This is a genomic window from Pseudomonas sp. BF-RE-25 (assembly GCF_019956105.1).
Taxonomy (GTDB): domain Bacteria; phylum Pseudomonadota; class Gammaproteobacteria; order Pseudomonadales; family Pseudomonadaceae; genus Aquipseudomonas; species Aquipseudomonas migulae.
On record NZ_JAHBDB010000046.1, the window covers coordinates 1 to 41,163 of the forward strand.

The 41,163-nt window shown below is 60.7% G+C and carries 40 protein-coding genes; 17 read left to right on the forward strand and 23 right to left on the reverse strand.

All coding sequences use genetic code 11. The features are described 5' to 3' along the window. Positions 1 to 188: 188 nt before the first annotated feature. Positions 189 to 1,037 (forward strand): XopAW family type III secretion system calcium-binding effector, encoded by an 849-nt coding sequence (gene xopAW / locus KGB24_RS20655; protein WP_223415745.1) that lies wholly within the window; start codon positions 189 to 191, stop codon positions 1,035 to 1,037. 123 nt (positions 1,038 to 1,160) lie between these two features. Here xopAW and KGB24_RS20660 read toward each other — a convergent pair whose 3' ends face one another. The 10 genes from KGB24_RS20660 to KGB24_RS20705 form a co-directional block, all read right to left on the reverse strand. Beyond that, positions 1,161 to 2,216, reverse strand: coding sequence for an AI-2E family transporter (locus KGB24_RS20660; RefSeq protein ID WP_008029297.1), 1,056 nt, complete (start codon positions 2,214 to 2,216; stop codon positions 1,161 to 1,163). Positions 2,217 to 2,288: 72 nt separating this feature from the next. Continuing rightward, positions 2,289 to 3,095 carry a DUF4892 domain-containing protein gene (locus KGB24_RS20665; RefSeq protein ID WP_223415746.1) on the reverse strand — a complete coding sequence of 269 codons (807 nt, stop codon included), beginning with the start codon at positions 3,093 to 3,095 and terminating at the stop codon, positions 2,289 to 2,291. A gap of 8 nt (positions 3,096 to 3,103) precedes the next feature. Next, the gene (locus KGB24_RS20670; RefSeq protein ID WP_008029301.1) at positions 3,104 to 3,763 is read right to left on the reverse strand and encodes a glutathione S-transferase family protein; all 660 of its coding nucleotides are present in this window, start codon (positions 3,761 to 3,763) and stop codon (positions 3,104 to 3,106) included. Between the two features lie 50 nt (positions 3,764 to 3,813). Then, positions 3,814 to 4,668, reverse strand: a complete 855-nt coding sequence (locus KGB24_RS20675; protein ID WP_008029303.1) for an alpha/beta hydrolase — start codon at positions 4,666 to 4,668, stop codon at positions 3,814 to 3,816. Continuing rightward, on the reverse strand, positions 4,665 to 5,471 hold the full coding sequence (locus KGB24_RS20680; RefSeq protein ID WP_008029305.1) for an alpha/beta fold hydrolase: 807 nt from the start codon (positions 5,469 to 5,471) through the stop codon (positions 4,665 to 4,667). Before KGB24_RS20680 ends, KGB24_RS20675 begins: the two co-directional genes overlap by 4 nt. A gap of 150 nt (positions 5,472 to 5,621) precedes the next feature. Continuing rightward, entirely contained in the window at positions 5,622 to 6,065 is a 444-nt protein-coding gene (locus KGB24_RS20685; RefSeq protein WP_056853110.1) for a hotdog fold thioesterase, read from the reverse strand. 32 nt (positions 6,066 to 6,097) lie between these two features. Further along, a complete protein-coding gene (locus tag KGB24_RS20690; protein WP_223415747.1) occupies positions 6,098 to 7,765 on the reverse strand; it encodes an AMP-binding protein in 1,668 nt (555 codons plus the stop codon). A 190-nt stretch (positions 7,766 to 7,955) separates the two neighbouring features. After that, entirely contained in the window at positions 7,956 to 8,408 is a 453-nt protein-coding gene (sixA, locus tag KGB24_RS20695; RefSeq protein WP_223415748.1) for a phosphohistidine phosphatase SixA, read from the reverse strand. Next, the gene (locus KGB24_RS20700; RefSeq protein ID WP_008029309.1) at positions 8,405 to 8,752 is read right to left on the reverse strand and encodes a DUF4389 domain-containing protein; all 348 of its coding nucleotides are present in this window, start codon (positions 8,750 to 8,752) and stop codon (positions 8,405 to 8,407) included. The genes sixA and KGB24_RS20700 overlap by 4 nt, the downstream gene beginning before the upstream one ends. Before the next feature lie 33 nt (positions 8,753 to 8,785). Continuing rightward, positions 8,786 to 9,811: an NAD(P)H-dependent glycerol-3-phosphate dehydrogenase gene (locus tag KGB24_RS20705; RefSeq protein WP_008029310.1), complete on the reverse strand. Its 1,026-nt coding sequence runs from the start codon at positions 9,809 to 9,811 to the stop codon at positions 8,786 to 8,788. A gap of 196 nt (positions 9,812 to 10,007) precedes the next feature. On the opposite strand from KGB24_RS20705, the gene KGB24_RS20710 reads away from it, so the two are divergent. The 6 genes from KGB24_RS20710 to KGB24_RS20735 all read left to right on the forward strand — a co-directional run bounded on the left by KGB24_RS20710 (position 10,008) and on the right by KGB24_RS20735 (position 17,539). Further along, complete coding sequence (locus KGB24_RS20710) at positions 10,008 to 12,131, forward strand: TonB-dependent receptor plug domain-containing protein (RefSeq protein WP_223415749.1); 2,124 nt, start codon at positions 10,008 to 10,010, stop codon at positions 12,129 to 12,131. Beyond that, complete coding sequence (locus KGB24_RS20715; protein WP_223415750.1) at positions 12,132 to 13,064, forward strand: ABC transporter substrate-binding protein; 933 nt, start codon at positions 12,132 to 12,134, stop codon at positions 13,062 to 13,064. It abuts the gene before it with no gap. Next, the gene (locus KGB24_RS20720; protein ID WP_223415751.1) at positions 13,061 to 14,962 is read left to right on the forward strand and encodes an ATP-binding protein; all 1,902 of its coding nucleotides are present in this window, start codon (positions 13,061 to 13,063) and stop codon (positions 14,960 to 14,962) included. The genes KGB24_RS20715 and KGB24_RS20720 overlap by 4 nt, the downstream gene beginning before the upstream one ends. A 247-nt stretch (positions 14,963 to 15,209) precedes the next feature. Further along, positions 15,210 to 15,725 carry a 3-hydroxyacyl-[acyl-carrier-protein] dehydratase FabA gene (fabA, locus tag KGB24_RS20725; protein ID WP_003179264.1) on the forward strand — a complete coding sequence of 172 codons (516 nt, stop codon included), beginning with the start codon at positions 15,210 to 15,212 and terminating at the stop codon, positions 15,723 to 15,725. Between the two features lie 11 nt (positions 15,726 to 15,736). After that, positions 15,737 to 16,957 (forward strand): beta-ketoacyl-ACP synthase I, encoded by a 1,221-nt coding sequence (fabB, locus tag KGB24_RS20730; protein ID WP_008029314.1) that lies wholly within the window; start codon positions 15,737 to 15,739, stop codon positions 16,955 to 16,957. Between the two features lie 393 nt (positions 16,958 to 17,350). After that, on the forward strand, positions 17,351 to 17,539 hold the full coding sequence (locus KGB24_RS20735) for a hypothetical protein (protein ID WP_223415752.1): 189 nt from the start codon (positions 17,351 to 17,353) through the stop codon (positions 17,537 to 17,539). A 70-nt stretch (positions 17,540 to 17,609) separates the two neighbouring features. Here the strand turns inward: KGB24_RS20735 and KGB24_RS20740 are convergent, their stop codons facing one another. The 7 genes from KGB24_RS20740 to KGB24_RS20770 form a co-directional block, all read right to left on the reverse strand. Beyond that, positions 17,610 to 18,152 (reverse strand): DUF2058 domain-containing protein, encoded by a 543-nt coding sequence (locus tag KGB24_RS20740; RefSeq protein WP_008029316.1) that lies wholly within the window; start codon positions 18,150 to 18,152, stop codon positions 17,610 to 17,612. A gap of 28 nt (positions 18,153 to 18,180) precedes the next feature. Then, a complete protein-coding gene (gene mazG, locus KGB24_RS20745; protein WP_223415753.1) occupies positions 18,181 to 19,014 on the reverse strand; it encodes a nucleoside triphosphate pyrophosphohydrolase in 834 nt (277 codons plus the stop codon). 124 nt (positions 19,015 to 19,138) lie between these two features. Continuing rightward, a complete protein-coding gene (relA, locus tag KGB24_RS20750) occupies positions 19,139 to 21,382 on the reverse strand; it encodes a GTP diphosphokinase (protein ID WP_008029318.1) in 2,244 nt (747 codons plus the stop codon). A 122-nt stretch (positions 21,383 to 21,504) separates the two neighbouring features. Continuing rightward, positions 21,505 to 22,857: a 23S rRNA (uracil(1939)-C(5))-methyltransferase RlmD gene (gene rlmD / locus KGB24_RS20755; protein ID WP_223415754.1), complete on the reverse strand. Its 1,353-nt coding sequence runs from the start codon at positions 22,855 to 22,857 to the stop codon at positions 21,505 to 21,507. After that, the gene (cysM, locus tag KGB24_RS20760) at positions 22,857 to 23,759 is read right to left on the reverse strand and encodes a cysteine synthase CysM (protein ID WP_008029320.1); all 903 of its coding nucleotides are present in this window, start codon (positions 23,757 to 23,759) and stop codon (positions 22,857 to 22,859) included. The genes rlmD and cysM overlap by 1 nt, the downstream gene beginning before the upstream one ends. 277 nt (positions 23,760 to 24,036) lie before the next feature. Beyond that, the gene (locus tag KGB24_RS20765; protein WP_223415755.1) at positions 24,037 to 25,443 is read right to left on the reverse strand and encodes a sensor histidine kinase; all 1,407 of its coding nucleotides are present in this window, start codon (positions 25,441 to 25,443) and stop codon (positions 24,037 to 24,039) included. Next, on the reverse strand, positions 25,430 to 26,152 hold the full coding sequence (locus KGB24_RS20770) for a response regulator transcription factor (protein ID WP_223415756.1): 723 nt from the start codon (positions 26,150 to 26,152) through the stop codon (positions 25,430 to 25,432). The genes KGB24_RS20765 and KGB24_RS20770 overlap by 14 nt, the downstream gene beginning before the upstream one ends. 214 nt (positions 26,153 to 26,366) lie before the next feature. Here KGB24_RS20770 and KGB24_RS20775 point away from each other — a divergent pair, with 214 nt between their 5' ends. Further along, complete coding sequence (locus KGB24_RS20775) at positions 26,367 to 29,120, forward strand: response regulator (protein ID WP_223415757.1); 2,754 nt, start codon at positions 26,367 to 26,369, stop codon at positions 29,118 to 29,120. 200 nt (positions 29,121 to 29,320) lie between these two features. Further along, on the forward strand, positions 29,321 to 30,310 hold the full coding sequence (locus tag KGB24_RS20780; protein WP_207286450.1) for a 2-hydroxyacid dehydrogenase: 990 nt from the start codon (positions 29,321 to 29,323) through the stop codon (positions 30,308 to 30,310). Between the two features lie 5 nt (positions 30,311 to 30,315). Here the strand turns inward: KGB24_RS20780 and KGB24_RS20785 are convergent, their stop codons facing one another. Further along, positions 30,316 to 30,696 carry a hypothetical protein gene (locus KGB24_RS20785; RefSeq protein ID WP_223415758.1) on the reverse strand — a complete coding sequence of 127 codons (381 nt, stop codon included), beginning with the start codon at positions 30,694 to 30,696 and terminating at the stop codon, positions 30,316 to 30,318. 134 nt (positions 30,697 to 30,830) lie between these two features. Here KGB24_RS20785 and KGB24_RS20790 point away from each other — a divergent pair, with 134 nt between their 5' ends. Together KGB24_RS20790 and KGB24_RS20795 are read left to right on the forward strand one after the other, a co-directional pair. Continuing rightward, a complete protein-coding gene (locus tag KGB24_RS20790; protein ID WP_008029332.1) occupies positions 30,831 to 31,265 on the forward strand; it encodes a hypothetical protein in 435 nt (144 codons plus the stop codon). Further along, positions 31,265 to 31,669 (forward strand): META domain-containing protein, encoded by a 405-nt coding sequence (locus KGB24_RS20795; RefSeq protein ID WP_192227941.1) that lies wholly within the window; start codon positions 31,265 to 31,267, stop codon positions 31,667 to 31,669. The genes KGB24_RS20790 and KGB24_RS20795 overlap by 1 nt, the downstream gene beginning before the upstream one ends. 161 nt (positions 31,670 to 31,830) lie before the next feature. Here the strand turns inward: KGB24_RS20795 and KGB24_RS20800 are convergent, their stop codons facing one another. Continuing rightward, complete coding sequence (locus KGB24_RS20800; RefSeq protein WP_008041644.1) at positions 31,831 to 32,298, reverse strand: TlpA disulfide reductase family protein; 468 nt, start codon at positions 32,296 to 32,298, stop codon at positions 31,831 to 31,833. A 114-nt stretch (positions 32,299 to 32,412) separates the two neighbouring features. Here KGB24_RS20800 and arsC point away from each other — a divergent pair, with 114 nt between their 5' ends. The 3 genes from arsC to KGB24_RS20815 are packed head-to-tail and all read left to right on the forward strand — an operon-like array spanning position 32,413 to position 33,786. Continuing rightward, positions 32,413 to 32,766 (forward strand): arsenate reductase (glutaredoxin), encoded by a 354-nt coding sequence (gene arsC, locus KGB24_RS20805; RefSeq protein ID WP_008029340.1) that lies wholly within the window; start codon positions 32,413 to 32,415, stop codon positions 32,764 to 32,766. Then, positions 32,763 to 33,359 (forward strand): NAD(P)H:quinone oxidoreductase, encoded by a 597-nt coding sequence (gene wrbA, locus KGB24_RS20810; protein WP_008011647.1) that lies wholly within the window; start codon positions 32,763 to 32,765, stop codon positions 33,357 to 33,359. The genes arsC and wrbA overlap by 4 nt, the downstream gene beginning before the upstream one ends. A gap of 1 nt (position 33,360) precedes the next feature. Continuing rightward, a complete protein-coding gene (locus tag KGB24_RS20815; protein WP_008029342.1) occupies positions 33,361 to 33,786 on the forward strand; it encodes a DUF2069 domain-containing protein in 426 nt (141 codons plus the stop codon). A gap of 89 nt (positions 33,787 to 33,875) precedes the next feature. Here KGB24_RS20815 and KGB24_RS20820 read toward each other — a convergent pair whose 3' ends face one another. Continuing rightward, positions 33,876 to 34,550 carry a DNA-3-methyladenine glycosylase I gene (locus tag KGB24_RS20820; protein WP_008029344.1) on the reverse strand — a complete coding sequence of 225 codons (675 nt, stop codon included), beginning with the start codon at positions 34,548 to 34,550 and terminating at the stop codon, positions 33,876 to 33,878. Between the two features lie 123 nt (positions 34,551 to 34,673). Beyond that, a complete protein-coding gene (gene ttcA, locus KGB24_RS20825) occupies positions 34,674 to 35,498 on the reverse strand; it encodes a tRNA 2-thiocytidine(32) synthetase TtcA (RefSeq protein ID WP_008029346.1) in 825 nt (274 codons plus the stop codon). A gap of 278 nt (positions 35,499 to 35,776) precedes the next feature. Between ttcA and KGB24_RS20830 the strand changes: the two genes are divergently transcribed. Then, positions 35,777 to 36,379, forward strand: coding sequence for a Yip1 family protein (locus KGB24_RS20830; protein ID WP_008029348.1), 603 nt, complete (start codon positions 35,777 to 35,779; stop codon positions 36,377 to 36,379). A gap of 148 nt (positions 36,380 to 36,527) precedes the next feature. Further along, complete coding sequence (locus KGB24_RS20835) at positions 36,528 to 37,022, forward strand: SprT family zinc-dependent metalloprotease (protein ID WP_008029350.1); 495 nt, start codon at positions 36,528 to 36,530, stop codon at positions 37,020 to 37,022. A 112-nt stretch (positions 37,023 to 37,134) separates the two neighbouring features. Here the strand turns inward: KGB24_RS20835 and KGB24_RS20840 are convergent, their stop codons facing one another. Continuing rightward, complete coding sequence (locus KGB24_RS20840; protein WP_223415759.1) at positions 37,135 to 38,316, reverse strand: CaiB/BaiF CoA transferase family protein; 1,182 nt, start codon at positions 38,314 to 38,316, stop codon at positions 37,135 to 37,137. A gap of 145 nt (positions 38,317 to 38,461) precedes the next feature. Beyond that, positions 38,462 to 39,796 (reverse strand): dicarboxylate/amino acid:cation symporter, encoded by a 1,335-nt coding sequence (locus tag KGB24_RS20845; protein ID WP_008029353.1) that lies wholly within the window; start codon positions 39,794 to 39,796, stop codon positions 38,462 to 38,464. Between the two features lie 338 nt (positions 39,797 to 40,134). Here KGB24_RS20845 and KGB24_RS20850 point away from each other — a divergent pair, with 338 nt between their 5' ends. Then, positions 40,135 to 41,133, forward strand: a complete 999-nt coding sequence (locus tag KGB24_RS20850) for an AraC family transcriptional regulator (RefSeq protein ID WP_223415760.1) — start codon at positions 40,135 to 40,137, stop codon at positions 41,131 to 41,133. Positions 41,134 to 41,163 lie beyond the last annotated feature (30 nt).

Here is a 41,163-nt window from a genome sequence, read left to right on the forward strand (position 1 = left end):
GGGTCAGTCAACATCAATGCTGAATGATCCACCGCTTTCGCGAGCAAGCCCGCTCCCACAGGTTCTGAGTCTGACCTGAGACCTGTGTGTACCAATCGGTACAAACCCCACATACCTACGACAACTTGCTCCTTGAGGCTGCATAAGCCGGTGCACCCACCGGTTTTCCATTCCAGGGAGTGAGCCCAATGATCGGTAGCGTCAGCAACTACACGAGCTATACCAGCACCAGCAGCACCACAACCAACAATGCTCGCAGCCAGCAATTCCAGAAAGAACTGCTCGCCAGGCTCGACACCAACAGCGACGGTTCGGTAGACCAGGACGAGCTCACCAGCGCTCTGTCACAGAAAACCGAGGACGGTCTGCTGGTCAGCCTGAGCAAGAACTTCGCCGATCTGGACAGTGACGACAGTGGCAGTCTGAGCAGCGAAGAAATGGCTGCGATGGCACCACCGCCACCACCGCCGCGTGATCAGGCACCGAACACCGAACTGGCCGACGCGCTGATCAGCGCACTGGACACCGACAGTGACGGCGCCATCAGCAGCGATGAGCTGGCCAGCGGCCTGACCAACGCCGGCAGCAATGCCGACAGCACAGAGATTTTTTCGGCGCTGGATAAAAACGAAGACGGCGTCGTCAGCAAGGACGAACTCGCCGCCAGCCTCGCCCCGCCGCCGCCACCGCCGCAACAGGTGTCCAGTGACGAATTGTTCAGCCAACTCGACGCGGACAGCGACGGCAGTGTCAGCGCCAGTGAATTGAGCAGTGCGTTGCAGGCCAGCAGCACTTCAACCACCAGCAGCGACACCAGCGCCGCGTTGCTCAAGGTGCTGGACAGCGACAGCAGTGGCGGCGTCAGCAGCGACGAATTGGAAGCCGCGCTGCAGGCCGGTCGCGAGAAAAACAGCAACAGCGCAACCGATCAGGCGAGCGTGACGGAAGCGCTGAACAAAATGATCGCCAACCTGAGCAAGCAGTACTCGCTCGACAAGGTGGCGACGGTAGGCAAGTACCTGAACGTTACAAGCTGAGCAAAAACTCACGCGTCTAATTGTAGGAGCCGGCTTGCCGGCGATGGGCCCTTGAAGGTTGCGTCAGGCTTCAGGCTGCCATCGCCGGCAAGCCGGCTCCTACAATTGATCGTGGCCATGCAGTCACGGCCGGCGATCTTCCACCCGCGCCTGACTCTTGCTCCAGTCGGTCAACAGGCTGTACGCCACGGCCAGCAACGTCGGTCCGATGAACAGGCCGATGAACCCGAACGCAATCAACCCGCCAAACACGCCCAACAGCACGATCACCAACGGCAAATTGCCGCCACGACTGATCAGGTAAGGCTTGAGCACGTTGTCGACCCCGCTGATGATGAACGTCCCCCACATTCCAAGGAACACCGCCATCCCGTATTCGCCCTTCCAGGCGAGCCACGCCGTGGCCGGAATCCACACCAGCGGTGGCCCCATGGGAATCAGGCTCAGCAAGAAGGTGACGATGCCCAGCACCAGTGCCCCTGGCACCCCGGCAATCAGGAAGCCGATCAGCGCCAGCACCGCTTGCGCCGCCGCAGTCCCGATCACGCCGTTCACCACCCGTTGCACCGTACCCGCCACCAGTTCGATGTAATAACCGGCGCGGTCACCGATCAACCGTTGCAGCAGCCCATGGACAAACGCCGCCAAACGCGGCCCGTCCCGGTAGAAAAAGAACACGAACACAATGCTGAGTGTCAGCTCGAGAATGCCGCCGCCAATCTGTGCACTGCGCGCCAGCAACCAGTTGCCGACCTGCCCCAGATAAGGTTTGAGCGACACCATCATCGCCGCGCCCTGCTGATCGATGCTGTTCCAGATCACCACCAGACGCGCGCCCACCAAAGGAATACTGCCCAGCCATGTCGGCGCCTCGGGCAGGCCATCCATCTGCACGTCCTTGATGAACGCCGTGGCATCACGCACATGGTCCGCGAGGTTGAAACCCAGCCACACCAGCGGCACCGCCACCAGCAACATCCAGCCGAGGGTCAGCAATGCCGCCGCCAGGGATTCTCGGCCATTGAGCCAACGGGTCAGCAAGCGCATCAGCGGCCAACTGGCGAACGCAAGCACCGCGCCCCAGAACATGGCCGACCAGAACGGCGCCATCACCCAGAAGCTCGCGCCAAACAGCACCAGCAGCAGGATCTGCACCAACAGTCGATCGTTATTGATCATCCACGTCTCGAAAAAATGTCAGTCAGCCAATAAGAGTAGGCGAACGCGGCAAGCACGTCCGCCTGCCACAGCTTATCGCAACAGTTCGATGTGCAGGCCAGAGCCTTCGACGCTGCCGGTTTCCATCCTGGCCGTACGCACACCCTGGCCGATCAGGGCCTGGCGCCAGGCTTCGGCCTTCGGCCCGGACACACTGACCCGCAACGTGGTGTCCAGGTTCAGTCCACGGGAGATCAGGCGCAGCCAGGTATCATCAGGGTCGCCGGTCAGCTTGGGGAAATCGAGCTCGCCGGTGCTCTTGAGTTCTCGAAGCAAGGTCGCGGAAGTCGGCAGCAAATCACCCAGCGGTGCTGCGGCGTCGAACTGCTCGACGTGCAAATAGGCTTTGCGGTTGCCGCGAGTGATGCTGTAGAGCGCCACCAGGGTGTTTTCCCGCGGCGCCGCCAGACGCAACAACAGGTAGGCCTGCTGATCGTCGGCCCCATAGAGCTTGGCATTGCCGAAGACCTCATTGGCCCACAGGCTGCTCTCGCCACAATCACGGGCCTGGCACCAGAACAGCAACTGGGCGTCCTGCTTCTGCAAGGCTTCCCGAGCCGCCGTGAAGGCTTCGGTGGAGGAATGCTCCGCAGGCAGTTCGTAGGTCACCGACGTGGTTTGGCCCCGGGCGCTGACCTGACCGTCGAAGCGCAACTGCCCGCTGATCTTGCGGATCGAGCCCAACGGGTAGATCCGTTCGAGTTCAGCCGTGGGGCGATAGTCGACGATCTGCGAGTCGGCCAGGCGCGGCACGATTGGCAGGTCCTGACTGCCCGGCACATCGGCGGCAAACAGCGAAGGACTGAAACAACACAGCATTAGCAGACTGAGTGATCGCATGGACAGGCTCATCGGATCAGCATGGCCTGGGCACCCTTGACGACACTGGCGTCGTCGATGCGCTCGGGCACCAGCAAACCGCGCTGCACCGCCGGGCGCGCCGCCATCGTCGCCATCCAGCGTTGCAAGGCCGACAAGCCGTCCACTGCCACACCGGACCACTCGTGACCACGAACCCACGGATAGGTCGCGATGTCGGCAATGCTGTATTCGTCCGCCAGAAACTCTACGTCTTGCAGGCGCGTGTCGAGCACTTCATACAGGCGTCGGGTTTCATGCTGATAACGGTCGATGGCGCCCTGGAGCTTTTCCGGAAAGTAACGGAAAAACACGTTGGCCTGGCCCTGCATCGGACCGATTCCACCCATCTGGAACATCAGCCATTGCAGCACCACCGAGCGCCCCTTCGGGTCCTTGGGCAACAGCTTGCCGCTCAGTTCTGCCAGATAAATCAGGATGGCGCCGGATTCGAACACGGCAAAATCGCCGTTGGCGCGGTCGACAATCGCCGGGATCCGGCCATTGGGGTTGATCTTGAGGAAGTCCGCGGACTTCTGTTCCTTTTTGTCGAAACTCAGGGCGTGCACCGTGTAGGGCAGGCCGAGTTCCTCGAGCACGATAGAGACCTTGTGGCCATTCGGGGTCGCAGCGGTGTAGAGATCTATCATGGTTGTCTCCCATTTCAACCCGCCCAGCCTCGACAGTTGCCCGGCGCAAGTCAAGGAACGGCGAAGAACCGATTGAAACAGTCTGCGACAAGGTCGGCACCGGATTCGTCATTCAGGTGCAAATGATGACCGCCAGGCAGCTGTTCACGGCTAAAGGGTAGACGCTCCAGCAACTCGGGATGTTTGGCGAGCATGCCGTCGGCCGCGACGACCAGCAGCGCAGGACAACTGACGCGCTGGACGAAGGCCATGGCTTGTTCGGTGGTCAGACGCAGCGGCGATGGCAGCGTCAGACGGCTATCGGTGCGCCAGGTGTAACCGCCCGGCACTGGCATCAAGCCGCGTTGCGCCAGCAATTCGGCGGCCTCGCGACTGACCGCCACCAGGCCTTTCATACGCGCTTCGATGGCGCGATCCAGGGTGTTGTAGACCGGTTTGCTTTTCTCCCGCAGGTCCAGTTGCGCTTGCAGGGCCATGCCCATGCGCTCGGCAGCATTTTCGCCTTTGTCTGTAGGAGGAATGATGCCGTCGATCAACGCCAGATGCGTAACCCGCTCCGGCAGCGACCCGGCGATGATCAACGAAGCGATCGCCCCCATGGAGTGCCCCATCAGCGCAAAACGCTTCAAGCCCAGCTGTTCGGCGACTTGCAGCACGTCATGGGCGTAATCCCACATCGCGTAGCCGGCACCCGTCGGGCGATGCCCGGAATGACCGTGACCGGCCATGTCCAGCGCGATGATGCGTAGCCCTTTGAGCTTCGGCGCCAACCGGGCAAAGCTGTTGGCGTTGTCCAGCCAGCCGTGCAAGGCAATCACCGGCAAGCCGTCTTCGGGGCCGAACAGGTGCGCTGCCAGCTCAATGTGCGGCAGGCTCAGGCGAACTTCCTCGACGGCATGGTTCATGCGCAATCCTGCTGATGACGAGCGTCCCAGCGGCTGAACAGGTTTTTCAGCAGCGTGGCGGTGTCCTGGGGACGTTCGAGGGGAAACATGTGGCCGCCGGGCATGGTCAGGGACTCGCCCAACGGCATGCGCCCGACAGAATTGGCGTGATGGCGCATCACCACTCGGCTTTTGTGCCCACGCACCACCGCCAGCGGCACTTTCAGTTGCCGTGCGCGACCGGGACTGGTGTGGGGCACGCCCCGGTAGATGCTGATTTCCGTGGCGGGGTCGAAACGCAGACGCAGTTTGTCGCCGACCTGATGCAGGCCGTGCTGCAGGTAAGCGTCGAAACACTCAGGGTCGAAACCGCGAAACAGCGTTTTACCGGCGAAATAACGGCGGGCACTCTCGATATCGGCGAACTCTTCGCGACGCCCCAATGTGCGGCCGGCCGGGGTCAGGCGGTCGATAAAACCGAAACGCTTGGCCGCGAGGATCACCCATTGATCGGCGCGGGTCAGCACCGGTGAATCGAGCATCACCACGCCGCGATACAGCTCGGGACAACGCAATGCCGCGTGCAGGTGCAGCACGCCGCCGAAGGAATGACCGACGCCCCACACCGGTTCCGCCTGTTGCTTGAGGTGATGAATCAGCTCGTCCACCAGGTTGTGCCAGTTGTCATCCGCCGGGAAACGCGGGTCATGGGCGTGTTGCTCCAGATGCGTCACCTGATACTCGGGCGCCAGCGCCGCGAACAACTTGCCGTAGGTCCCGGAGGGGAACCCATTGGCGTGGGCGAAAAATATCTGCTGCGACATACCGGCAAATCCATAAGCGAGAACAGGCATTGATTGTCCGCAAGACAACGTCCTTCAGCAATGACCGTAACTGCCAGGAATGATGACAGTCCGGTCACACCTGTGTTTCAGGGAACCTTGCGTACATTCCGCGGCAGAGCGGGCCGTCACTCAACGCGCCGGCGGGTTCTCCCCCAACGGCACCACCGCCATGGTCAACCGCGACACACAACTGGCCTTGCCCTCATCGCTGGTCAACCGAATGTCCCAGACATGGGTCGTGCGCCCGATGTGAATCGGTTTGGCCACCGCCGTCACCCGTCCGCTGCGCAGCCCCCGCAAATGGTTGGCGTTGATCTCAAGGCCCACGCAGTAAAACTTGCTGGCATCGATGCACAGATAACTGGCCATGGAGCCGACTGTTTCAGCCAACACCACCGAAGCACCGCCGTGCAGCAAACCATAAGGCTGGTGAGTGCGATGATCGATGACCATGCTCGCCGTCAGGGACTCTTCGTCGAAGGCTTCGAAGCGGATATCCAGCACTTCGCCGATGGTGTTTTTCTGGATCGCGTTCAACTGCTCGATGTTGGGAGTGGTACGCCACAAACTCATTGCACACATCCTTTGTTGGTTTTATTCGTGGCTCAATCCTGCCACAGCACCGCTTCGCTATGCTCGCTCCATTCTTCGAACCGGGGGCCGTAAGCCGCTTCGATCACGTTGCGCTTGATCTTCAGGGTTGGTGTCAGGAAGCCGTTTTCCACGGCCCAGCTGTCTTTGACGACAACGAGCCGGCGCAGGCGCTCATGTTTGTCGAGGGCGCCGTTGACCTCTTCAAGAAGTTTTTCCAGGCTTGAATGCAGGCCGGCACGCGCGGTTCCGCCGGCGTCCTGCTGCCCGACCGCCGAGAGCACGCACAACCCCAGCGGCGCACTCAACCCATCACCGACCACGCACACTTGCTCGATGCGTGAATGCACCGCCAAACGGTTTTCGATCGGCGCCGGTGCCACGTACTTGCCTTTGCTGGTCTTGAAGATTTCCTTCAGGCGACCGGTCAGGCGCAGGTTGCCTTCGGTGTCCTGTTCGCCCTTGTCACCGGTGCGCAGGAAGCCGTCCTCGGTGATGGTGTCGGCGGTTTTTTCCGGTTCCTTGAAATACCCGAGCATGGTTGCGCCACTGCGCACCAAGACCTCGCCCGATTCGGCGATCCGCACTTCAACGTCGGGGCAAGGCTTGCCGATCCAGCCCGGTTTGTTGTCGCCGGGCCGGCCGATGTGGGAATAACCGCAGCTTTCGGTCATGCCGTAGACCTCCAGCACGTCCAGCCCGAGCTTGCGGTACCACAGCAACAACGTCTGCGGCACGGGCGCGGCGCCGGACAACGCGACGCGCAAGGCGTCCAGCCCCAGCCCGGCGAGCACTTTGTGCCCTACCCGTTTGCCGATGAAGGGCAGCCCGAGCAGGAAGTCGAGGCGTTTTGCCGGGATCTTGCCGTACACGCCCATCTGGAATTTGGTCCAGATGCGTGGCACGCCGAACAGCGCAGTCGGCCGCGCACGCTGCAAATCAGTCAGGAAGGTGTCGAGGCTCTCGGCAAAGAATACGGTTTGCCCGGTGTAGATGGACGCCAGTTCGACGAACATGCGTTCGGCGACGTGGCACAACGGCAGGTAAGACAGCAATCGATCCGACTCATTGAGGCCGAACAACTGCGTGCCACGGGTGGTGGCGAACCCCAGATTACCGAAGCTGTGCATCACGCCTTTGGGTATGCCGGTGGTGCCGGAGGTGTAAATGATGGTCGCCAGTTGGTCAGCGGCAGGCTTGGGGTCGTCCTGGATCGGTGAACAGGCTTGCAGGTCGGCCCAGCTGTAATCGAAGGTACCCGGCGGGTGCAACGGCAGGCTGATGGTCGGCAAGTCGGGATTGACCCCGCGGGACATGCCGGGCCAGTCGTCGAGTTTGCCGATGAACGCCAGCGCCGCTTCGGAGTGTTCGAGTACTTGCGCGACGGATTCGGCCGTGAGGTTCGGGTACAACGGCACCGACACATGCCCGGCCATCCAGATCGCCAGATCGGCGATGATCCAGTGGGCGCAGTTTTTCGAGATCAGGGCGATGTGGCTGCCTTGCGGAAGTTCACGGGCGCGCAGCCAGTGCGCGGCGCAGCGAGCCTGATGGCCGACGTCTTCCCAGGTCAGGGTCTCGACCTGGCCACCACCCGTGGGCTGGACCAGAAAGCGCTGGCGGGGATGACGGGATTCGCGCTCGTAGAAGACGTCCAGCGGCAAACGAAAAGCAGCAGACATGCGACTCGCTCCTTTATTTTTGGTCTGGAGCAAGCGTAGTCAACCAAGCGGTTGCTTGGTTGACTATTTCATTACAAAAAATCAGTAACGCAGCCGAACACTGTAGGAGCGAGGCTTGCCCGCGAAGGGGCCCTTGAAGGAGTTAAAAGCTTCGCGGGCAAGCCTCGCTCCTACAAAAGCAAAACAATCGTTACGGGTGCTTGAGGCTGTTGAGCTTCATCGATCCGATCAACAACTCATTGTGCTCAAGTTCGGCCAGGCCGGCGGTGCTGACTTTTTCCGGTGGATAGCCGGCGCCATGTTGCAGGTAGCTCAACAAGTTACCCACCAGCGGGTTGTGACTGACCAAAAGGACGTCACTCACCGACACCAACTGCTCGGCCACTTTGTCCGGGTCGGTTTCCGGGGTCAGCCAGTCGACTGTACGAATCTCCGGCTCGAAGCCCAGAGTCTCACGGACCAGTTGCGCAGTTTCCTGCGCTCGCAGATAAGGGCTGGCATAGATCGCAGTGACGGGCTGCCCCATCAACCGCGCAGCGCTGCGCAGCACTTCTTCACGACCGTGGGTAGTCAATGTCCGTTCGGAGTCCGGACGCGAGCCGTAAGGCTCGGCTTCCCCATGACGCAATACCCAGAGTTTCATAGTTTGGGTTCCTCATCTCGGGCCGGATGCGGCGCAGGCGCCACGACGTGTGGCGCTTCACCTTCCGGTGTACGCGGCGTCGGCCAGTCGGCGAACGGCCAGGGTTTCTGGTCGCTGTGAAACGTGCCGAAACGACCGATCTGCGCCAGGAACTGGCTCAGGCTGTCGCCGAAATTCATCAGGCTGGCGCTCGGTGCGCCATAGATCAAACGATAGACCAGTTGCACCAGCACCACGGCGCCGAGGATGAACTGCGCCACCTGCCAGACCAGCAGGAAGACGATCATCCACAACACCCGCAGCAGGATGGATTCGTATTGGGCTTCTGTTTTCGGATCGTTCATGTCTCGCTCTCCTGCTCCTTATGAGGAGCGTGATCAGTTAAAACCACTGGTGGAAATAAAGTCGACGTCGGTTTTCGGTTCGCCACGCATCAGCAGTTCAATGACCTGATTCAGCGTGCGCCCTTCGAACAGGATCGCGTGTAGCCCGGCGACCAGCGGCATATAGACACCAACTTCCTGGGCCTTGGCCTTGAGCACTTTCAAGGTGTTCACGCCTTCGGCGACTTCGCCCAGGCGTGTCACCGCGTCTTCCAGGCTCAAGCCCTGACCGAGGGCGAAGCCGACCTGGTAGTTGCGGCTTTTCGGCGACGAACAGGTGACGATCAAGTCCCCCACCCCGGCCAGACCCAGGAACGTCATCGGGTTGGCGCCCTGATTCACCGCGAAGCGGGTCATTTCCGCCAGCGCCCGGGTGATCAGCATGCTCTTGGTGTTTTCGCCCATGCCCAGCGCCACCGCCATGCCGGCGATGATCGCGTAGACGTTTTTCAGCGCCCCGCCCAACTCCACGCCGAAACGGTCGGCGCTGGCGTACACGCGAAAGGTGCGCCCGTGCAGCGCTTCCTGAACCCGTTGGCAGAGTTCTTCGTCTTCGCTGGCGACTACCGTGGCGGTCAGCGCGTGCTCGGCGATTTCACGGGCCAGGTTCGGGCCGGACAGCACGCCGATGCGCGCTTGCGGGGCGATTTCTTCGAGGATCTCGCTCATCAGTTTAAAGGTGTGGGCTTCGATGCCTTTGGTCAGGCTCACCAGTAACTTGCCGCTCAAGCGATCGGCGTGTGGAACCAGCACCGCACGCAGCGCGCTGGAAGGCAGCGCGACAAAACACAGATCGCAGGCGTCCAGCGTGGCTTGCAGGTCGGTGACCGCTTCCACTCCCGGCAGAATCTTGATGCCCTTGAGGTAACGCGGATTCTCGCGATTGACCCGAATGGCCTCGGCCTGCTCGGGGTCACGCATCCACTGCCGGACCTGATGCCCGTTCTCGGCCAGCAGATTAGCCACGGCGGTACCAAAACTTCCGCCTCCCAGGACCGCAATTGGGCGCTGTTCAGTCATATGCAATCCGTTAATCCATACCAATGGCGATGTCGGCATTATACGGAGCGGCCCAGTGGCGGCCAGCCCCCGCGTCAATTACCGGCACTTGTAGAAAGAAGACGGATAAATCCGAGGAAAATGCCGGCATCGTGACTGAAAAAGTCGACCCGCTCGGTTAACATGCGCGCCCATTAATCGCTATCAAGGATGTGTTGTGTCGTTTGGCCCCGCTGCACCTCGCTCTCCGCTGGTCCTGGCGCTGATATTCAGCCCGCCATTGCTGGCCGACGACCTGTTTCTCGACAACGAGCCGGTGCCGCAAGTGCTGACGGCTACGCGTCTCAAACAGTCGCCGGCGGCGGTTCCGGGAAGCATGACGGTGATCGACAGCGAACTGATCAACGCCAGTGGCGCCCGTGACATCAGTGAATTGCTGCGGCTGGTGCCGGGGATGATGGTCGGCAACATCAGCGGCAATCAGGCGGCGGTGAACTATCACGGCACCAACGCCAGCGAAGCGCGGCGCATGCAGGTGCTGATCGACGGGCGCTCGGTGTACCGCGCCGGCCTGGCCACGGTCGACTGGAGCGACATTCCGGTGGCCATGGAAGACATCGAGCGCATCGAGGTTTTCCGCGGCCCGAACACGGTCAGCTATGGCGCCAATGCGTTGATGGCGGTGGTCAACATCATCACCCGCAACCCGGCCGACAGCCATGGTACGCGGGTCAAAGTCACCCGTGGCCAGCGCGGCATCGATGACTTTTACGCCAGTCAGGGCGTGGGTTGGGACGGTGGCGACATGCGCCTGTCGCTGTCCGGCCAGCAGGACGACGGCTTTGACTCGGACCGCCGCGGCGCCGATTACCGCGACAGCCGCCGCTTGAACCGCTTCAACCTCGCCGTCAGCCAGACGCTCAACGAACAGCAAAGCCTCGATTGGCAATTGAATGCCAAGGACGGCAGCAACCAGCGGCCTTATACCTACCGCCCGGTGTTTTCGGGGATTACCGCCGCTGGGAACAATTCCGACGTTGTGGCCAAGGACTATGCCGGTTCCCTGCGCTGGAACCTCGATGTAAATCCTGATCACAGCCTTTATATCCAGGGCTCGGCCCAGCACTGGGATCGTCAGCAGACCTGGCGCGCCTGCGACGCCGAGGTTTCGTTCAGCCCTGAACTGACCGAGCTCTGGCAGCTCAATCCGAATTACACCGAGCGCCTGGCGCGCAATATCGAGCGCTACGTCGTCCCCGGCGCTCCGTCCGGTACGCCGGCAGAACAAGCCTTGGCCAGTAAAGTGCTGGACCAGTGGCGCAACGGCGCCCGCCAAACCTTGTGCGGCGACATCGACCAGAGCACCCGCGAGACGCGCTACGACCTCGAACTGCAAGACACCCTCAGCCTGTCCGACAGTCTGCGACTGGTCAGCGGCCTGAACTATCGTTACGACCGGGCAGATTCCGAGACCTACTTCAATGGCACGCTCGACGACACGACATGGCGCGCGTTCGGCCAGCTTGAGTGGCGCGCCAGCGAACACTGGCTGTTACAGGGCGGTGCAATGTTCGAAGACACGCAATTGATCGGCAGCTCGCTGACGCCGCGCGTGGCGGTCAACTATCTGATCAATCCGCGCCACGGCTTGCGTGCGGTGTATTCGGAAGCCATCCGCTCACCGGACATGTTCGAGAACAACGTCAACTGGAGTTACCGGGTGACCAACCTGCAACCCGCTGCCTACGGCCAGAACAGCGCCCGCTATTTCGTCAAGACCCGCGGTCCCGGCAATCTCGACCAGGAACACATGCGCTCGCGGGAACTGGGCTACAACGGCTACTTCGCCGAGTGGAGGCTGGCGGTGGACGTGAAGGTGTTTCACGACGAAATCACCGGCATGATCAGCGAGCCGCTACGCAACAATCAGTACATCGCCAGCAACGCCAACAGCTCGCGCTTCACCGGTACGGAAACCCAGCTCGACTGGCGACTGAGCAGTGCCGATCGCTTGCGCCTGACCTACGCCTATGTCGATGCCGAGGCGAGCAACCCGCTGGATGCGCAACAGACCGCGCGCAACAGTGGCTCCGCCGGTTGGCTGCGCGATTGGGGCCACGGCTGGAACAGCGCGCTCTTCTACTATGGTGACGACGCGCTCAACGGCTATCGCTTTGAGCGGGTCGACACGCGCATCGCCAAGCGCGTTGGCCTGGGCAAGGCCAGCCTGGAACTGGCCGGCGTCCTCCAACAGCGCCTGGACAATCAACCCACGACGTTCATCGACAACCGCTACGACGAGCGGCGAGTGCTCTACTTCAGCGCGGAGCTGGCGTTCTAAATGTTGCGCTCTCTATCACGGATGATGCCAAACCCTGGCCGCCTGGTGGCCGGGTTGTGCCTGGTGTTTGCCGGGTGGCTGGGTAGCCTTTCGGTCAACGCTGCCGAAATTCTGCTGACCGGCGCCGACGACAGCGCGGGCATGCAGTCTTTCGCCAAGGCCCTGAGCGACCTGCGCCCGGCTGACAACGTTCGCTTTCAGCCACTGGCCAATCTGCCGACACCGGACAAGTTGCCCGCCGGCACCCGGTTGATCCTGCTGGATCTGCCGAGCCTCGACTGGCGCCTGCAAGACGCCCGAGGCCCGGCGACGCTGGTCCTGCGCATCAGCCGCCTGCAAGCCCGTCAACGCCTGGGGGCAACTGTGCCGGCGCATTTGAGCCTGTTGTGGAGCGATCCACCGCTGGATCGGCAATTACGCCTGACCCGAATCCTGTTGCCTCAGGTCAAACGGGTCGGGGTGCTTTACGACAGCCACAGCGAATTTCTCCTGGGCGAACTGCGCGAGATCGCCAAGCCCCTGGGTTTCGAAATCGTCACCGAGCGCTGGGACAATACCCATGACAGCCGACCGTTGCAGACGCTGCTGAAAAACAGTGACGTGCTGCTGGGGCTCGACGATCCCGACCTGTACAACCCCAAAACCGCGAAAAACCTGCTGCTCAGCAGCTACACACGGCAAACCGCACTGATCGGCCCCAACGCCGGGTTCGTCAAGGCCGGAAGCCTGACCAGCACCTACAGCGACCAGAGCGACTGGCTGGCGATTCTCGACGATCTGCTCGACCGGCCACCGGCCACGTGGCCGCGCACGCACTACGCCAATCGCTTCAAAGTGTTGAGTAACCCACAAGTGGCTCGTTCGTTAGGCATTGAACAGATTAATGAAGCGTTGGTCGCAACACAGCTGGCCGAAGGAGAACGCCGCCCATGACTTTCCGTCGTCGTTGGGACATCAACACGCGAACCCAGATCATCAGCCTCGGCCCTGCCCTGCTGCTGACCTTGCTGCTGATCAGTTTTTTCACCTTCGTGCGGATCCAGGACCTGCGTCAGGAGCTCAATCACACCGGCCAACTGATCGCCAACCAACTGGCGCCGGCCGCCGAGTACGGGGTGATTTCCGGCAACAACGAGGTGCTTGAAAGTTTGCTCAAGGCCACCCTGGCCACGCCCAATGTGCGCTTTCTGGAAGTCCAGGACAGCGCCAACCGGATTCTGGTGTACGTCGAGCACCCCTCGGAAACCTACACCCGTTCGCAGCAGGTCGAAGTGTTCCAGGCGCCGGTGCGCTTGCAACGCATCGCACTGCACAATGATTTCTTCCAGGGCAGCAAAGCCACTGGCGCCGCCCCCGCCGAGGATTATCTGGGGCGGGTGATCGTCGGCCTGTCGAATGACGCCTTCAGCAAGCGCCAACAGGAAATCCTGTTCAAGGCCGGTGTCCTCGCGCTGTTCGCCTTGCTGTTCACCTTCCTGATTGCCCGGCGCCTGGCCGGCAGCCTGTCGCAGCCGATCCGCGACATCGGCAACGCGGTCAAGGCGATCCAGAGCGGCGACTACAAAACGCCGTTGCCGATTGTCGACGACACCGAACTTGGCGCGCTGTCGCAGCACATCAACAACCTCGCCAGCGGTCTGGAACAGGCCAGCCGCGAACAGCATCAGGCCATGGCGCAGTTGATCCAGACGCGCGAAGAGGCGGAAAAAGCCAACAACGCCAAATCGGACTTCCTGGCGATGATGAGCCATGAATTGCGCACACCGATGAATGGCGTGCTCGGCATGCTGCAACTGCTGGAAACCACCGATATGACCGCGGAGCAGGTCGAATACGCGGCGCTGGCCTCGGAGTCCACCGAACACTTGCTCAAAGTCATCAACGACATTCTCGACTTCTCGCGCATTGAACGTTCGGAGCTGGAACTGGAGCACATCCCGTTCAACCTCGCGGACCTGATCGGCAGTTGCGCCCAGTCGTTCTCGCACAGCGCAATGCAGCGCGGGCTCGACCTGGCGTTGCTGATTCCCGAGGACATGCGTGAATTGCAGGTGCAGGGAGACCCAACGCGGATCCGGCAAATCCTGGTGAACCTGGTGGGCAATGCGCTGAAGTTCACCGAAAAGGGGCGCGTCAGCATCGAGCCGCAGTGGCAGTCGCTGGATCACGAACTGTTGTGGTTCACCTGCACCGTGCGCGACAGCGGGATTGGCATCTCGGCCGAAAGCCTGGAATTGATGTTCAACGCGTTCCAGCAGGCCGACAGTTCTATTTCAAGGCGTTACGGCGGCACCGGGCTGGGGCTGCCGATTGCCCGCACCCTGGCAGAACGCATGGGCGGAACCTTGCGCGCCCAGAGCGAGGAAGGTCGCGGCTCGGTGTTCACCCTGGAAATCCCGCTGGCGCTGTATAAACAGAAGCTGCCGGTACTGACACCGCGCACACCGACCGGCAGCGGTGACGGTGAAGGACGCAATGTGCTGTTGGTCGAGGACAACCCGGTCAACCAGACCGTTATCGAAGCAATGTTGCGCAGTCTGGGCTTTACTGTCAGCGTCGCCACCGATGGCGCTCAAGCGGTGCGAAGTGCCGAAAGTCTGATTTTCGAAGCGATTCTGATGGACTGCCGACTGCCGATCATTGACGGCTACGAGGCCACCCGCCAGATCCGCCAATTGCCCGGCTGCACTGACCTGCCGATCATCGCGCTGACCGCCAACGCCTTGCAGGGCGACCGCGAGGCCTGTTTATCGGCGGGAATGAACGATTACCTGGCCAAGCCCTTCAAACGCACTGATCTGCAGCAGATTCTGCAGCGATGGGTGCAGTAGTGCAGGCCTTTCGACCATCTGCGACTGGCGTGAAAGGCGAAAGTGCGGCAGTCTTAGGCACCCGAACAGGCCCGAAAAGGGGCTTGAATAATAATTTCAGTGCACAAGTGTACATTCATGTCCTTGGTGCTGTGACTTTCACCACAACGCAATAGTCTATGAGTAGGCTGCCGATTCGAGGCATGAACGCTTCGATCGGTCGGGAAGATTTGCCCCACCTGCCGCATGGGACTATTGAGGAGCTCGCATGACCAAACAAAACGCCTTTACTCGGGAAGACCTGCTGCGCTGCAGTCGCGGTGAGCTGTTCGGCCCAGGTAACGCGCAACTGCCCGCCCCGAACATGCTGATGGTGGATCGCATCACCCTGATCAGCGAAGAAGGCGGCAAGTACGGCAAAGGTGAATTGGTCGCCGAGCTGGATATCACTCCGGATCTGTGGTTTTTCGCCTGTCACTTCGAAGGTGACCCGGTGATGCCAGGCTGCCTGGGCCTCGACGCCATGTGGCAACTGGTCGGTTTCTTCCTCGGCTGGCAAGGCCTGCCGGGCCGTGGCCGCGCCCTGGGTTCGGGCGAAGTGAAGTTCTTTGGTCAGGTTCTGCCGACCGCGAAGAAAGTGACCTATAACATTCATATCAAGCGCGTCCTCAAAGGCAAGCTGAACCTGGCCATCGCCGATGGTTCGGTGACTGTCGACGGTCGCGAGATCTACACCGCCGAAGGCCTTCGGGTCGGCGTTTTCACCTCCACTGACAACTTCTAAGGGTTATCCGCATGCGCCGCGTCGTTATCACTGGTCTGGGCATCGTTTCGTGCCTGGGCAATGACAAAGAGACCGTCTCCGCTAACCTGCGTGCAAGCCGCCCTGGCATCCGGTTCAACCCGGAATATGCCGAAATGGGTCTGCGTAGCCAGGTTTCCGGCTCCATCGACCTTCCCCTCGAAGAGCTGATCGATCGCAAGATCTATCGCTTCGTCGGCCACGCGGCGGCTTACGCCTATCTGGCCATGAAAGACGCCATCGCCGACTCCGGTCTGACCGATGAGCAAGTCTCCAACCCGCGTACCGGCCTGATCGCCGGTTCCGGTGGCGCCTCCACGCTGAACCAGATGGAAGCGCTGGACATCCTGCGCGAGAAAGGCGTGAAGCGCGTTGGTCCATACCGCGTGACGCGGACCATGGGCAGTACTGTTTCCGCCTGCCTGGCCACGCCGTTCCAGATCAAGGGCGTGAACTACTCGATCTCCTCCGCCTGCGCCACCAGTGCTCACTGCATCGGTACTGCGGTCGAGCAGATCCAGTTGGGCAAACAGGACATCGTATTTGCTGGCGGCGGTGAAGAAGAACATTGGAGCCAGTCGTTCCTGTTCGACGCCATGGGCGCCCTGTCCACCCAGTACAACGAAACCCCGGAAAAGGCCTCCCGCGCCTACGACGCCAAGCGTGACGGTTTCGTCATTGCTGGCGGTGGCGGCATGGTGGTGGTCGAGGAGCTGGAACACGCTCTGGCTCGCGGCGCGAAAATCTACGCGGAAATCGTTGGCTACGGCGCGACCTCCGACGGCTACGACATGGTTGCCCCGAGCGGTGAAGGCGCCATCCGTTGCATGCAGATGGCCATGTCCACCGTTGACGCACCTATCGACTACCTGAACACCCACGGTACCTCGACTCCGGTCGGCGACACCAAGGAAATGGAAGGCGTGCGTGCGGTATTCGGCGACAAGGCTCCGGCCATCAGCTCTACCAAGAGCCTGTCCGGTCACTCCCTGGGCGCCGCCGGCGTTCACGAAGCGATCTACTGCCTGCTGATGATGGAAGGCAACTTCATGGCGGGTTCCGCCAACATCGACGAGCTGGACCCGGCGGTGGCAGACATGCCGATCCTGACCAAGACTCGCGAAGACGTCGCCTTCAACACCGTGATGAGCAACAGCTTCGGCTTCGGTGGTACCAACGCCACTTTGGTACTGAAGCGCTGGCAGGGTAAGTAATACCCCGCCGCTACGCTGTACACAAAAACGCCCCGACTGGTTCGGGGCGTTTTTTTATACCTGAACAAAAGGCACAACACACAACCTGTAGGAGCTGGCTTGCCAGCGATTGCGGTGGGTCAGCCAACATTAATGCTGATCTGCATACGTCATCGCCGGCAAGCCGGCTCCTACAGGTTTTGTGTATGGCGAACTGGCTGGAAACATGAAGCTTTTGTCATGAAACTCAAAGCCCTGCGACCGAATGTCGCGTATTACGCGGGCTGCAGCACTTTTGCAGAATTCACAAGAGTGCGTTACCAAACGCAGTCGTTTACTTAGCAAGCTAACCAAACATATAACTGAGTCCTGCACACGCCTTGCTGCAGATATCACAGAGATTGGAGCTAGCAGATGACTGTTAAAGTAACTGAACGCGACGATTCACATAAATCCCACGAAGGCGTAGCCGCCGGCATCCGGATCTGGGACGTGCACCAACAAGGCATGTTGGTTGGGATGTTCCACTCCGAAACCGACGCCCACAGCTACAAGGCCGAACTGGAAACACTAGAGCTGCAACGAGAGCTCCGATCCGCATAAGCAACGACAGCATTGAAAACGACAAACCCCGCCATGAGCGGGGTTTGTCGTTGTAGCAGTCGTTAACCGCTTACCACATCAGATCATCAGGAATCTGATAGGCCGCGTACGGATCGTCTTCAGCTGCCGCTTCTTCGGTCTGCACATTCAGCTGCACGATGCGCTGCGGATCGCGCTCCTGGATCTTCAGGGCCGCCTCGCGCGGGATCACTTCGTAGCCGCCGGCATGGTGCACGATCGCCAGCGAACCGTTGCTGAGCTTGTTGCGCATCAGCGCGTTGACCGACAGGCGCTTGACCTTCTTGTCGTCAACGAAGTTGTAGTAGTCCTCGGTGGTCAGCTTCGGCAGGCGCGAGACTTCGATCAATTGCTTGACCTGCGCGGCACGGGCCTTGGCCTCGGCCTTCTCTTGCTGCTGACGGTTCAGCTCCTGGTCACGCTTGACCTTCTCGGCCATTGCTTCCTGCGCCAGACGCTGCTGGGTGTCGTCCTGCTCGATCTGACCTTTATGGACCAGACGCTGCTGCTTCTGCTTCTCTTTGCCGACCTGTTTGGCCTGCTTTTGGTTGACCAGCCCTGCCTTTAGCAACTGGTCGCGAAGGGAAATGCTCATGGTGCTTATTTCTCACTTAGGCCACTGCTCAACCGCAGCTGGGCAAATTCTTTTCCTGACGTTTGGCTTCGCCCCACAAGGCGTCCAACTCTTCGAGGGTGCAATCTTCTATGGGACGGTGGGTGTCGCGCAATGCCTGTTCGATAAAACGGAAGCGTCTTTCGAATTTGCTGTTGGCACCGCGCAAGGCGGTTTCCGGATCGACCTTTAAATGACGCGCCAGATTGACCACGGAAAACAGCAGGTCACCGACTTCATCGGCAATCGCTGCCGAGTCGTTGTCGACCATGGCTTCGAGCACTTCATCGAGCTCTTCGCGGACTTTATCCAGCACCGGCAACGCATCCGGCCAGTCGAAACCGACCTGCCCTGCGCGCTTTTGCAACTTGGCCGAACGGGATAACGCCGGCAGTGCGGCGGGCACGTCGTCGAGCAAGGACAGTTGTTGCGGCGCCGCGGATTTCTCGGCGCGCTCTTCAGCCTTGATTTCTTCCCAGCGTTGCTTGACCTGCTCTTCACTCAGACGCGGAACATCCAGCGGCGCGTACAGATCGCCGGTGGGGAACACGTGGGGATGACGACGGATCAACTTGCGGGTGATGCTGTCGATGACGCCGGCAAATTCGAAGCGCCCTTCTTCCCGGGCCAGTTGACTGTAATAAACCACCTGGAACAGCAAATCGCCCAGCTCACCCTGCAAGTGATCGAAGTCACCGCGCTCGATGGCGTCGGCGACTTCGTAGGCTTCCTCAAGGGTGTGCGGGACGATGGTCGCGTAGGTTTGCTTGATGTCCCACGGGCAGCCGAACTGCGGGTCACGCAGACGACTCATCAGGTGCAGCAAATCTTCAAGTGAATACATCTTTTATTAATCTCTACGCTCTGTAGGAGCGAGGCTTGCCCGCGAAAGCTGCATGTCTGACACACCGTTTTCGCGGGCAAGCCTCGCTCCTACAGATATCACCATCAATTTCCGTGAAGGTTTCTCACGGCGTACGGTTACGCCGGGTTTCGATGATGTTCGGCAACTGGGATATCCGCCCCAGCAACCGCCCAAGCGCATCCAGCCCCGGAATCTCGATGGTCAGGGACATCAACGCGGTGTTGTCCTCTTTGTTCGAGCGGGTGTTGACCGCCAGCACGTTGATCCGCTCGTTGAGCAGCACTTGCGAGACGTCACGCAGCAAACCGGAACGGTCGTAGGCACGGATGATGATGTCCACCGGATAGGTGAGCACCGGCACCGGGCCCCAGCTGACCTGGATGATCCGCTCAGGCTCGCGCCCGGCCAGTTGCAGCACCGAGGCGCAGTCCTGACGGTGAATGCTCACGCCACGGCCCTGGGTGATGTAACCGACGATGGCATCGCCCGGCAACGGCTGGCAGCAGCCCGCCATTTGCGTCATCAGGTTGCCGACGCCCTGGATCTGAATGTCGCCGCGCTTGCCCGGTTTGTAGCCGGTGGCCTTGCGCGGAATCAGTTCCAGCTGCTCGTTGCCGCGTTCCGGCTCGACCAGTTGCTGCGCCAGGTTCACCAGTTGCGCCAGGCGCAAATCGCCTGCGCCCAACGCGGCGAACATGTCCTCGGCGGTTTTCATGTTGGCCTTGTCGGCCAGCTTGTCGAAATCCACCGCCGGCAAGCCAAGGCGACTGAGTTCGCGTTCGAGCAGGGTTTTACCGGCCGCGACGTTCTGATCGCGCGCCTGCAATTTGAACCAGTGAACGATCTTCGCCCGCGCCCGCGAGGTGGTGATGTAACCCAGGTTCGGGTTCAGCCAGTCGCGGCTCGGGGTGCCGTGCTTGCTGGTGATGATCTCGACTTGCTCACCGGTTTGCAGGCTGTAGTTGAGCGGTACGATGCGCCCGTTGATCTTCGCGCCACGGCAGTTGTGACCGATCTCGGTGTGCACGCGGTAGGCGAAGTCCAGCGGCGTCGCGCCTTTCGGCAAGTCGATGGCGTGACCGTCGGGGGTGAAGATGTACACCCGGTCCGGCTCGATATCGACCCGCAGCTGTTCCGCCAGACCGCCGATGTCGCCCAACTCTTCGTGCCACTCGAGCACCTGACGCAGCCAGGAGATTTTCTCTTCGTAGTGGTTGGAGCCGGACTTGACGTCGGTGCCCTTGTAGCGCCAGTGCGCGCAAACGCCCAGCTCGGCCTCTTCGTGCATGGAATGGGTGCGGATCTGCACTTCCAGCACCTTGCCCTCAGGCCCGATCACCGCGGTGTGCAGCGAGCGGTAGCCGTTCTCTTTCGGGTTGGCGATGTAGTCGTCGAATTCTTTCGGGATGTGCCGCCACAAGGTGTGGACGATGCCGAGCGCGGTGTAGCAGTCGCGCATTTCCGGCACCAGCACGCGAACGGCGCGAACGTCGTAGATCTGGCTGAACTCCAGACCCTTGCGTTGCATTTTGCGCCAGATCGAATAGATGTGTTTGGCCCGGCCGCTGATGTCGGCATCGACGCCGGTGGCCTGCAATTCGACTTTCAGCTGGTTCATCACATCGGCGATGAAACGCTCGCGATCCAGGCGCCGCTCGTGCAGCAACTTGGCGATCTGCTTGTACTGATCGGGCTCGAGGTAGCGGAAGGACAAGTCCTCCAGTTCCCACTTGATGTGACCGATGCCGAGACGGTGGGCGAGCGGCGCGTAGATGTCGAAGACTTCCCGGGCGACGCGGTTGCGCTTCTCGTCGTCGGCGGTTTTCACCGCACGGATCGCGCAGGTGCGTTCGGCCAGTTTGATCAGCGCGACACGCACGTCGTCGACCATGGCCACGAGCATCTTGCGCAGGTTTTCCACCTGGCCCTGAGTGCCCATCACCATGGATTTACGCGGGCTCAGGCTGTCGCTGATCGCCGCCATGCGTTGCACGCCGTCGATGAGTTTGGCCACCACGGGACCAAAGCGCTGGCTGACCGCCGGCAACTGGATCTGACCTTCGCGCACGCCTCGGTACAGGACCGCGGCGACCAGCGAATCCTGATCGAGCTTGAGGTCGGCGAGGATCTCGGCAATTTCAAGGCCGGTGCGGAAACTGGAGTTTCCCTCGGACCACAAATTCTTCGCCGCATTGGCTTGTTGTTCTGCCTCGCGAGCGTACTCGCAGGCTTCTTTCAAGGCTTCGCGATCCAGTGCCAGATCGACACTGACCGCATGATCGAGCCAAGCCTCGAGATTGATACTGCCGTCGGTGTTGATCGGCTGGTGTGCTCTCACCTGTACCATCTTGCTTACCTTCCCTACGACGCAGATTCAATGCGTCAAATCGCTGACCTTCGCTGCCCATGAGCCCACGTCGGGCTGGTACGCGGCTGCACGGGCGGGCCAGTCGGACCAGACGAGCCTTCCTAACTCGCTTCAAATAACGCCATGGCTTCGACATGTGCCGTCTGAGGAAACATATCGAGAATCCCGGCACGTTTTAACCGGTAGCCCTGCTTGATCAATTCCACTGTGTCGCGCGCCAGCGTTGCCGGATTGCATGACACATACACCAACCGCTCGGCACCCATCGACTTGAGCTTGCGCACCACCTCGAAAGCACCGTCACGGGGTGGGTCCAAGAGTACCGCACAAAAGCCTTCGCGCGCCCATTCGGCATCGGTCAAAGGCTGGGATAAATCGGCCTGAAAAAACTTCGCATTATGAAGATTGTTGCTAGCGGCGTTCGCGGCTGCCCGCTCGACCATCGCCTGCACACCTTCGACTGCCACCACTTCGCGAACCGCTTTGGCCAGCGGCAAGGCAAAGTTGCCCAACCCACAGAATAGATCGAGAACGCGCTCATCCGCTGTCGGCTTCAACCAGTCCAGCGCCTGGGCAACCATCGCTTCGTTGACCGCCGCGTTGACCTGAATGAAGTCTCCCGGCCGGTACGCCAGGTCCAAATCCCACTGTTCAAGGCGATAGCCCAAAGACTGATCGGCTTGAACCGGCTGTGGTTCGCCCTCTCCATGCAGCCACAATTGAGCTTCATGAAACGAGCAGAAATCCTTGAGGATCGTCAGATCGGATTCAGACAACGGCGCCATGTGCCGCAGCAAAACCGCCAACGACGAACCACTGAACAATTCCACATGCCCCAACGCCTGAGGCTTGCTCAAGCGGCGGAGCATTTCCGGCAAGCGGGTCATGATCGGTTGCAAGGGCTGTACCAGCACCGGGCATTCGTTGATCGCAACGATGTCCTGACTGCCAGCGGCGCGGAAACCGACTTCGAGCTTTTTCGCTTTCATGTCCCAGCGCACCGCTACACGGGCGCGACGGCGGTAAGCGAATTCCGGACCGCTTAACGGCACGGCCCATTCTTCGGGTTCGACACCGGCGACCTTCGACAATTGCTCGGCGAGCATGCGCTGTTTCAGGGCAAGTTGTTCGGTGTGCGGCAGATGTTGCACGCTGCAACCGCCACAGCGACCGGCATGCGGACACGGTGCCGGGCGACGCAGTTCGCTGGCCTGGAACACACGCTCGGTGCGCGCCTCGACCACTTTGCCGTGGGCGCCCAACACGCGCGCCTCGACCTCTTCACCGGCCAATGCGCCGATGACGAACCAGGTGCGACCTTCGAAAAACGCGATACCGCGACCGTCATTCGCCAGGCGCTCTATAGTCAGGCGCTGCTTTTTGCCGGTCGGAATTTGCGGGGCCTTGCTGCCGCCGGTGGGCTGGAAGCGCAGGCCTCTCTCGTGCTTGGCCATCAGTTGGGCGCGTCGAAAATGCCGGTCGACAAGTAACGGTCGCCACGGTCGCAGATGATCGCGACGATCACCGCGTTTTCAACTTCTTTGGACAGGCGCAGCATCGCTGCCACGGCACCGCCCGAGGACACGCCGCAGAAGATGCCTTCTTCGCGAGCCAGACGACGGGTCACGTCCTCGGCTTCGCTTTGCGCCATGTCGACGATGCGGTCCACGCGATCGGCCTGGTAGATCTTCGGCAGGTATTCCTGCGGCCAGCGACGGATGCCCGGGATCGCCGAGCCTTCCATCGGTTGCAGGCCGATGATCTGCACGTTGTCGTTCTGCTCTTTCAAATAGCGCGACACGCCCATGATGGTGCCCGTGGTGCCCATCGAACTGACGAAATGAGTGATGGTGCCCTCGGTCTGACGCCAGATTTCCGGGCCGGTGGTGGTGTAGTGCGCTTCCGGGTTGTCGCCGTTGGCGAACTGGTCCAGCACCTTGCCACGGCCTTCGGCTTCCATTCGCTGAGCGAGGTCGCGTGCGCCTTCCATGCCTTCTTCCTGGGTGACTAGGATCAGCTCGGCGCCATACGCCGTCATCGCGGCCTTGCGCTCGGCGCTGGAGTTGTCCGGCATGATCAGGATCATCTTGTAACCCTTGATCGCGGCGGCCATGGCCAGGGCGATCCCGGTGTTGCCCGAGGTCGCTTCGATCAGCGTATCGCCGACGTGGATCTGCCCGCGCAACTCGGCGCGGGTAATCATCGACAGCGCCGGCCGGTCCTTGACCGAACCCGCCGGGTTGTTCCCTTCGAGCTTGAGCAAAAGGGTATTGCTGGTGGCGCCGGGCAGGCGCTGCAAACGGACCAGCGGAGTGTTGCCGACGCAATCGGCGATGGTTGGGTACTGCAAGGTCATGGCGTATTCGCAATCCAGACTGCGGGGGCGCCTATCATACCGGCAAACGTAGGAAGGCCATATCACGCAAAGTGCGGTGCTTATGGCTTATGGGAATAAGGGCAAGAAAGTGAGTAATTGATTGGGCCCAGGGTTCGACACCACACCCTACTGACAACAGTCGCTGGTTAGCTGTTGGCGAAATAATGATAGTCGCACCAGTGGTGCGACTTTTTAGTGATGGTGATGCAAAGGGCCTCTTCGCGAGCAGGCTCGCTCCTACAGGGAATAGCGTTGCTCACACCATTTGCGGTCGGCACACATCCACTGCGGGAGCGAGCCTGCTCGCGATGGCGTCATCAGCCACCAACCGCATGTTCAGCCGCAACCCTGCCCCAGTATTCTCAGCCCAAAGCCGTCCGCCCTGGCGCTGCACCGCATTCCTTGCAATGCTCAGCCCCAACCCGAACCCGCCATTCCCCGGCCGCGAACCATCGAGTCGAGTGAACGGCGAGAAGATCCGCTCAAGATCCTCTTCAGCCACCCCGCCCCCTTCATCCTCCAGCCACAGATGCCAGTAACCGCCTTCACGTCGTCCATCCAGACGCACGATGCCGCCCTTCGGTGAATGACGAATGGCATTGCGCAGGATGTTTTCCAGCGCCTGGGCCAGGGTGTTGAGATTGCCGCGCACCCAGCAGGATGAATCCACCGCGCACTGTAATTGGTCGGTGGGGCAGCAACTTTCATAGCAGGCGTTGTCCGTGAGCATTTCCCACAGAGCCTGAATCTGGATCGCCTCGTCGGGCAAGGGCGTGCGCTCGGTGTCGAGCCAGGCCAGTTGCAGCGTGTCTTCGACCAACCGTTGCATGCCATCGACTTCGCGACCAATGCGTTCGCGCAGTTGCACCAGACTTTGCTCACCCTCGCTCGCTACGCGCAAACGACTCAAGGGTGTGCGCAATTCGTGGGACAGGTCGCGCAGCAGCTGTTGTTGCAGGGCCACCGTGCTTTGCAGGCGCTCGGACATGTGATCGAACGCGCGGCCCAGCTCACCCAGTTCATCGCAGCGATTGGTCGTGCGGCTCGACAGGCGTACGCCTAACTGGTCGGCGCGCCACGCATTGGCCTGCTCGCGCAGTTGATTGAGGGGCACCACCAGCAATCGATACAGCCCGACGCACAAGAGCAAGGTGAACAGTCCGGGAATCACGCCGTTGGTGATGACGCGCCAGAACACCCGGTAGCGCCCCGGCTTGAACCGCTGGGGCAGTTCGATCACCAGGCTGCCGACGGATGAGTCGCCGGGAAACGGTACGCGCAGCCACGGCAGGCGTTTTTTGTGAATGGGCCAGTCCAGGCCACGCAGAAAAGTCAGGCGCTGGATTTCCTGGTCCGTCAGCGATTGGCTGCTCAACGACTGCAAATCGCCGCCAATCACACCCACCCAGCCCTTTTCACGCTGTCGCATATCCTGCAGCCAGGCATCGACACCTGCGCTCTGCCCCTGCTGCCATGCCTGTTCGGCTTCGGCGGCATAGCGCGTCAACGTGCCTCGGGCTTCGTCAGAGAGAAACTGGTTGCGCTGTTCCATGTAGCGGCCCCAGGACCAGCTCAGCCAGATCATCAGCAGACAGAACGCCACCAGCAGACAGGCGAGTTTCCAGAACAACGAATGCCTGCCCGGCAGGTCAGACCACTTCATGGTCAGCACTCAGGACATAGCCCTTGCCCCACACCGTGCGCACTTCCCGCTCGGTGTAGCCGATGGCCTTGAGCTTGCGACGGATCTGGCTGATGTGCATGTCGAGGCTGCGGTCGTGAGCCGCGTAACCCCGTTGCAACACGTGCTGATAAAGGAAGGCTTTGCTCAGCACCTCATCGCCGTTGCGATGGAGGGTGTCCAGCAACCGGTACTCGCTGCGGGTCAGGCCGGCGGCGTGTTCGCCATAGAACACCTCGAAGCATTCATCGTCGAAACGCAGACTGTCCGTCACCAAGGCAACCGGCGCCACGGCCGGGCGACGATCCAGTGCGACGCGCCGCAGGATCGCTTCGATGCGCACGCGCAACTCGGCCATGCTGAAGGGCTTGGGCAAATAATCATCGGCGCCGAGGCGGAAACCGCTGATGCGATCGGCTTCGGCGCCCAGTGCCGACATCAGCACCACCGGGGTGGAATGGCTCTGGCGCAATTGGGTCAGCACGTTCAAACCGTTCATGCCCGGCAGCAGAATGTCCATCAGCACCACATCGAAGGCTTGCTCACGGGCAATCGCCAAGCCTTCCTGGCCGTTTTGGCACCAGGTCACCTGGAAACCGCTACGGCCCAGTTGCTCGTGCACATAAGCACCGAGCACCAGGTCGTCTTCGATGGAGAGGATTCGGGGATGGCCAACAGAGATGGGAGTCATGAGTATCTGCAAATAATTCTCAGTTGATGATTATTCAAGATTGCCTCGCCGGGGGCAACCCAAGGTTTGCCAGCCACGCAAAAGCGCTGGACTGCCCGACGAATGACGTCATCAATTTTACGAGGATTGCCCGCAAGCAAATCGCTACACTGCGCAAGTGGCGTGTACCGGATGTACGCGCAGGTTCTTAAATGGCTGGATGCAGGAGAGAGGCGTGCTCAAGAAACTGGGAATAAAAGGCCGCGTGCTGTTGCTGACCTTGCTTCCGACCAGCCTGATGGCCTTGGTGCTGGGCGGCTATTTCACCTGGATGCAGCAATCCGACCTGCAAACCCAACTCATGCAGCGTGGCGAAATGATCGCCGAACAGCTCGCGCCCCTTGTCGCGCCGGCCATGAGCCACAAGGACACAGAACTGCTGGAACGCATCGCCACCCAAGCGCTGGAAACGCCCGATGTGCGCGCGGTGACGCTCCTCGCCCCGGACCGCACGTCGCTGGCGCATGCTGGCCCGACCATGCTCAATCCGGCGCCGCTGGGCAATGGCTCGCAGATGCTGCGCCGCAGCGGCAACGATGCGACGCGTTACCTGCTGCCGGTGTTCGGCAAGCACCGCAACCTGGCCGGTGACCTGATACCCGAGGAATCTGACCGCCTGCTGGGTTGGGTCGAACTCGAACTGTCCCACAACGGCATGTTGCTGCGCGGTTATCGCAGCCTGTTCGCCAGTCTGCTGTTGATCGGCGCGGGCCTCGCCGGTGCGGCGCTGCTGGCATTGCGCATGGGCCGTACGATCAATCGGCCGCTGAGCCAGATCAAGCAAGCGGTGGCGCAGCTCAAGGACGGTCACCTGGAAACCCGCCTGCCGCCGCTCGGCAGTCAGGAGCTCGATGAACTGGCGTCCGGCATCAACCGCATGGCCGGCACCCTGCAGAACGCCCAGGAAGAATTGCAGCACAGCATCGATCAGGCCACCGAAGACGTGCGCCAGAACCTGGAAACCATCGAAATCCAGAACATCGAGCTGGACCTGGCGCGCAAGGAAGCCCTGGAAGCGAGCCGGATCAAATCCGAATTCCTCGCCAACATGAGCCATGAAATCCGCACGCCGCTCAACGGCATTCTCGGTTTCACCCACTTGCTGCAAAAAAGCGAACTGACCCCACGTCAGCTCGACTACCTGGGCACCATCGAAAAATCCGCCGACAGCCTGCTGGGGATCATCAACGAGATCCTCGACTTCTCGAAAATCGAGGCCGGCAAACTGGTGCTCGACCACATTCCGTTCAACTTGCGCGATTTGCTCCAGGACACCCTGACCATCCTCGCCCCGGCCGCCCACGCCAAACAACTGGAACTGGTGAGCCTGGTCTATCGCGACACGCCGCTGTCGCTGGTCGGCGATCCGCTGCGCCTGAAGCAGATCCTCACCAACCTCGTAAGCAACGCGATCAAGTTCACCCGCGAAGGCACCATCGTTGCCCGCGCCATGCTCGAAGACGAGCATGAAGACAGCGTGCAACTGCGCATCAGCATTCAGGACACCGGCATCGGCCTGTCGAACGAGGACGTGCGCGCGCTGTTCCAGGCCTTCAGCCAGGCCGACAACTCGCTGTCCCGGCAACCCGGCGGCACCGGCCTGGGGCTGGTGATTTCCAAGCGCCTGATCGAACAGATGGGCGGCGAGATCGGCGTCGACAGCACGCCGGGCGAAGGCTCGGAATTCTGGATCAGCCTGAGTCTGCCGAAAACCCGCGACGACGCCGAAGACCTGCCCGCTCCGCCGTTGCTCGGACGCCGCGTCGCCGTGCTGGAGAACCACGAACTGGCCCGTCAGGCGTTGCAGCATCAACTGGAAGACTGTGGCCTGGAAGTCACCCCGTTCAATACCCTGGAAAGCCTGACCAATGGCGTGACCGGCGCACACCAGACCGATCTGGCGATCGACCTCGCCGTGCTTGGCATCACCAGCAACGACATGCCGCCGGAGCGCCTCAACCAGCATATCTGGGACCTTGAGCACCTCGGCTGCAAAGTGCTGGTGCTGTGCCCGACCACCGAACAGACACTGTTCCACCTCTCGGTGCCGAACCCGCACAGCCAGCTCCAGGCCAAACCGGCCTGCACACGCAAGTTGCGCCGGGCCTTGTCCGATCTGGTCAATCCGCGCCAACAACGTAGCGATCCCGGCGAACCGGTGTCCAGCCGCGCGCCGAAGGTGCTCTGCGTCGACGACAACCCGGCCAATCTGTTGCTGGTGCAAACCCTGCTCGAAGACCTTGGCGCCAAGGTGCTTGCGGTGGAAAGCGGCTATGCCGCCGTCAAAGCGGTGCAGACCGAGACCTTCGATCTGGTGTTAATGGACGTGCAGATGCCCGGCATGGATGGTCGTCAGAGCACCGAAACCATTCGCCAGTGGGAAAGCGAACGGCATTGCACGCCGCTGCCGATCGTGGCCCTGACCGCTCACGCGATGGCCAACGAAAAACGCGCGCTGCTGCAAAGTGGCATGGATGATTACCTGACCAAACCGATCAGCGAGCGGCAATTGGCGCAGGTGGTGTTGAAGTGGACCGGCCTGGCGCTGCGCAATCAGGGGCCAGAGCGTTCCAGTGACAGTCACGGCGGCAGCCACGAGTTGCAAGTGCTGGATCACGAAGAAGGGTTGCGGCTGGCGGCGGGCAAGGCGGATCTGGCGGCGGACATGCTGGCGATGTTGCTGGCATCGCTGGAAGCCGACCGTGAAGCCATTCGCTTCGCCCGGGAAACCAACGATCACAACGCGTTGATCGAACGCGTGCACCGCCTGCACGGCGCCACCCGTTATTGCGGCGTGCCGCAGCTGCGTGCCGCCTGCCAGCGCAGCGAAACCCTGCTCAAGCAACAGGACCCGAAGGCTCCGGGCGCATTGGAAGACCTCGACCGGGCCATCAATCGCCTGGCGGCGCATGCCCGTATCAATGCTTGATGCAACGCAATCCGTTTGATTGCCACGGGCGTAAGCTCACCGCAATCCCTGTAGGAGCATGGCTTGCCAGCGAAGGGGCCCTCAAACCCTTCTTCATTCTGGAGGACGCCTTCGCTGGCAAGCCATGCTCCTACAGGGTATCCGGCGGGCCTGAAGTTTTCGGCAACAGGCATACAGCGTGAATGTTCCAGGAGGATTGCATGCGTACGATTCTTTTCAGCAGCCAGACCTACGACCGCGACAGTTTTCTCGGCGCCGACCTCCCTGCCGGCATCGAGCTGCACTTTCAATCGGCGCGACTCAGCCTCGACACGGCAGCGCTGGCGGAACATCACGAAGTGGTCTGTGCCTTTATCAATGACGACCTCAGCGCCCCGGTGCTCGAACGCCTTGCAGCGGGCGGCACACGCCTGATTGCCCTGCGCTCGGCCGGCTACAACCATGTCGACCTGGCGGTGGCGAAGCGCCTGGGATTGTCGATCGTGCGGGTTCCGGCCTACTCGCCCCACGCGGTGGCCGAACACGCGGTGGCGCTGATCCTGGCGCTCAACCGTCGTTTGCACCGTGCCTATAACCGCACCCGCGAAGGGGATTTCAGCCTCCACGGGCTGACGGGTTTCGATCTGGTGGGCAAAACGGTCGGCGTGGTTGGCACCGGGCAAATCGGCGCGACCTTCGCGAAAATCATGAACGGTTTCGGCTGCCGGCTACTGGCCTATGATCCTTACCCCAATCCACAGGTCGAAGCCCTCGGCGCACGTTATTTGAGTTTGCCCGAGCTGCTGGCCGAATCGCAGATCATCAGCCTGCACTGCCCGCTCAACGAGCAGAGCAAACACCTGATCAACCGCGAGTCACTGGCGCACATGCAAGCAGGCGCCATGTTGATCAATACCGGTCGCGGCGGTCTGGTGGACACGCCGGCGCTGATCGACGCGCTGAAGGACGGCCAACTCGGTTACCTGGGACTGGATGTGTATGAAGAAGAGGCGCAGCTGTTCTTCGAGGACCGTTCCGACCTGCCGCTGCAGGACGATGTGCTGGCGCGCCTGCTGACCTTCCCGAACGTGATCGTCACCGCACATCAGGCCTTCCTGACCCGTGAAGCCCTGGGTGCAATTGCCGCGACGACGTTGCAGAACATTGCAGCCTGGGCGGCCGGCACACCGCAGAATCAGGTCGAGGGCTGAGCGGATCAGGCCTTGGACAACAGGATCATCAAGGCCAGCCAGCCAAAACCGAGCAAGCGTTGGCCTGTTGAATGCCCGCGACGCAGCAGGAACCAGACAAAAAACGGTGGCAGAAAGAAAATCATCAGTTTCAGCCACAGCTCCACCGGACGCGGGCCGTTGAGCGGCGGAGCGGAAACCGCTGCTTCGACGTCGGCTTTGCGTTTACGCCCGAACGCGGCCGGCGAAACCTTGGCCACGCTCTCGTCTTGCGGTAAACGTCCGAAAGACAGTGGCGCCTTCGACGTTGCCGCTTGCGCCTCTCGTGTCGGCGCACCGCAATGAACACAAGCAGGCGCCGTTGAACTGATGCGTTGCTTGCACTCAAAACATTCGATTAACGCCATGTCCGTTCCTTAGAAATGCAAAAGCGGCAGTTTGCCATGAGTCGGCAGGTCATTTGAACCTGATCGAAGGTCATCTGCTTGCGCAATGCTGCGTGCAGGCCCGTGCTAGCATACCGCGCATATTTGGAGGACCCATGGTCGAACACGATTTCCGCTATAACCTGATGAACCCGCAACACACCCTCACCGAATGCCGCGCCCTCGTGCCGGGGCGTTATCAAGTCACCGGCAACGGCGGCTCGATTCGCAACAATGACGTGCTGGTCGTGACCCTCAAAGGCGCCAAGGACTTGTCCATGCGCCTGACCGTCGAAACGGTTCGCCACCTGATCAACCCGCCCGGCCAATGGGTCGCGGTGGCCAGTGGCCCGGTGTTCGGTGAACTGGCGATCCACACCTGGAAAGTCAACTGCGACAGCTGCGCCAAAGAGCTGAGCTTCGAGTTCGCGGTCGACGCCAAACTGGGTAACAAGGCTGAAAAGCCTGCTGCCACTGCGCGGATTGCCGAGTTGGGCTGGACCGCCGTCGGTGAGAAGCACCTGTGCCCGAAATGCCAGGAGCCTGCGTGATGAAACGCCTTGCTCTGACCGCAATGGTCGGCGCCAGCCTGCTGGGCTGTGCCGCCGAGCCGGTAAAATTGCAGCAGAACCGCAGCTACATTCTGGAATGGATCGGCGAACGCCCGCTGATGGATTACAGCCACCTGACCGTCACCCTCGGCGAAGATGGCCGGGCCTATGGAAACGGCGGCTGCAACCACTGGTTCGCACCGTATACGCTCGAAGACGACAAGCTGAGTTTCGGCAAGGTCGGCAGCACGCGCAAACTGTGCGCGCCGGCGTTGATGGAACAGGAAAAGCGCTTCCTCCAGGCCCTGGAAAACGTGCAGCGCTGGGATGTTTCACCGATCGACCAGATGCGCTTCTGGCCGGCCGAAGGCAAGCCGCTGCGTTGGTGGCTTGAAGAAGGTTAAGCCTTGCCGGCGATGATGGCGGGTCAATCACCATTAATTCCGCCTGATACACGTTCCCCCTGTAGGAGCCGGCTTGCCGGCGATGGCGGTGGATCCATCAACATCGATGGTATCTGACACTCCGCTATCGCCGGCAAGCCGGCTCCTACAAAGTATTGCGTTCAGTTTTTAGCCTGTAGCGCCTCAAGCTTTGCCATCACCCCCGCCGCTGTCTGCTCGCCCATCAACTGTTCCCGCACCTTGCCTTTGTTATCGATGATGTACGTCACCGGCAACGCCTCGCTGCGCGGCAGTTCAAACAGCTCCGCCGGATCCGAAGCCAATACGGTGAACCTGATCCCCAGTTTCTCGCTGGCGCTTTTCAGCTCTTCGCCCTGCACGTTGTCGAAGTTGACCCCGAACACACCGATCTTCTTGTCCTTCAACTGCTCGGCCAGCCCGTTCAATTCCGGGATCTCGGTTCGGCACGGGCCGCACCATTCGGCCCAGTAATTAAGCACCAGCCATTGTTTGTCCAGACGTTCGGCGGCGACTTTTTGGCCGTTCTGATCGATGCCATAGTCATTGCCGCAGCCCCCCAACATCAGCGCACCGATGATCGCCAATGCCGCTGCCAATCGCCTTGTCATGTCGTGATCCTTGTTCAAAATTGAATGCGCCTGCGACCCATCGCCTCCCAAGGTTCTGGATTACGCGCTGCACAGTTAGAATAGCCGTCACCTTACGCAAGATGCGACCCGCACATGACCGATCTGACGCTTTATCACAACCCGCGCTGCTCGAAATCCCGCGGTGCGCTCGAACTGCTCGAAGCCCGTGGCCTGACGCCGACCGTGGTCCGCTACCTCGAGACCCCGCTCGACGCCGCGCAATTGCAGAGCCTGCTGAAAAAGCTCGGCCTCGGCGCCCGGCAATTGCTGCGCACCGGTGAGGACGAGTACAAGACCCTCAACCTCGCCGACGCCAGCCTGAGCGAGGCGCAATTAATTGCCGCCATCGCTGCGCACCCGAAACTGATGGAGCGACCGATTCTCGAAGTCGGCGACAAAGCCGTCATCGGCCGTCCGCCGGAGAACGTGCTGGAGTTGCTGCCGTGAGCGCGCCGTACATTCTGGTTCTGTATTACAGCCGCAGCGGCTCAACCAATGAAATGGCGCGGCAGATCGCCCGCGGTGTCGAGCAGTCCGGGATGGAAGCGCGCCTGCGCACCGTGCCGGCGATTTCCACCGAGTGCGAAGCGGTGTCGCCGGACATTCCGGACGAAGGCGCGCTGTACGCCAGCCTCGACGACCTGAAGAACTGCGCAGGCCTGGCCCTCGGCAGCCCGACGCGTTTCGGCAACATGGCCGCACCGCTCAAATACTTCCTCGACGGCACCAGCAACCTGTGGCTGACCGGCGCCCTCGTCGGCAAACCGGCCGGGGTGTTCACCTCCACCGCGAGCCTGCACGGCGGTCAGGAAACCACGCTGCTGTCGATGATGTTGCCGCTGCTGCACCACGGCATGCTGATCACCGGCCTGCCGTACAGCGAATCCGCGTTGCTGGAAACCCGTGGCGGCGGCACGCCGTACGGCGCCAGTCATCACGCCGGCGCCGATGGCAAAAGCGGCTTGAATGAACATGAAGTGGCGCTGTGCCGGGCCTTGGGTCTGCGCCTGGCGAAGACCGCACAAAAGTTGGTGAGCTGAGATGGCGAAAAAGCCGAAGATCCTGCCTTCCATTGAATGGCTCGAACCACGGGTTCGGGCGATGCGCGTCATCAGTCTGCTGTGCTACTTCGGCCTGGTGGGATTGCTCTGCGCTTATTACCTGGTGGTCGCCGACCTGCATGGTGCGCGGCCGTGGGTTATTCTGCTGATCGAACTGGTGCCGCTGCTGTTGCTGGCGCCGGGGATGATCGTCGGCAGCGCGCGCGGGCATTCGTGGATGTGTTTTGTGGTGAACCTGTATTTCATCAAGGGCGCACTGGCGGCGTATGACCCGAACCGGCAGCTGTTCGGTTTGCTGGAAATGGGCGCGAGCCTGGCGGTGTTCTGCTCGGCGCTGTTGTATGTGCGGTGGCGGTTTCAGTTGAATCGCAAACTGGCTGGCGAGGGCGAGATTTCCGTCGCCTGACCGGGCCTCTTCGCGGGCAAGCCTCGCTCCTACAGGAATCTGAGAAACCTGTAGGAGCGAGGCTTGCCCGCGAAGGGCATCACTCGATATCAATGATTGGCGGTGTACGCCAGCATCATCGAAATCTGACTCATCGGCCGCCCGCCGCTTTCTTCATGCCACTGGTTGAACACGCCCTGCACCGTGGCCAGATCCCGCAGGCTGGTTGGCACTTTGTCGACGATCTTCTGCGCATTCAGCGCCGCCACCACGTCATAACTCGGCACAAAGGTGTCCTTGCCGACCATCCGCAAAAATCTCGGCGCCGACAAGCCACCCAATTGATGACCGTGCTTTTTCAGGTAGGTCCACAAGCCGACGATATCGGTCACCGGCCAATCGGCGATCAACTCGCCAAAACTGCCTTTCTCATGGGCCACGTCCAGCACGAACTGCGCATTGCGCGGCACGCTCTTGAGCTTGCCCAGGTGGCGGATGATCCGCGCGTCCTGCATCAGGCGTTCAAGGTGTTCGGCGCTCATCAGCACGACTTTTTCCGGGTCGAACTTGAAGAACACTTCTTCGAAGGCCGGCCACTTGGCGTCCACCAGGCTGTGCTTGAGCCCGGCGCGGAACACACGCAGCGCCATGGTCGAGAGGTAGCGATCGTCGCTGATATCGCGCAATTGCGCGGCAGTCTTCGGAACGGGCAGATGGGCTTCCAGTTCGGCTGCGGAACCGAAGCGGTTCAGACAGTATTCGTGCAGCCACTTGTAATCGCGCATGCCCTCTCCTGAGGAGTCAGTGAGTAGACCAATGTGGGAGCCAGCCTGCTGGCGATAGCGGTGGGTCAGTCAACGTCTGACTTACCGCTATCGCCAGCAGGCTGGCTCCCACAGTGATTGTGTTTAGAGGTTTACTACGTTAACGAACCGCGACATGGCGGTTTCGTCGATCCGCAGGTTGGTGAAGTCGAACAGGTTGCGGTCCGCCAATTGCGACGGGATCACGTTCTGCAAGCTGCGGAAAATGCTTTCGGTGCGGCCCGGCGTCTTGCGCTCCCATTCCTGCAGCATTTCCTTGACCACCTGACGTTGCAGGTTTTCCTGGGAACCGCAGAGGTTGCACGGGATGATCGGGAATTGCTTGAGGTCCGAGTAAGCCTGAATGTCTTTTTCGTTGCAGTAGGCCAACGGGCGGATCACCACGTTGCGGCCGTCGTCGGCGCGCAGCTTCGGCGGCATGGCCTTGAGCGAGCCGTTGAAGAACATATTGAGGAAGAACGTTTCGACGATGTCGTCGCGGTGGTGACCGAGGGCCATTTTGGTCGCGCCGATTTCGTCGGCAAAGGTGTAGAGCGTGCCGCGACGCAGGCGCGAGCACAGCGAGCAGGTGGTCTTGCCTTCCGGAATCAGCTCCTTGACCACCGAATACGTGTCTTTCTCGACGATGTGGTATTCGATGCCCAGGGTTTTGAGGTACGCCGGCAGCACGTCCTCAGGGAAACCCGGCTGTTTCTGGTCCATGTTCACGGCCACGATCTCGAACTTGATCGGCGCGACCTTCTGCAAATGCATCAGCACGTCGAGCATGGTGTAGCTGTCCTTGCCGCCGGACAGGCAGACCATGACCTTGTCGCCGTCTTCAATCATGTTGAAATCGGCGACAGCCTCACCGGCCTGACGGCGAAGGCGCTTTTGCAGTTTGTTCTGGTTGACCGTGAGAGTGCCCATGACGCGAGATCCGTGAGGTGTGACGAAAGGCCGGCATTTTACGCAAAAACCCCTCGCCGGCGAAGTACCCACAGGGGATTGTGGTTGACAGTGCCAGCAGCGATTAACAGCCTTGTTTACAGCGCGATTTGCTCTAACGCCCTACAACCTGCGGGGTTAAGACCTTTCTATACTGCGTCATAAGGTCGCACACATATCCAGACCTTTACTTACTTGGCCACTTTGGCCTGTAGGCGCTCCACTGGGGGGCGACGGTAAAAACAAGAGGAGTGACTGGCATGATCCATCACGTAGTGGGGCTCTTCACCCACCCCGACCAGGAATGGAAAGAAATCCGTGGCGACCAAGAGGAAAGCATCAGCCACATGTACCTGACCCACACGCTGATTCTGGCGGCGATCCCCGCCGTGTCGGCGTTTATCGGCACCACGCAGGTCGGCTGGGTAATTGGCAGCCGGGCACCGGTGATGCTGACGCAGGAAAGCGCGCTATGGATGACGATCATGTCGTACGTGGCGATGCTCGGCGGCGTTGCCGTAATGGGCGCGTTCATCCACTGGATGGCCCGCACCTATGACGCCAACCCGAGTCTGGCACGTTGCGTTGCGTTTGCGACCTACACCGCGACCCCGCTGTTCATTGGCGGCCTTGCGGCACTGTACCCACACATGTGGCTGGGGATGATCGTCGGGACGGCGGCCATCTGCTACACGGTGTACCTGCTGTATGTGGGGCTTCCAACTTTCATGAACATTCCATCTGACGAGGGATTTCTGTTTTCAAGTTCGGTGCTCGCCGTCGGTTTAGTCGTATTGGTGGCGATCATGGCATTCACTGTCATTGTCTGGGGACTTGGCGTGGGGCCGGTCTACACGAATTAGTTACGTTCTCCACCCAAAATCAAGATCTGCCAATACAGGCCGCCGCAAGGCGGCCTTTCAATGTGGGGGTAACGACCATTCGGCGCCCTGGCGATTCGCAAGGCCCGAGCGTTGCGGCATACTCGACGTCTCTGGAGATCCATCAAGCATGCCCGAGCAACTCAATACCCGCGTCGAAGACTGTTACCAACAAGCCGAATCCTTTTTCAAACGAACCTTCAAACGCCCCGTGGTGAGCCTCAAGCTGCGCGGGCAAAAAGCCGGTGTCGCGCATCTGCACGAGAACCTGCTGCGCTTCAATCCGCAGCTGTACCGCGAAAACACTGAAGATTTCCTCAAGCAGACCGTGGCCCATGAAGTCGCCCACCTGATCGCTCATCAGCTGTTCGGCGATCGCATCCAGCCCCACGGCGAAGAGTGGCAACTGATCATGCGTGGCGTGTACGAACTGCCGCCCAATCGCTGCCACACCTACGACGTCAAGCGCCGCAGCGTGACGCGCTATATCTACAAATGCCCGTGCGCCGACAGTGATTTCCCGTTTTCGGCGCAGCGCCACAGCCTGGTGCGGCAGGGGCGGCGGTATTTGTGTCGGCGGTGCCGGAGCACGTTGGTGTTCAGTGGGGAGATGCGGGTCGAGTAAGTCGGACTTGTGGTGTTTTGGCGGGCCCCTTCGCGGGCAAGCCTCGCTCCTACAGAAGCATCGAAATCACCTGTAGGAGCGAGGCTTGCCCGCGAAGAGGCCGCGTCAGGCGCTAGAGAATCACCTTGGCACGCCGCAATTCTTCAATTCGCAGCGAACTAACCCCCAACTCCCCCAACACCTGATCCGTATGCTCACCCAGCGCCGCACCGATATGCCGAGGCTCGGGCAACCCCTGCGAGAACTTCAACGGACACGCCATCTGCGCCTGGCTCGTGCCATCCCCTCGCGGCACATCGGTCACCAATTCCCGTGCCTGCAACTGCGGATGCCGAACCGCCTCACCCAAGGTCAGCACCGGCTCGACACACGCATCGAGCTCGGCAAACAGTGCGCACAATTCGGCAAAGTCGTGTTTCTCGAATTCAGTCTGCAGCGCGTCCTTTAGCTTCTTTTGCTGGGCAGGCTGAGGTGACAGGCCCAACGTCGCCAACTCCTCCAGCCCCAGTGCCGTGCACAGTTGTTTCATGAACGGCGGCTCCAGGCTGCCCACCGATAACCAGCGGCCATCCCGCGAACGGTAATAGTCGTAGAAGCTGCCGCCGTTGAGCATCTGGTCTTCCCGGCCCGGCTCCTCGCCGCAGGCCAGGTACCCGGCCCCGGCCATGGCGTTCAGGCTGAACGCGCAGTCGGTCATGCTCACATCCAGATGCTGCCCCAGCCCGCTTTGTTGCCGGGCGATCACCGCCGCCAGCAGGCCGATGACGCCGTGCAGCGAACCGCCGGCGACATCCGCCACTTGCACGCCCAAGGGCAGCGGGCCGTTGTCGGCGCGGCCGGTGTAGCTCGCCAGCCCCGCCAACGCCAGGTAATTGATGTCGTGGCCGGCGCGATCCTTGTAGGGGCCGGTTTGCCCGTATCCAGTGATCGACACATAGATCAGCTTTGGGTTGATGGCTTTCAACGCTTCATACCCCAGGCCCAATCGTTCCATGACACCGGGGCGGAATTGCTCCAGGACGATGTCGTAGTCCTGCAACAGCTGCTTAATCACCGCCAGCGCCTCGGGCTGCTTGAGGTCCAGCGCCAGGCTGCGCTTGTTGCGATTGAGGTACGCGTGGCTGGCCGACACGCCTTGGTCATGGGGCGGCAGCACCCGCAACAGGTCCATGCGGGTCGGCGACTCGATGCGCAAAACCTCGGCGCCCATGTCAGCCAATAACAGCGAGGCGAACGGCCCCGGCAACAATGTCGAGAAATCCAGAACCTTGAGTGATGCCAATGGGCCGGGCATGAGCGATCTCCGTATTCGATGCCTCCAGCCTAGGCAGCCAATCGCGTTGCAGCAATCACCTGATGTGTCAGCAACTGTGACCGTTACGCTCAAATTCCTGGCATGAAAAAACCCGCCGAAGCGGGTTTTTTCATGACAACGCGTGTTACTTGACGTTGCTTGGGGTTGGGCCTTCAGCCACACCCAGGTCGTCTACTTCACGTTCGTCGGAGATACCGCGACCGCCGGAAGCCAGCTCGACTTGCAGCTTGTCTTCGTCCAGCTCCTTCACCCACTTGGCCACGACCAGGGTCGCAACAGCATTACCAACGAGGTTGGTCAGCGCACGGGCTTCGGACATGAAGCGGTCGATACCGAGGATCAGCGCCAGGCCGGCTACTGGCAGAGTACCCACGGCCGACAGGGTGGCTGCCAGCACGATGAAACCACTACCGGTCACACCTGCCGCACCTTTGGAGGACAACAGCAGCACCAGCAGCAAGGTGATCTGGTGAGTGAGGTCCATCGGCGTATCAGTCGCCTGAGCGATAAACACAGCCGCCATGGTCAGGTAGATCGAAGTACCGTCGAGGTTGAAGGAGTAACCAGTCGGGATCACCAGACCCACTACCGATTTATCCGCACCCAGGCGTTCCATTTTGATCAGCATGCGTGGCAGAGCCGATTCCGACGAGGAAGTGCCCAGTACGATCAGCAGTTCTTCACGGATGTAGCGGATCAGCTTGAGTACGCTGAAACCATGCGCGCGGCAGATGGCGCCCAATACCAGAACCACAAACAGGATGCAGGTGATGTAGAAGCAGATCATCAGCTGACCAAGCTGTACCAGCGAGCCAACACCGTAAGCACCAATGGTGAAGGCCATGGCACCGAAGGCACCGACCGGCGCGAGCTTCATGATCATGTTGATGATGTTGAACATCACGTGAGCGAAGCGATCGATAAAGTCCAGGACCGGCTTGCCGTACGCACCCAGGCGATGCAGGGCGAAACCGAAGATCACCGAGAACATCAGAACTTGCAGGATATCGCCGTTGGCGAAAGCGCCGACGATGGTGTTAGGGATCACATTGAGGATAAAGGCGACGATGCTCTGGTCTTTACCGGCCGAGATGAAGCCAGCGATTTTGCTGGTGTCCAGAGTCGTTACGTCGATGTGCATGCCGGCGCCCGGTTGCACGACGTTGACCACGACCAGACCGATCAGCAAGGCAATAGTGGAAACGATTTCGAAGTACAGCAGCGCATAACCGCCGGTCTTGCCGACCGATTTCATGTTCTGCATGCCGGCGATACCGCTGACGACCGTACAGAAGATGATTGGCGCGATGACCATTTTGATCAGTTTGATGAACCCGTCACCCAGCGGCTTGAGGGCCACACCGGTCTGCGGGTAGAAGTGACCAAGCAGGATGCCGATGGCGATGGCAACGATCACCTGGAAATACAGGGATTTGTACAGTGGCTGACGAGTCGTCATTGCAAAGTTCCTCAAGAGTGCGCGCTAACAACATCCATCTGTTGCCCACGACACCTGAATTGCGAACCCTCCTGCACTGGAGGGATTTGTTTTTTCGAGCTGCACGACGGCAGGCATCTGCTCGTTACATCGCAAGCGGCGTGCCACTTTTGCAAAATCCGCTGCGAGCCTTTTGACATCAGGGGTTACAGGTTCAACGTGCCTTGGGTGCGCTATAAAACAGTGGCGGATTTCCGCCCATCCACCAAACCTCATCCTGCAATTTGGCGGATATCCGCCTTGTCCATTGCCTGACCCGACGACTACCATCCGTCGTTCAATAGACGGACCTGCCTTCTATGCGCGAACGTACCATCGCCAGCCATTTCGCCCGTGCCGCCCTCGGTGGCGCGCGTCGGCTGGGTCATGACTGTTCAAACCTGTTGCAACAACTCGGCATCAGCCCCGAGCTGCTGGAAGAACCGCGTGCGCGCATTGCGCCTGAGCAGTTCACTCGTTTGATCCAGGGATTGTGGCTGGCACTCGACGATGAGTACCTGGGCTTCGGGCCGGTCCCGAGTAAAACCGGCAGTTTCGCGATGATGTGCCACGCGGTGATTCACTGCCGCAATCTCGAAAAGGCACTGCATCGCGGCTTGTTGTTTTATAGCCTGTTCCCCGGCGGCCCGCGCCTGACCCTGACCCGCGAAAACGAAATGATCCGCCTGAGCCTGGACGATTCGCAGTTTCAGGACCCGGACCATTTCCTCACCGAAAGCCAGTTGATGGTCTGGCATCGCCTCGGCAGTTGGCTGATCGGCCAGCGCATCCGCCTGGAACAAGCGACGTTCAGCTACCCGAAGCCCGAGCACGGCGCCGAATACGAGTTGCTGTTCCCCTGCCCGATGGAGTTTTCAGCGGCGCAGAGCAGTCTGCTGTTCCACAGTCGCTACCTGAACATGCCGTTGCTGCAGGACGAGCGGACCCTCAAGCATTTCCTCGAACACTCCCCCGCCGACCTGTTGTCGCGCCCGGATGACGGCGACAGCCTGAGCAGCCAGTTGCGCCGTTTGCTCAGCCGCGACAGTGCGCGCTGGCCGGACCTGGAAGCGGTGGCCGCGCACCTGCACATCAGCCCGCAGACGCTACGCCGGCATTTGCGCGAAGAGGGTTCGAGTTTTCAGGAGTTGAAGGATCAGTTGCGCCGGGACATTGCGATTTATCATCTGGGGCGCGCGGACCTGTCGTTGCAACAGATTGCCGAGCAGCTGGGGTTTTCCGAGCCTTCGGCGTTTCACCGGGCGTTCAAGAAATGGACCGGGCTTACACCCGGAGCCTACCGCGCCCAGGAGAATTGAACACATAACCTGTAGGAGCCGGCTTGCCGG

Excerpts from the sequence above, each read along its gene's own strand:
- xopAW (WP_223415745.1), top strand. The coding sequence starts at position 189 with ATGATCGGTAGCGTCAGCAACTACACGAGCTATACCAGCACCAGCAGC.
- KGB24_RS20660 (WP_008029297.1), bottom strand. The coding sequence starts at position 2,216 with ATGATCAATAACGATCGACTGTTGGTGCAGATCCTGCTGCTGGTGCTG.
- KGB24_RS20665 (WP_223415746.1), bottom strand. The coding sequence starts at position 3,095 with ATGCGATCACTCAGTCTGCTAATGCTGTGTTGTTTCAGTCCTTCGCTG.
- KGB24_RS20670 (WP_008029301.1), bottom strand. The coding sequence starts at position 3,763 with ATGATAGATCTCTACACCGCTGCGACCCCGAATGGCCACAAGGTCTCT.
- KGB24_RS20675 (WP_008029303.1), bottom strand. The coding sequence starts at position 4,668 with ATGAACCATGCCGTCGAGGAAGTTCGCCTGAGCCTGCCGCACATTGAG.
- KGB24_RS20680 (WP_008029305.1), bottom strand. The coding sequence starts at position 5,471 with ATGTCGCAGCAGATATTTTTCGCCCACGCCAATGGGTTCCCCTCCGGG.
- KGB24_RS20685 (WP_056853110.1), bottom strand. The coding sequence starts at position 6,065 with ATGAGTTTGTGGCGTACCACTCCCAACATCGAGCAGTTGAACGCGATC.
- KGB24_RS20690 (WP_223415747.1), bottom strand. The coding sequence starts at position 7,765 with ATGTCTGCTGCTTTTCGTTTGCCGCTGGACGTCTTCTACGAGCGCGAA.
- sixA (WP_223415748.1), bottom strand. The coding sequence starts at position 8,408 with ATGAAACTCTGGGTATTGCGTCATGGGGAAGCCGAGCCTTACGGCTCG.
- KGB24_RS20700 (WP_008029309.1), bottom strand. The coding sequence starts at position 8,752 with ATGAACGATCCGAAAACAGAAGCCCAATACGAATCCATCCTGCTGCGG.
- KGB24_RS20705 (WP_008029310.1), bottom strand. The coding sequence starts at position 9,811 with ATGACTGAACAGCGCCCAATTGCGGTCCTGGGAGGCGGAAGTTTTGGT.
- KGB24_RS20715 (WP_223415750.1), top strand. The coding sequence starts at position 12,132 with ATGTTGCGCTCTCTATCACGGATGATGCCAAACCCTGGCCGCCTGGTG.
- KGB24_RS20720 (WP_223415751.1), top strand. The coding sequence starts at position 13,061 with ATGACTTTCCGTCGTCGTTGGGACATCAACACGCGAACCCAGATCATC.
- fabA (WP_003179264.1), top strand. The coding sequence starts at position 15,210 with ATGACCAAACAAAACGCCTTTACTCGGGAAGACCTGCTGCGCTGCAGT.
- fabB (WP_008029314.1), top strand. The coding sequence starts at position 15,737 with ATGCGCCGCGTCGTTATCACTGGTCTGGGCATCGTTTCGTGCCTGGGC.
- KGB24_RS20735 (WP_223415752.1), top strand. The coding sequence starts at position 17,351 with ATGACTGTTAAAGTAACTGAACGCGACGATTCACATAAATCCCACGAA.
- KGB24_RS20740 (WP_008029316.1), bottom strand. The coding sequence starts at position 18,152 with ATGAGCATTTCCCTTCGCGACCAGTTGCTAAAGGCAGGGCTGGTCAAC.
- mazG (WP_223415753.1), bottom strand. The coding sequence starts at position 19,014 with ATGTATTCACTTGAAGATTTGCTGCACCTGATGAGTCGTCTGCGTGAC.
- relA (WP_008029318.1), bottom strand. The coding sequence starts at position 21,382 with ATGGTACAGGTGAGAGCACACCAGCCGATCAACACCGACGGCAGTATC.
- rlmD (WP_223415754.1), bottom strand. The coding sequence starts at position 22,857 with ATGGCCAAGCACGAGAGAGGCCTGCGCTTCCAGCCCACCGGCGGCAGC.
- cysM (WP_008029320.1), bottom strand. The coding sequence starts at position 23,759 with ATGACCTTGCAGTACCCAACCATCGCCGATTGCGTCGGCAACACTCCG.
- KGB24_RS20765 (WP_223415755.1), bottom strand. The coding sequence starts at position 25,443 with ATGAAGTGGTCTGACCTGCCGGGCAGGCATTCGTTGTTCTGGAAACTC.
- KGB24_RS20770 (WP_223415756.1), bottom strand. The coding sequence starts at position 26,152 with ATGACTCCCATCTCTGTTGGCCATCCCCGAATCCTCTCCATCGAAGAC.
- KGB24_RS20780 (WP_207286450.1), top strand. The coding sequence starts at position 29,321 with ATGCGTACGATTCTTTTCAGCAGCCAGACCTACGACCGCGACAGTTTT.
- KGB24_RS20785 (WP_223415758.1), bottom strand. The coding sequence starts at position 30,696 with ATGGCGTTAATCGAATGTTTTGAGTGCAAGCAACGCATCAGTTCAACG.
- KGB24_RS20790 (WP_008029332.1), top strand. The coding sequence starts at position 30,831 with ATGGTCGAACACGATTTCCGCTATAACCTGATGAACCCGCAACACACC.
- KGB24_RS20795 (WP_192227941.1), top strand. The coding sequence starts at position 31,265 with ATGAAACGCCTTGCTCTGACCGCAATGGTCGGCGCCAGCCTGCTGGGC.
- KGB24_RS20800 (WP_008041644.1), bottom strand. The coding sequence starts at position 32,298 with ATGACAAGGCGATTGGCAGCGGCATTGGCGATCATCGGTGCGCTGATG.
- arsC (WP_008029340.1), top strand. The coding sequence starts at position 32,413 with ATGACCGATCTGACGCTTTATCACAACCCGCGCTGCTCGAAATCCCGC.
- KGB24_RS20815 (WP_008029342.1), top strand. The coding sequence starts at position 33,361 with ATGGCGAAAAAGCCGAAGATCCTGCCTTCCATTGAATGGCTCGAACCA.
- KGB24_RS20820 (WP_008029344.1), bottom strand. The coding sequence starts at position 34,550 with ATGCGCGATTACAAGTGGCTGCACGAATACTGTCTGAACCGCTTCGGT.
- ttcA (WP_008029346.1), bottom strand. The coding sequence starts at position 35,498 with ATGGGCACTCTCACGGTCAACCAGAACAAACTGCAAAAGCGCCTTCGC.
- KGB24_RS20830 (WP_008029348.1), top strand. The coding sequence starts at position 35,777 with ATGATCCATCACGTAGTGGGGCTCTTCACCCACCCCGACCAGGAATGG.
- KGB24_RS20835 (WP_008029350.1), top strand. The coding sequence starts at position 36,528 with ATGCCCGAGCAACTCAATACCCGCGTCGAAGACTGTTACCAACAAGCC.
- KGB24_RS20840 (WP_223415759.1), bottom strand. The coding sequence starts at position 38,316 with ATGCCCGGCCCATTGGCATCACTCAAGGTTCTGGATTTCTCGACATTG.
- KGB24_RS20845 (WP_008029353.1), bottom strand. The coding sequence starts at position 39,796 with ATGACGACTCGTCAGCCACTGTACAAATCCCTGTATTTCCAGGTGATC.
- KGB24_RS20850 (WP_223415760.1), top strand. The coding sequence starts at position 40,135 with ATGCGCGAACGTACCATCGCCAGCCATTTCGCCCGTGCCGCCCTCGGT.